The organism is Actinomycetospora straminea, from assembly GCF_028737255.1.
In the GTDB taxonomy this organism is placed as follows: Bacteria; Actinomycetota; Actinomycetes; order Mycobacteriales; family Pseudonocardiaceae; genus Actinomycetospora; species Actinomycetospora straminea.
On record NZ_JAQZAN010000001.1, the window covers coordinates 515631 to 573301 of the forward strand.

General features: G+C 72.8%; 47 protein-coding genes, 3 tRNA genes and 2 pseudogenes (1 of these 52 only partly in view). 9 read left to right on the forward strand and 43 right to left on the reverse strand.

The window, feature by feature from the left end:
* Positions 1–638: 638 nt before the first annotated feature.
* The 20 genes and pseudogenes from PH190_RS02470 to PH190_RS02565 all read right to left on the reverse strand — a co-directional run bounded on the left by PH190_RS02470 (position 639) and on the right by PH190_RS02565 (position 26651).
* Positions 639–4547, reverse strand: a complete 3909-nt coding sequence (locus tag PH190_RS02470; protein WP_274229900.1) for a DNA-directed RNA polymerase subunit beta' — start codon at positions 4545–4547, stop codon at positions 639–641.
* 92 nt (positions 4548–4639) lie between these two features.
* Positions 4640–8119 (reverse strand): DNA-directed RNA polymerase subunit beta, encoded by a 3480-nt coding sequence (gene rpoB / locus PH190_RS02475; protein WP_274229901.1) that lies wholly within the window; start codon positions 8117–8119, stop codon positions 4640–4642.
* 414 nt (positions 8120–8533) lie between these two features.
* Positions 8534–9802 (reverse strand): hypothetical protein, encoded by a 1269-nt coding sequence (locus tag PH190_RS02480; protein WP_274229902.1) that lies wholly within the window; start codon positions 9800–9802, stop codon positions 8534–8536.
* A 31-nt stretch (positions 9803–9833) separates the two neighbouring features.
* Positions 9834–10451, reverse strand: a complete 618-nt coding sequence (locus PH190_RS02485) for a hypothetical protein (protein ID WP_274229903.1) — start codon at positions 10449–10451, stop codon at positions 9834–9836.
* Between the two features lie 32 nt (positions 10452–10483).
* On the reverse strand, positions 10484–11773 hold the full coding sequence (locus PH190_RS02490) for an MCE family protein (protein WP_274229904.1): 1290 nt from the start codon (positions 11771–11773) through the stop codon (positions 10484–10486).
* Entirely contained in the window at positions 11770–12978 is a 1209-nt protein-coding gene (locus PH190_RS02495) for an MCE family protein (protein WP_274229905.1), read from the reverse strand. The genes PH190_RS02490 and PH190_RS02495 overlap by 4 nt, the downstream gene beginning before the upstream one ends.
* Positions 12975–14366, reverse strand: coding sequence for an MCE family protein (locus PH190_RS02500; protein WP_274229906.1), 1392 nt, complete (start codon positions 14364–14366; stop codon positions 12975–12977). Before PH190_RS02500 ends, PH190_RS02495 begins: the two co-directional genes overlap by 4 nt.
* Before the next feature lie 464 nt (positions 14367–14830).
* Positions 14831–15766 (reverse strand): annotated as a pseudogene (locus PH190_RS02505) (MCE family protein); the annotation flags it as partial.
* Positions 15763–16803 carry an MCE family protein gene (locus PH190_RS02510; protein WP_274229907.1) on the reverse strand — a complete coding sequence of 347 codons (1041 nt, stop codon included), beginning with the start codon at positions 16801–16803 and terminating at the stop codon, positions 15763–15765. The pseudogene PH190_RS02505 and the gene PH190_RS02510, both read right to left, overlap by 4 nt.
* On the reverse strand, positions 16800–18254 hold the full coding sequence (locus PH190_RS02515; protein ID WP_274229908.1) for an MCE family protein: 1455 nt from the start codon (positions 18252–18254) through the stop codon (positions 16800–16802). The genes PH190_RS02510 and PH190_RS02515 overlap by 4 nt, the downstream gene beginning before the upstream one ends.
* Positions 18251–19087 (reverse strand): MlaE family ABC transporter permease, encoded by an 837-nt coding sequence (locus tag PH190_RS02520; RefSeq protein WP_274229909.1) that lies wholly within the window; start codon positions 19085–19087, stop codon positions 18251–18253. Before PH190_RS02520 ends, PH190_RS02515 begins: the two co-directional genes overlap by 4 nt.
* Positions 19088–19134: 47 nt before the next feature.
* Positions 19135–19929 (reverse strand): MlaE family ABC transporter permease, encoded by a 795-nt coding sequence (locus tag PH190_RS02525; protein WP_274229910.1) that lies wholly within the window; start codon positions 19927–19929, stop codon positions 19135–19137.
* A gap of 1013 nt (positions 19930–20942) precedes the next feature.
* A pseudogene (locus PH190_RS02530) lies at positions 20943–21995 on the reverse strand (ABC transporter ATP-binding protein); the annotation flags it as partial.
* A gap of 420 nt (positions 21996–22415) precedes the next feature.
* Positions 22416–22805, reverse strand: coding sequence for a 50S ribosomal protein L7/L12 (gene rplL, locus PH190_RS02535; protein WP_274229911.1), 390 nt, complete (start codon positions 22803–22805; stop codon positions 22416–22418).
* A gap of 47 nt (positions 22806–22852) precedes the next feature.
* Complete coding sequence (gene rplJ, locus PH190_RS02540) at positions 22853–23458, reverse strand: 50S ribosomal protein L10 (RefSeq protein ID WP_274229912.1); 606 nt, start codon at positions 23456–23458, stop codon at positions 22853–22855.
* Between the two features lie 285 nt (positions 23459–23743).
* Positions 23744–24454 carry a 50S ribosomal protein L1 gene (gene rplA, locus PH190_RS02545; RefSeq protein ID WP_274229913.1) on the reverse strand — a complete coding sequence of 237 codons (711 nt, stop codon included), beginning with the start codon at positions 24452–24454 and terminating at the stop codon, positions 23744–23746.
* A 78-nt stretch (positions 24455–24532) separates the two neighbouring features.
* Complete coding sequence (rplK, locus tag PH190_RS02550; RefSeq protein ID WP_274200554.1) at positions 24533–24967, reverse strand: 50S ribosomal protein L11; 435 nt, start codon at positions 24965–24967, stop codon at positions 24533–24535.
* Positions 24968–25003: 36 nt separating this feature from the next.
* Positions 25004–26062: a transcription termination/antitermination protein NusG gene (nusG, locus tag PH190_RS02555; protein ID WP_274229914.1), complete on the reverse strand. Its 1059-nt coding sequence runs from the start codon at positions 26060–26062 to the stop codon at positions 25004–25006.
* Positions 26063–26130: 68 nt separating this feature from the next.
* Positions 26131–26514, reverse strand: a complete 384-nt coding sequence (gene secE / locus PH190_RS02560) for a preprotein translocase subunit SecE (RefSeq protein WP_274229915.1) — start codon at positions 26512–26514, stop codon at positions 26131–26133.
* Positions 26515–26578: 64 nt separating this feature from the next.
* A tRNA-Trp gene (locus PH190_RS02565) sits at positions 26579–26651 on the reverse strand.
* 214 nt (positions 26652–26865) lie between these two features.
* On the opposite strand from PH190_RS02565, the gene PH190_RS02570 reads away from it, so the two are divergent.
* Together PH190_RS02570 and PH190_RS02575 are read left to right on the forward strand one after the other, a co-directional pair.
* Complete coding sequence (locus PH190_RS02570) at positions 26866–28116, forward strand: pyridoxal phosphate-dependent aminotransferase (RefSeq protein WP_274229916.1); 1251 nt, start codon at positions 26866–26868, stop codon at positions 28114–28116.
* Between the two features lie 80 nt (positions 28117–28196).
* Positions 28197–29054, forward strand: a complete 858-nt coding sequence (locus tag PH190_RS02575) for an SGNH/GDSL hydrolase family protein (protein ID WP_274229917.1) — start codon at positions 28197–28199, stop codon at positions 29052–29054.
* 162 nt (positions 29055–29216) lie between these two features.
* On the opposite strand, the gene PH190_RS02580 is transcribed toward PH190_RS02575, so the two are convergent.
* From PH190_RS02580 to PH190_RS02605, 6 genes are all read right to left on the reverse strand, one after another.
* On the reverse strand, positions 29217–29636 hold the full coding sequence (locus tag PH190_RS02580; protein ID WP_274229918.1) for a MaoC/PaaZ C-terminal domain-containing protein: 420 nt from the start codon (positions 29634–29636) through the stop codon (positions 29217–29219).
* Positions 29633–30091, reverse strand: a complete 459-nt coding sequence (locus tag PH190_RS02585; protein WP_274229919.1) for an FAS1-like dehydratase domain-containing protein — start codon at positions 30089–30091, stop codon at positions 29633–29635. The genes PH190_RS02580 and PH190_RS02585 overlap by 4 nt, the downstream gene beginning before the upstream one ends.
* 12 nt (positions 30092–30103) lie before the next feature.
* Complete coding sequence (gene rpmG / locus PH190_RS02590) at positions 30104–30268, reverse strand: 50S ribosomal protein L33 (protein ID WP_116708438.1); 165 nt, start codon at positions 30266–30268, stop codon at positions 30104–30106.
* A 56-nt stretch (positions 30269–30324) separates the two neighbouring features.
* Positions 30325–30400, reverse strand: a tRNA-Met gene (locus PH190_RS02595).
* Between the two features lie 77 nt (positions 30401–30477).
* Positions 30478–30550 (reverse strand) — tRNA-Thr (locus PH190_RS02600).
* Between the two features lie 36 nt (positions 30551–30586).
* Positions 30587–32128 (reverse strand): putative bifunctional diguanylate cyclase/phosphodiesterase, encoded by a 1542-nt coding sequence (locus tag PH190_RS02605; RefSeq protein ID WP_274229920.1) that lies wholly within the window; start codon positions 32126–32128, stop codon positions 30587–30589.
* A gap of 342 nt (positions 32129–32470) precedes the next feature.
* On the opposite strand from PH190_RS02605, the gene PH190_RS02610 reads away from it, so the two are divergent.
* Positions 32471–33781, forward strand: a complete 1311-nt coding sequence (locus PH190_RS02610; RefSeq protein WP_274229921.1) for a competence/damage-inducible protein A — start codon at positions 32471–32473, stop codon at positions 33779–33781.
* Here PH190_RS02610 and PH190_RS02615 read toward each other — a convergent pair.
* From PH190_RS02615 to PH190_RS02655, 9 genes are all read right to left on the reverse strand, one after another.
* Positions 33778–34587, reverse strand: coding sequence for an alpha/beta hydrolase (locus PH190_RS02615; RefSeq protein WP_274229922.1), 810 nt, complete (start codon positions 34585–34587; stop codon positions 33778–33780). The two genes, PH190_RS02610 and PH190_RS02615, sit on opposite strands and share 4 nt — an antisense overlap.
* Entirely contained in the window at positions 34584–35375 is a 792-nt protein-coding gene (locus PH190_RS02620) for an alpha/beta fold hydrolase (RefSeq protein WP_274229923.1), read from the reverse strand. Before PH190_RS02620 ends, PH190_RS02615 begins: the two co-directional genes overlap by 4 nt.
* The gene (locus tag PH190_RS02625) at positions 35372–36805 is read right to left on the reverse strand and encodes a wax ester/triacylglycerol synthase domain-containing protein (protein WP_274229924.1); all 1434 of its coding nucleotides are present in this window, start codon (positions 36803–36805) and stop codon (positions 35372–35374) included. Before PH190_RS02625 ends, PH190_RS02620 begins: the two co-directional genes overlap by 4 nt.
* Positions 36802–38193 carry a 1-acylglycerol-3-phosphate O-acyltransferase gene (locus tag PH190_RS02630; protein ID WP_274229925.1) on the reverse strand — a complete coding sequence of 464 codons (1392 nt, stop codon included), beginning with the start codon at positions 38191–38193 and terminating at the stop codon, positions 36802–36804. The genes PH190_RS02625 and PH190_RS02630 overlap by 4 nt, the downstream gene beginning before the upstream one ends.
* Positions 38177–40477, reverse strand: a complete 2301-nt coding sequence (locus PH190_RS02635; protein ID WP_274229926.1) for a glycerol-3-phosphate 1-O-acyltransferase — start codon at positions 40475–40477, stop codon at positions 38177–38179. The genes PH190_RS02630 and PH190_RS02635 overlap by 17 nt, the downstream gene beginning before the upstream one ends.
* 46 nt (positions 40478–40523) lie before the next feature.
* The gene (locus PH190_RS02640; protein ID WP_274229927.1) at positions 40524–41813 is read right to left on the reverse strand and encodes a cytochrome P450; all 1290 of its coding nucleotides are present in this window, start codon (positions 41811–41813) and stop codon (positions 40524–40526) included.
* Complete coding sequence (locus PH190_RS02645) at positions 41810–43081, reverse strand: NAD(P)/FAD-dependent oxidoreductase (protein WP_274229928.1); 1272 nt, start codon at positions 43079–43081, stop codon at positions 41810–41812. Before PH190_RS02645 ends, PH190_RS02640 begins: the two co-directional genes overlap by 4 nt.
* Entirely contained in the window at positions 43078–43281 is a 204-nt protein-coding gene (locus tag PH190_RS02650; protein WP_274229929.1) for a ferredoxin, read from the reverse strand. The genes PH190_RS02645 and PH190_RS02650 overlap by 4 nt, the downstream gene beginning before the upstream one ends.
* Positions 43282–43368: 87 nt before the next feature.
* Positions 43369–43815, reverse strand: a complete 447-nt coding sequence (locus tag PH190_RS02655; RefSeq protein ID WP_274229930.1) for a hypothetical protein — start codon at positions 43813–43815, stop codon at positions 43369–43371.
* A gap of 127 nt (positions 43816–43942) precedes the next feature.
* Between PH190_RS02655 and PH190_RS02660 the strand changes: the two genes are divergently transcribed.
* Positions 43943–44782, forward strand: a complete 840-nt coding sequence (locus PH190_RS02660) for a crotonase/enoyl-CoA hydratase family protein (RefSeq protein WP_274229931.1) — start codon at positions 43943–43945, stop codon at positions 44780–44782.
* Positions 44783–44843: 61 nt separating this feature from the next.
* Here the strand turns inward: PH190_RS02660 and PH190_RS02665 are convergent, their stop codons facing one another.
* Positions 44844–45470, reverse strand: coding sequence for a TetR/AcrR family transcriptional regulator (locus PH190_RS02665; protein WP_274229932.1), 627 nt, complete (start codon positions 45468–45470; stop codon positions 44844–44846).
* A gap of 91 nt (positions 45471–45561) precedes the next feature.
* Here PH190_RS02665 and PH190_RS02670 point away from each other — a divergent pair, with 91 nt between their 5' ends.
* Positions 45562–47112: an acyl-CoA synthetase gene (locus PH190_RS02670; protein ID WP_274229933.1), complete on the forward strand. Its 1551-nt coding sequence runs from the start codon at positions 45562–45564 to the stop codon at positions 47110–47112.
* Here PH190_RS02670 and PH190_RS02675 read toward each other — a convergent pair.
* Positions 47109–47273: a hypothetical protein gene (locus PH190_RS02675; RefSeq protein WP_274229934.1), complete on the reverse strand. Its 165-nt coding sequence runs from the start codon at positions 47271–47273 to the stop codon at positions 47109–47111. The two genes, PH190_RS02670 and PH190_RS02675, sit on opposite strands and share 4 nt — an antisense overlap.
* 168 nt (positions 47274–47441) lie before the next feature.
* Between PH190_RS02675 and PH190_RS02680 the strand changes: the two genes are divergently transcribed.
* A complete protein-coding gene (locus PH190_RS02680; RefSeq protein WP_274229935.1) occupies positions 47442–48281 on the forward strand; it encodes an alpha/beta fold hydrolase in 840 nt (279 codons plus the stop codon).
* Positions 48282–48362: 81 nt separating this feature from the next.
* Here the strand turns inward: PH190_RS02680 and PH190_RS02685 are convergent, their stop codons facing one another.
* Together PH190_RS02685 and PH190_RS02690 are read right to left on the reverse strand one after the other, a co-directional pair.
* On the reverse strand, positions 48363–48785 hold the full coding sequence (locus tag PH190_RS02685; RefSeq protein WP_274229936.1) for a hypothetical protein: 423 nt from the start codon (positions 48783–48785) through the stop codon (positions 48363–48365).
* Between the two features lie 260 nt (positions 48786–49045).
* Positions 49046–50584 (reverse strand): long-chain-fatty-acid--CoA ligase, encoded by a 1539-nt coding sequence (locus PH190_RS02690; RefSeq protein WP_274229937.1) that lies wholly within the window; start codon positions 50582–50584, stop codon positions 49046–49048.
* 208 nt (positions 50585–50792) lie between these two features.
* Here PH190_RS02690 and PH190_RS02695 point away from each other — a divergent pair, with 208 nt between their 5' ends.
* Both PH190_RS02695 and PH190_RS02700 read left to right on the forward strand, forming a co-directional pair.
* On the forward strand, positions 50793–51935 hold the full coding sequence (locus PH190_RS02695) for an acyl-CoA dehydrogenase family protein (protein WP_274229938.1): 1143 nt from the start codon (positions 50793–50795) through the stop codon (positions 51933–51935).
* 5 nt (positions 51936–51940) lie between these two features.
* Positions 51941–52981, forward strand: a complete 1041-nt coding sequence (locus tag PH190_RS02700) for an LLM class F420-dependent oxidoreductase (protein ID WP_274229939.1) — start codon at positions 51941–51943, stop codon at positions 52979–52981.
* A gap of 27 nt (positions 52982–53008) precedes the next feature.
* Here the strand turns inward: PH190_RS02700 and PH190_RS02705 are convergent, their stop codons facing one another.
* The 4 genes from PH190_RS02705 to PH190_RS02720 form a co-directional block, all read right to left on the reverse strand.
* The gene (locus tag PH190_RS02705; RefSeq protein WP_274229940.1) at positions 53009–53647 is read right to left on the reverse strand and encodes a TetR/AcrR family transcriptional regulator; all 639 of its coding nucleotides are present in this window, start codon (positions 53645–53647) and stop codon (positions 53009–53011) included.
* An 89-nt stretch (positions 53648–53736) separates the two neighbouring features.
* Positions 53737–54324 carry a TetR/AcrR family transcriptional regulator gene (locus PH190_RS02710; RefSeq protein ID WP_274229941.1) on the reverse strand — a complete coding sequence of 196 codons (588 nt, stop codon included), beginning with the start codon at positions 54322–54324 and terminating at the stop codon, positions 53737–53739.
* Positions 54321–55031: an acetoacetate decarboxylase family protein gene (locus tag PH190_RS02715; RefSeq protein WP_274229942.1), complete on the reverse strand. Its 711-nt coding sequence runs from the start codon at positions 55029–55031 to the stop codon at positions 54321–54323. The genes PH190_RS02710 and PH190_RS02715 overlap by 4 nt, the downstream gene beginning before the upstream one ends.
* Complete coding sequence (locus PH190_RS02720; protein WP_274229943.1) at positions 55028–56803, reverse strand: GMC family oxidoreductase N-terminal domain-containing protein; 1776 nt, start codon at positions 56801–56803, stop codon at positions 55028–55030. The genes PH190_RS02715 and PH190_RS02720 overlap by 4 nt, the downstream gene beginning before the upstream one ends.
* A gap of 144 nt (positions 56804–56947) precedes the next feature.
* Here PH190_RS02720 and PH190_RS02725 point away from each other — a divergent pair, with 144 nt between their 5' ends.
* On the forward strand, positions 56948–57671 hold the 5' portion of the coding sequence (locus PH190_RS02725; RefSeq protein WP_274229944.1) for an acetyl-CoA C-acetyltransferase. 485 nt of this gene lie beyond the right edge of the window; only the first 724 of its 1209 coding nucleotides appear in the window; it begins with the start codon at positions 56948–56950; the stop codon falls past the right edge of the window.

Consider the following 57671-nt stretch of genomic DNA (forward strand, 5'->3'; position numbering starts at 1 on the left):
CTCTGCTGCTGTCTGATCGGGCTCGCTTGCCCCGCGACACGGCACGCCGGCGGCGGACCGCCCCGTCATCGGGGGCGCCTGGGTCCTCGAGGGTCTTCGGACCGGCGCACCGCACATCCGGGGCACGCGGAGCGACCCGACCACGTCGGGCACTGGACACCAGGGTACGCGCGTGCGTGAGGGCACGTCGCAGCGGGTCGGATCAGGGTGCCGGACGCCGCTCGCAGCGGCCCGGCGACGCCGTCGGTGTCCTGCGCCGCGGCCCCTCGGACGTCCTCGACCCCCGTCTGCACGGGAGCCATGCCGCCGCGGGTGACTCCACCGCACCGACCGGACTGGTGGCGAGGATACCCGCGCGTCCCGTCGCTGCAAGCGACACCCGCGCCCGCCGCCCGAGGTGTGCAACGCGCCACGTCCGGCCCGCATTCCGCCGACCCGCCGACCCGCCGAACCCGCCAACCGCCACCCCGCGCCCGGCCCCCGCGCCCGTGATCACCAGGTCGAAAGGCACCGCGCGGCCCCCTCCTGGGGTGCTTTCGACCTGGTGATCACCCGCGGACGCCGGCGGGACCGCGCACGACGAAGGGCGCCCCCGCCAGCAGCGGGGACGCCCTCCGGTGTCGTGCGGACTACTCAGGTCAGCGGAACTGACCGAAGTCGTAGTCGTCGAGCGGCACGGCCGCGCCGGTGCCGGAGCCGAAGACGTCCGGGGCGTAGTACCCGTCGTCGTAGCTCGGCAGCGCGTAGGCCGCCGCGCGGGCCTCCTCGGTGGGCTGGACCTGGATGTTCCGGTACCGGTTGATGCCGGTGCCGGCCGGGATCAGCTTGCCGATGATCACGTTCTCCTTCAGCCCCACGAGGCTGTCGGACTTCCCCTCGATCGCCGCGTTGGTCAGGATGCGCGTCGTCTCCTGGAAGGAGGCGGCGGACAGCCACGACTCGGTGGCGAGCGAGGCCTTCGTGATGCCCATGAGCACCGGACGGCCGGCGGCGGGGTCGCCGCCCTCGGAGACGACGCGGCGGTTGGCCGCCTCGAACTCGGCGCGGTCCACGACACCACCGGGCAGGAACTCGGTGGCGCCCGAGTCGATGATCGTCACCCGGCGCAGCATCTGCCGGACGATGACCTCGATGTGCTTGTCGTGGATGGACACACCCTGCGACCGGTACACCTTCTGCACCTGGTCGACGAGGTGCAGCTGCACCTCACGCGGGCCCATCACGCGCAGCACCTCGTGCGGGTCGGCCGTGCCCTCGAGCAGCTGCTGGCCGACGCCGACGTGGTCGCCGTCCTGCAGCGGGCGCTCGGAGCCGTCGACCTCGAGGGTCGCGAGCCGCTGGCGCTTGGACAGCTTGTCGTAGACGACCTCCTCGCTCCCGTCGTCCGGGATGAGGGTGATCTTCCAGAACTTGTCGCCGTCCTCGAGCTGGATGCGGCCGTCGACGTCCGCGATGGGCGCCTTGCCCTTCGGGACGCGGGCCTCGAAGAGCTCCTGCACACGCGGCAGACCCGTGGTGATGTCCTCACCCGCGACGCCACCGGTGTGGAAGGTGCGCATCGTCAGCTGCGTGCCGGGCTCACCGATCGACTGCGCGGCGACGATGCCGACCGCCTCGCCGACGTCGACGAGCTTGCCGGTGGCCAGCGAGCGGCCGTAGCAGCGGGCGCAGACACCCTGGGCCGAGTCGCAGGTCAGGACGCTGCGGACGCGGACCTTGCCGACGCCGGCGGCCAGGAGGGCGTCGATCGCCTGCTGGCCGATGTCGGCGCCGCGGGCGAGCAGCTCGTTGCCGTCGGCGTCGGTGACGGCCGAGGCCGCCGTGCGCGTGTACACGCTGGTGTCGACGTGCACGTCGCGGACGAGCCCGTTCGGGCCCTCCTCGCCGATGGGCATCGGGATGCCGCGCTCGGTGCCGCAGTCGACCTCGCGGACGATGACGTCCTGCGAGACGTCGACCAGGCGCCGGGTCAGGTAGCCCGAGTCGGCGGTGCGCAGCGCGGTGTCGGCGAGACCCTTGCGCGTGCCGTGGGTCGAGATGAAGTACTCGACCACCGAGAAGCCCTCGCGGAAGTTGGACTTGATCGGCCGCGGGATGAATTCACCCTTGGGGTTCGCGACCAGGCCCTTCATGCCCGCGAGCTGACGCACCTGGGTCATGTTGCCGGCGGCGCCGGAGGCGACGATCCGCGAGATCGAGTTGTCCGCGGGGAAGTTGTCCTCCATCGCCTTGGCCACCTCCTCGGTGGCCTGGCCCCAGATGCGCACCATCTCGTCGTTGCGCTCCTGGTAGGAGAGCGCACCGCGCTGGTAGCGCTTGTTGACCTGCTCGGCCCGCGCCTCGTACTCGTCGAGGATCTCCTGCTTGCGCGGGGGCACGACGACGTCGTCGATGGCGATGGTGACCCCGGAGCGCGTGGCCCAGTGGAAGCCGGCGTCCTTGAGCCGGTCCAGGGTCATCGCGACCTCGGTCATCGAGTACCGCTCGGCCAGGTCGTTGATGATCGCGGCCTGGCGCTTCTTCGGGAGCTGGTCGTTGACGAAGGGGTAGTCCTCCGGCAGCAGCTCGTTGAAGAGCACCCGGCCCAGCGTGGTCTCCGCGAGCCACGGGCGGCCCGGCTCGTACTCGCCGTTCGTCATCCCCGGCCCGGGCACGGTGTTGCCGTTCAGCCGGATCCGGATCGGCGCCTGGAGGTCGAGCGACCCCAGGTCGTACGCCATGATCGCCTCGGCGGGCGACGAGAAGGCCTGGCCCTCGCCGGTGGCGCCCTCGCGCCGCTGGGTCAGGTAGTACAGGCCGGTCACCATGTCGAGGCGGGGCATCGCCAGCGGCTTGCCCGACGCCGGCGACAGGATGTTGTTCGCCGACAGCATGAGGATGCGGGCCTCGGCCTGCGCCTCGGCGGACAGCGGCAGGTGGACCGCCATCTGGTCACCGTCGAAGTCGGCGTTGAACGCCTCGCAGACGAGCGGGTGCAGCTGGATCGCCTTGCCCTCGACCAGCTGCGGCTCGAAGGCCTGGATGCCGAGGCGGTGCAGCGTGGGCGCCCGGTTGAGCATCACCGGGTGCTCGTTGATGACCTCCTCGAGCACGTCCCAGACCTGGCCGCGCTGGCGCTCGACCATCCGCTTCGCGGACTTGATGTTCTGGGCGTGGTTGAGGTCGACCAGCCGCTTCATGACGAACGGCTTGAACAGCTCGAGCGCCATCTGCTTGGGCAGGCCGCACTGGTGCAGCTTGAGCTGCGGGCCGACGACGATGACCGAACGGCCCGAGTAGTCGACGCGCTTGCCGAGCAGGTTCTGGCGGAACCGGCCCTGCTTGCCCTTGAGCAGGTCGGACAGCGACTTGAGCGGGCGGTTGCCCGGCCCGGTCACCGGCCGACCGCGGCGGCCGTTGTCGAACAGCGCGTCGACGGCCTCCTGCAGCATCCGCTTCTCGTTGTTGACGATGATCTCGGGCGCGCCGAGGTCGATCAGGCGCTTGAGGCGGTTGTTGCGGTTGATGACCCGGCGGTACAGGTCGTTGAGGTCCGACGTCGCGAAGCGGCCACCGTCGAGCTGCACCATCGGGCGCAGGTCCGGCGGGATGACCGGGACGCAGTCGAGCACCATGCCGGTGGGCCGGTTGCCGGTGGCCTGGAAGGCCGCGACGACCTTGAGCCGCTTGAGCGCGCGCAGCTTGCGCTGCCCCTTGCCGCTGCGGATGGTCTCGCGGAGGTTCTCGGCCTCGGCCTCGATGTCGAAGGTCTCCAGGAGCTTCTGGATCGCCTCGGCACCCATGGCGCCGGTGAAGTAGTCGGCGTAGCGGTCGTAGAGCTCGCGGTAGAGCGTCTCGTCCGAGATGAGCTGGCCACGGTCGAGCTTGGTGAACGTGGTCCAGACCTCGTCGAGGCGGTCGAGCTCGCGCTGCGCACGGTCGCGCAGCTGGCGCATCTCGCGCTCGCCGCCCTCCTTGACCTTGCGGCGCACGTCCGACTTCGCACCCTCGGCCTCGAGCTCGGCGATGTCGCTCTCGAGCTTCTGGGCGCGGGCCTCGAGGTCGTTGTCGCGCTGCGTCTCGAGACGCTTGCGCTCGCCGGCGATCTCGTTCTCGAGCGTCGACTGGTCGTTGTGCCGCTGCTCCGCGTTCACCTCGGTGATCACGTAGGCCGCGAAGTAGATGATCTTCTCGAGGTCCTTGGGCGCCAGGTCCAGCAGGTAGCCCAGGCGCGAGGGGACGCCCTTGAAGTACCAGATGTGCGTGACCGGCGCGGCCAGCTCGATGTGGCCCATGCGCTCGCGGCGCACCTTGGCCCGGGTCACCTCGACGCCGCAGCGCTCACAGATGATGCCCTTGAACCGGACGCGCTTGTACTTGCCGCAGTAGCACTCCCAGTCCCGAGTGGGGCCGAAGATCTTCTCGCAGAAGAGGCCGTCCTTCTCGGGCTTGAGCGTGCGGTAGTTGATGGTCTCGGGCTTCTTGACCTCGCCGAAGGACCACTGGCGGATGTCGTCGGCGGTGGCCAGACCGATCCGCAGCTCGTCGAAGAAGTTGACGTCGAGCAAAGGTTCTCCCCTGGATGGGTGAGCTGTTTTCTAGAGAGGGTCCGCGGTCCCCGAGCCGGGAGCGGTGACTCCCGGCCCGGGGCAGCGAGGTGCTAGTTGACGACGTCGTCGACGGACGGCGACTCGTTGCGCGAGAGGTTGATGCCGAGGTTGGCCGCGGCGCGCTCGAGGTCCTCGTCGTCGCCGTCGCGCATCTCGATGGCGGCGCCGTCCGAGGACAGCACCTCCACGTTGAGGCACAGCGACTGAAGCTCCTTGAGCAGCACCTTGAACGACTCCGGGATGCCCGGCTCGGGGATGTTCTCGCCCTTGACGATGGCCTCGTAGACCTTCACGCGGCCGAGCACGTCGTCCGACTTGATGGTCAGCAGCTCCTGCAGCGTGTAGGCCGCGCCGTAGGCCTGCATGGCCCAGCACTCCATCTCGCCGAAGCGCTGACCGCCGAACTGCGCCTTCCCGCCCAGCGGCTGCTGGGTGATCATCGAGTACGGCCCCGTCGAGCGGGCGTGGATCTTGTCGTCCACCAGGTGCAGCAGCTTGAGGATGTACATGTAGCCCACCGCGATCTGGTGCGGGTAGGGCTCGCCCGTCCGTCCGTCGAAGATCTGCGCCTTGCCGTCCTCGCCGACCAGCCGCACGCCGTCGCGGTTGGGCAGCGTCGACGAGAGCAGACCCTGGATCTCGGCCTGGCGCGCACCGTCGAACACCGGCGTCGCGGTGTTGGTGTCCGGCTCCACCCGACGCATGTCGTCGGGCATGTTCACCGCCCACTCCTCGGTGTTGTCCGGGTCGACCTCCCAGCCGCTCTTGGCGATCCACCCGAGGTGGGTCTCCAGGACCTGGCCGATGTTCATGCGTCGCGGCACACCGTGGGTGTTGAGGACGATGTCGACCGGCGTCCCGTCGGCGAGGAACGGCATGTCCTCGACCGGCAGGATCTTGCCGATGACGCCCTTGTTGCCGTGGCGGCCGGCGAGCTTGTCGCCCTCGGAGATCTTGCGCTTCTGGGCCACGTAGACGCGGACCAGCTCGTTGACCCCGGGCGGCAGTTCGTCGTCGTCCTCGCGGGAGAACACGCGGATGCCGATGACCTTGCCGGTCTCGCCGTGCGGGACCTTCAGCGAGGTGTCGCGCACCTCGCGCGCCTTCTCACCGAAGATGGCGCGCAGCAGGCGCTCCTCGGGGGTCAGCTCGGTCTCGCCCTTGGGGGTCACCTTGCCGACGAGGATGTCGCCGTCCGCGACCTCGGCACCGATGCGGATGATGCCGCGCTCGTCGAGGTCGGCCAGGACCTCCTCGGAGACGTTCGGGATGTCCCGCGTGATCTCCTCGGCGCCCAGCTTGGTGTCGCGGGCGTCGATCTCGTGCTCCTCGATGTGGATCGAGGTCAGGACGTCGTCCTGCACGAGACGCTGCGACAGGATGATCGCGTCCTCGTAGTTGTGGCCCTCCCACGGCATGATCGCCACGAGGAGGTTCTTCCCGAGGGCCATCTCGCCGTCCTCGGTGCACGGCCCGTCGGCGAGGACCTGGCGGGCCTCGACGCGGTCGCCCTCCGAGACGATCGGCTTCTGGTTGATGCAGGTGCCCTGGTTGGACCGCGTGAACTTGTGGAGACGGTGGGTCGTGCGCTGACCCTCGTCGTCCATGATCGTGATGTAGTCCGCGGAGAGCTCCTCGACCACGCCGGCGCGGTCGGTGGCGATGACGTCACCGGCGTCGACCGCGGCCCGCAGCTCCATGCCCGTGCCCACCAGCGGCGACTCCGAGCGCAGCAGCGGCACCGACTGGCGCTGCATGTTGGCGCCCATCAGCGCGCGGTTGGCGTCGTCGTGCTCGAGGAACGGGATCATGGCCGTCGCGACCGACACCATCTGGCGCGGCGAGACGTCCATGTAGTCGACGCGGGTCGGCGCGATGAGGTCCACGTCGCCGCCCTTGCGCCGCACCAGGACGCGGTCCTCGGTGAAGTGGCCGTCCTCGTTGAGCGGCGCGTTGGCCTGCGCGACGACGAAGCGGTCCTCCTCGTCGGCGGTCAGGTAGTCGATCTGGTCGATGACGACCCCGTCGACGACCTTGCGGTACGGCGTCTCGATGAAGCCGAACGGGTTGACCCGCGCGAAGCTCGACAGCGACCCGATCAGGCCGATGTTCGGGCCTTCCGGCGTCTCGATCGGGCACATGCGGCCGTAGTGCGACGGGTGGACGTCGCGGACCTCCATGCCCGCGCGCTCGCGGGACAGACCGCCCGGACCCAGCGCCGAGAGCCGGCGCTTGTGGGTCAGGCCCGCGAGCGGGTTGGTCTGGTCCATGAACTGCGAGAGCTGCGAGGTGCCGAAGAACTCCTTGATCGCGGCCACGACGGGCCGGATGTTGATCAGGGTCTGCGGCGTGATGGCCTCGACGTCCTGGGTCGTCATGCGCTCGCGCACGACGCGCTCCATGCGGGAGAGGCCCACCCGGATCTGGTTCTGGATGAGCTCGCCGACGGTGCGCAGGCGGCGGTTGCCGAAGTGGTCGATGTCGTCGGTCTCGACCGGGATCGTCCCGGTCTCCGTCTCGACCTCGGTCTCCCCCGCGTGCAGGCGCACGAGGTAGGAGATCGTGTTGATGATGTCGTCCTCGGAGAGCGTCCCGACCGACGGGTCGACCGCGGAGCCCAGCTTCTTGTTGACCTTGTAGCGGCCGACCTTCGCCAGGTCGTAGCGCTTGTCCTTGAAGAAGAGGTTCTCCAGCAGCGTCTGCGCGCTCTCGCGCGTCGGCGGCTCGCCCGGACGCAGCTTGCGGTAGATGTCGAGCAGCGCCTCGTCCTGGCCGGCGGTGGAGTCCTTCTCCAGCGTGGCCAGCAGCGTCTCGGAGAAGGAGAACTTCTCCTGGATCTGCTCGGTGGTCCACCCCAGCGCCTTCAGCAGCACGGTGACGGGCTGGCGGCGCTTGCGGTCGATGCGCACACCGACGGTGTCGCGCTTGTCGACGTCGAACTCGAGCCAGGCACCACGGCTCGGGATGATCTTGACGCTGAAGACGTCCTTGTCGGTGGTCTTGTCGACCGTGCGGTCGAAGTACACACCCGGCGAGCGGACGAGCTGCGACACGACGACGCGCTCGGTGCCGTTGATGATGAACGTGCCCTTGTCGGTCATCACGGGGAAGTCGCCCATGAAGACCGTCTGGGACTTGATCTCACCGGTGGTGTTGTTGGTGAACTCGGCCGTGACGAACAGCGGGGCCGAGTACGTCATGTCCTTGTCCTTGCACTCCTCGACGGAGGCCTTGACCTCGTCGAAGCGCGGGTCGGAGAAGGACAGGCTCATGGAGCCGGAGAAGTCCTCGATGGGGGAGATCTCGGAGAGGACCTCCTCCAGGCCACCGACGGGGAGCTCCTCACCCGCCTCCACGCGACGCTCGAACCACTCCTCGCTGCCGACCAGCCACTCGAACGACTGGGTCTGCAGGGCGAGCAGGTCGGGAACCTCGAGGGGCTGGTCCAGCTTGGCGAAGGAGACCCGGGTGGGTGCCCCGGGGAACGACGCGTGGTGGTTCGAGACCTTGGTGGCGCGGGTAACTGCCAAGATGCGTCCTTCCGGAACAACGCTGTCTGAACGCTGTCAGTAGCTTCACCGTCCGGGGGCGCGGCGCAGCGCACCGGGCGGCGTGGACGCGGCCCGGGCGTCGGCACACGGATAGGCGAACAGACGTAGGGCAGCGCGATCCGACAGTCTAGCCACGCATGGCGGCACCTGTCGAACGGCCCCCCCTCGTGACGCGCCGGGAGGGACCTCCGCCTGGGGCGGATTCGACCTCCGGGGTCGGACGCGGGGGCGCCGCGCTGCGAACAGAGTGACCGCCCGTGCCCCCGGAGTCAAGTGGGGCGCGCCTGGTGTCGCCCGCGCGGCACAGCGGACCCGGTGCAGGTCAGGCCACACATGACGACGCCGGGCGCGCCACGCTCTCCGCGTGGCGCGCCCGGCGCGTCGTGCTCGAGATCAGCGCTGCGCGGTGAGGGGCGTCAGCTCGGCGAGCTTCCAGCGCCCGTCGACCCGCTCCATCTCCAGACGCAGCAGGCCCGGGGCGTTCGTGGACTGCCCGGTGGTCGTGCGCTGCGCGGAGAACTGCGTCAGCGCCATGACCGTGGCCCGGTCGTCGCGCATCTGCGTCACGCCGATGTTGACGACCGTCGCCGTCTGCTTGAGCTGCTGCTGCTGCGCGGGCTGGCGGATGGTCTGGTCGAAGACCGCCATGTAGCGCTGGGAGAACTGCCCGGTCGACATGGTCCGGGCAGCGTCGGCCGAGTCGTCGAGGCGGGAGAAGTCGTAGGAGAAGATCTTCTCGATCGCCTCGCGGCTCTGGCCGACGAGCTCGGCGGTGCCGCCGACGTCGACGACGGCCTGGTTGCTGACCGGCCCGCTCGTCCAGGCCTGCCGGCCCTGCCAGAACGCCAGGCCGCCGAGGGCCAGGCACAGCACGGTGACGACGACGAGCACGACCGGCAGCGCCCGCGAGGCGCCGAAGCGCGTCAGGGCCGCCCGCTCGCGCGCGAAGCGGCTCGGGGAGCCCGCGCCCTTCCCGCCGGTGCGCGTGGGCTTCGCCGCGCGCGTCAGGGCCGCGACGTCGCCGGCTGGCCGCTCCTTGGTGGCCGTGCCGGCGTCCGCGCGCGGGGTCATGCGCGTGGTGCCCCGGCGGGCCTTCGGGCGCGGCGTCGTGACGGTCGTGGCGGCGACCTTGGCGGTGTCGCCGGCCTCGGTGGTCTCGGCATCGGCGTCCGTGGCCTCGTCGGCCGCGGTCGCGTCCGCCGTCCGGCTGCCCGGCGCGGTCGCGGTCTCGGTCGCGGTCTCGGTCTCGGTCTCGGTCTCGGTCGCCGTGTCGGGCGCCGCGGCGGCCTCGGTCGTCGCACCGGCCGCGGTGTCGACCGCGGCCTCGTCGGTGACCGGCGCCGGCAGGGCGGTCGTCTCGGCGGACGCGACGGGGTCGGGCTCGGCGTCCGTCTCCGGCTCGGCGGTCGGCGCCTCGGGGACGTCCGGGACCGGCGTCGCCGCCGTGCCGTTCGGGCGCGACGCCGCGTGGTCCGGGGCCGTGTCCGGCTCGGGCGCGACCCGGTCGTCGACGACGGCCGCGTCGAGGCGGTCGTCGAGATCGGGCGCGTCGACCGGGTCGACGGTGCCGGCACCGGCGCCCGCGTGGGCGTGCTGGCGCAGGCCGGCGACCTTGGGACGGCGGGCGGTGGAGCCGGGCTTCGTGCGGGAGCGGGGTGGCACGGTCACTCCCCCTTTCTGGTGTCGGCCGCGGCTACTGCTGTCCGGTCGAGGGCGTCGCCTTGGCGGCCTTCCAGCCGTCGGGCGTGCGGATCATCTCGACGAGGAACAGCTGCTGCTTGGACGTGGGCTGCGCGGTGGCGCTGCGGGCGTTGACGTCGATCGCCACGATCGCCGAGGCCGTCGGCGGCTCGTGCAGCGGATCGAAGGCCGTCAGGGCCGCGGAGACCGGCGCCGCGATGACCTCGGCCTGCGACTGGCGCAGGTTCTCGGCGAACTGCTGCCGGACCCGCTGGTACTCGCCGAGCATCGGCTCGGTCAGGGACGTCTGCGCGGCGTTCAGGTCCGCGTCGAGCGTCGCCGGCCGCACCGTGTTGATGTTGACGACGATCTGCTCGGCGGCGTCGATCGCCTCGTCGCGCATCGCCGCGGCGTTCGCGTCGCTGCTCTGGGTCCCGGTCCACCAGTAGACGCCGCTCGCGACGGCGGCCGCCAGGGCCAGGACGGTCAGGACCGCCAGCACGGTCACCAGGCGCCGCCGCCGCTGCTCGGGGGTCGCGGCGGGCTTGTCGGTGGCCTCATCGGTCTCGGGGGCCTTCTGGGCCGTCGTCGGGGACGTGGCGCTCAGCTCCTCAGGTCGTCCGCCGGGCATATCGGGGAGCGCCGGCGGGGTCGTGCTCGGGGTCAGTCGCTGCCGAGGCCCGGGATGATCACCGGGGGCGCGCCGCGCGTGCTGCCCTCCAGGACACCGCCGGCGGGCAGCGAGGCCAGCGCGGTCGTGTCCTGCGGTGCATTCTGCGGCTTGTTGGATCCGCCGGCCTCGGCGGGGTTGCCGGGGTTCTCCGAGTCGTAGGGCGGCGGCAGGTTCTGGGCGCCACGGACGTTGACCGGCGGCGCCTCGGCGCAGCGCACGCTGGTGTCCATGGGGATGAAGTCCTTCTCGTCGGCCCGCCGCCAGCCCGCGTCGGGCTGCAGGTAGCCCTCGGTGCAGTACGGCGGGTCGGCGATGTTCAGCACGAGGCCGAAGTGCACCCGGCCGTCGGGGCCGGGGTCGCCGGCGTCCTGCAGGACCGACGGCGCCGCCGCGGACAGTGCCGGGTACGTGACGAGCACCTGCTCCACGCCCGCGAGGCGGGGTTCGAGGATGCGGGTGATGGTCAACAGGTTGGCGATCACCCGGCTCAGGTCCGGTCCGACATCGCGGATCAGGCCTTCGAGCTCGCGGGCCGCCGGTGGCGCCGAGTTGACCAGCCGCCGGAGGTTCGGGTCGTCCGCCTTGAGCTGCGCGGTGAACAGCTGCAGGTCCCGGCTCAGCGAGATGATCTGCGGGCCGAGGTCCACCTGGGTGTTGAGCACGATCCGCCCGTCGCGCAGCAGCTGCCGGAATGTCGGCAGGTTGGCGATGGCGTCGGGCACGAGCGCGTTGGTGCCGTCGAGCAGGCGCTGGAGGTCCGGGCCCGCGCGGTCGAACGCGTTGAAGAGCTCGTCGACGGTGGTGCGCAGCTCCGGCAGGGGAACCGACGTGGCGAGGGCGTTGACGTCGGCCAGGAGCTGGTCGACGGGCACGGGGGTCCGCGTCCGCTCCATCGGGATGACCGACCCGTCCTCGAGGTACGGGCCCGCGTTGTTCGGCGGCTGGAGGTCGACGTACTGCTCACCGACCGCCGAGCGGTTCGCGATCACCGCCGTGGCCGAGGCCGGCACCTCGGGCGAGTCCTGCTCGATCTCGAGTTCGACCTCGAGGCCGCGCGGGGTGACCCGCATGTCGCCGACCTTGCCGATCTCCACGCCGCGGTAGCTGACCGAGGCGTCCGGGAAGATCCCGCCGGAGTCGGCGAGCTGGACACGCACGGTGTACGGGCCGAGGCCGATGAGCGAGTCCGCGCCGACGTAGCGCAGGCCGACGTAGCCGATGCCCACGATCGAGATGACCGCGAACAACGCCACGAGGCGCAGCGTCTTGGTGCCGATCATCCGCCGTTCCCTCCGCCGTCCGCGGTGCCGAGGCCGGGGAGCTGGGGGACCAGTCCGGCGGTGTTCTGGGCGCCTGCACCCGTGCCCCCGCCTGCCCCGCCTGCGGGCTGCGGGGTGGTGCCGGGCGTCTGCAGGAGCTTGAAGATCGCGTCCACGCCGGGCACCTCGGGACTGTTGAGGATGGTCGTCAGGAGGTCCTGGAGGTTGATCTGGAGGCTGACGTCGATGTTCGCGAAGTCGCCCTTGATGACGTTGAGCGAGTTGTCGGCGAACGGGATCGTCAGGAGGATCTCGAGCGACCGCGGCAGGGCGTCGCCCGCCTCCACGAGGTTGCGCAGGATCGGCTGGAGGGCCCGCAGGTCGGCCACGGTGTTGGCCTGGCTCCGCCGGATGACGTCGGTCCCGACGTCCGAGAGCCGGCGCAGCGCCTGCAGCGTCTCGACGAGCAGGCCGCGCTGCTGGTTGAGCACGTCCAGGCCCGGCCCGAGGTTGTCGATGACGTTGGCGATGCGCGCACGCTGATCGACCAGCGTGCGCGTGAGCCGCTCGAGCGAGTCGATGGCGCGGACGATGTCGGCCTTCTGCCGGTCGAGGGTGCCGACGAGCGTGTCGAGGTTGGTGAGCAGCGAGCGCAGCTGCTCCTCGTTGCCCGTGGTCGCGGCGTTGAGCTCGCGGGCGATCGTCTGGACCTTCTCGACCCCACCGCCGTTGAGCAGCAGCGACAGCGCGCCGAGGACCTCCTCGACCTGGGCGCCGACGTCGGTCTGGTCGACCGGGATCACCGCGCCGTTGGCCAGGCGTCCCTGGGCCGGGGCGCCGGGTGCCGGGAGGAGCTCCACGAACTTCTCGCCGAGGAGGCTGGTCTGGCGCAGCCGGGCGGTCGCGTTGCCCGGCAGGACGACGGCGCCGTTGACCTCGACCCGCACCTGCGCGGTCCAGCCGTCAGGCGCCAGCGAGACCTCACGGACGACGCCGACGGGCACGTCGTTGACGCGCACGCTGTTGTTCGGCACGAGGTCCACGACGTTCGTGAACTGCGCCGTGACCGTGTAGGGCTCCGGACCGAGCGCCGCCCCGCCCGGCAGCGGGAGCTCCTGGAGCGACTGGATGCCGCAGCCGGTCAGCGCGACCAGCGCCACGACCAGCAGGGTCACCACCCGGGTGCGGCGCGACGCCGTCCCCGAGGGGCGGTGCGGTGCGCTCACTGCCCACCTCCGACGGTGTCGAAGCCGAGGATCCCGGCGCCCGGTTCGGTCGGGGTCGCGGCGCCGGCATCGGCGGTTCCGCCACCCTCGGCGGGCGCTGCACCGGCGTCGCCGCCGGCTCCGGCCGGGGCCCCTCCGGGCAGGGCCGTCAAGGGCACCAGCGCGTCGAGGGACGGCTGCTGGTTGAGCAGCCCGAGCAGGTCCTGGATGGGGGCCAGGGACAGCCCCAGCGGCGAGTTCCCGACGACGTTTCCTTCCGTGTCGGTGCCGCCCAGCAGCGCGCCACAGACGACCGATGCGCGGGCCACGTTGGTCAGCACCGGATCGAGCGGCTGGGCGAGCGCGTTCGGCAGTCCCGGCTGGTTGGCCAGCAGGCTGCAGAGCAGGGCCCGCGGGTCCAGCCCGGCGCCCAAGAGCTCCGGCGCCAGCACCGGACGCACGTCGAGCGTCCCGGAGCGGGCGTTGTACGAGTTCGTCAGGTTGCCCAGCGCGAGCGGAGCGACGTTGGTGAACTCGGTGATCGCCCGGCGCTGCCGCACCAGGATGTCGGTGATGTTGGCCAGGCGACGGACATCGGTGCGCAGGATGTCGCGGTTGTCCCGGATGAAGCGGGCGACGTCGTCCAGCGCCGGCGGGAGCGTCGCGAGCACCGTCGAGAGGTTGCCGCGCTCCGAGGCGAGGAACGCGGCGATGTCCGCGAGCTGGTTGTTGAGGTCGCGGACGGCGCCGTCGTTGCGGGCCAGCATGTTCGTGAACTGGCCGAGGTTGTCGACCGTCGCGAACAGGTTGTCCCGGTTGTCGGCCAGCGTGCCGACCGCGCCCCCGAGCTCGGTGATCGTGCTCTTGAGCAGCTCACCGTTGCCGCCGAGGGCGCCCGCCGAGGAGGTCAGGAGGCGGTTGAGCGCACCCTGCTGGTTGGCGCCGTTCGGCCCGAGGGCGCGGGCGATGGTGTCGAGGCTCTGGTAGACGCGGTCGAGCTCGACCGGGGTGCCGGTGCGCTCGAGCGGGATCACCGCACCGTCGGCGAGCTGGGGCCCGTTCTCGTAGGTCGGGCCGAGCTGGATGTACCGGTCACTGACCAGCGTCGGAGCAACGATGACGGCCTGGGCGTCGGCCCGGACCGGGGCCTCGTTGTCGACCTTGAGGACGACCCGGACGACGTCGCCCTGCGGGACGATCTCGTCGACCGTCCCGACCGGGATGCCCTGGATCGTCACCTCGTTGGCGACATAGAGGCCGACGGTGTTGTCGAAGTAGGCGGTCACCGTGCGCTGGCTGCCGCGCTGCAGGACGTACCAGAGCCCCGCCGTCGCGAGCAGCGCGATGACCAGCGCCGCCGCGAGCGTGCGCGACGCGCTCTCGAAGAAGTCGACCATGCGGTTCGACATCAGTTGCCTCCGCCTTCGCCGTCGCCCGCGGGGGCAGCGCCGGCGGGAGCAGGGCCGGCGGCGGGAGCCGCGTCACCGGCCGGGGCACCGCCGGCCGGAGCGCCACCGCCGGGCAGCAGACCGCCGGCTGCCGGCGCCAGTGCCTCCGTCAGCGCGTTCAGATCGGGCACTCCGTTCGGGAAGAGGATCGCGAGCTGCTGTTGGTTCAGCCCGGGCTGGGCCTCCGTGCCGCCGCTGAGGATCGTCTGCAGCTGGGTGAGGTCCGCCGGGCTCAGACCCTGGATCACGGTCACGAGCTGGGTCGGATCCGACGTCGGGCCCAGGAGGTCCGGCAGCCCGACGCCCGCGAGCTGGGCGAGCGCGTTGCCGAGGATCTGCTGCAGCAGCGCCGGGTTGAAGAGCCCTGCCAGGCTGGTCGGGTCGATGGTGGAGCCGGGATCGCACACCTGGTCGCCGGGCGGGTCGAGGTTGCAGATGTAGGCGTCGAACCAGCGCCCGTTGCCGACGACGTTGGCGAACACCCGGACGAAGGGGGCCAGCAGCCGCAGGCCGTTCTCCAGGTTCGCCGAGTTCTCCTCGAGCGTGCGCAGCACGCCCTCGAGCTGCTCGAGGGTCGGCCGCAGCGTCGCCTCGTTGTCGGCGACCAGGCCGCGCAGCTGCGCGGCGAGGGCGATGGTGCCGTTGAGCAGGTTGTCGATGGCCGCCTTGCGCGCCCGCAGCTCGGAGAGCAGGAGGTTGCCGTCGTTGATGAGGCGCTCGACCTCGCGGTCCCGGTCGGCGAGCACCTGCGTCGTGGTGCGGGTGTTGGCCAGCAGGCGGGCGAGCTCCTGGTCGCGCGACGAGATCGTCCGCGAGAGACGGGAGAGTCCGTCCAGCGCGCCGCGCACCGGCCCCGCCGCGCCGTCGAGGGTGTCCGACAGGACACCGAGGCTCTGCGCGAGCTGGTCGGTGTTGAGGTCCTCGACCGTCGTCGACAGCTGCGAGAACGCCTGGATGACGTCGAACGGCGCGCGGGTGCGCTGCCGGGGGATGGCCTGGTCCGGATCCAGCGGCCGCTCCCCCGCGGGCTCCAGCGCGATGTACTTCTGCCCGAGGACGGTCTTGATCTCGATCGCGGCGGAGGTCCGGTCGCCGATCCAGGCGTCCGGCGCCTTGAACGAGATGACGACGTCGTTGCCCTCGAGCGTGAGGTCGGTGACCGTCCCGACGCGGATGCCGGCGACGCGGACGTCGTCGTCGGGCAGCACGCCGGCCGACTCGCTGAAGCGGGCCGTGTACGTCGGGCCCTGACCGATGAGCGGCAGGTCCTTGACGTTCAGCGACGCGGCGATCAGCAGCAGGATGATCGCGATGCTGGCCGCGCCGATGGGGAGGGGGTTCCGCTTGCGGAACGGCTTCATCCGCTGCATCGGTTCGCCACATCAGGGAGTTGGATGACCGAACCGAGGTCGATCGGGGGCAGGGGGAGCGGGTCGAAGCTGACGGTGCCGCCGACCGCGCAGAGGTAGAAGTTGAACCAGGACCCGTAGCTGCCGGCCCGGCCGAAGTTGTTGGCCTTCTGCGGCGTGAGGCGCAGGAACTCCTCGACGAGCGCGCGGTTGTCGTTGAGGTTCTCCGACAGCCGGCCGAGCTGGACGATGTCGTCGCGCAGCGGCGGTCGCGCCTCGTCGAGCAGGCCGGCCGTCGCCGTCGTCAGGTCGGCGATCGGCTGCAGCGTCTCCCCGATCCGCACGCGGTCGGCGGCGAGCCCGCTGACCAGCTGTTGCAGCGACACGATCAGCCCGGAGAGGCGTTCGTCGCGAGCGTTGACGGTGTCGAGCACCAGGTTCAGGTTGTTGATCAGCGACCCGATGACCGCGTCCCGGTCGGCGATCGTCGCGGTCAGCGACGCGGTCCGGGCGAGCAGCGAGTTCACCGTCCCGGCCTGGCCCTGGAGCACCTGGATGATCTCGAACGACAGCTGGTTGATGTCGTTCGGGCTCAGGGCCTGGAACAGCGGCTTGAAGCCGTTGAACACCACGGTCAGGTTGAGCGGCGGCCGCGTCTGGCTCTCGGGGATCGTCGCCCCCGGCCGCAGGGTCGCGTTCATCGGTCCGTTGCCGCGGGCCACCTCGAGGTACCGCTGCCCGACGAGGTTCTGGTACTTGATCGAGAAGATCGACCCGACGGGGAGCCGGCGCGTCTCGTCGACCTTGAACGTCACCTCGGCGACGTTCCGGTCGACCAGCTGCACCTCGGTGACCTGGCCGACCCGGACGCCGGCGATGCGGACGTCGCTGCCCGCGATGAGGCCGGAGGCGTCGGTGAAGCGCGCCTTGTAGTCCTCGGTGCTGCCGAAGTAGCTGTTCTGGATGGCGGTGAGCAGGACAGCCACCGACAGCACGGTGATGATCGTGAAGATCGCCAGCTTGATCAGCGGTGCGGCGAGCCCCCTCACCGGACCACCGCCGGCGCTCCGCGCAGCGTCGCTGCGGTCAGGTAGGGCGCGAAGGAGGGCACCTGCGACGGGGTCTCGCCCATCTGCAGCGCCGTCACCTCGGTCACCAGGCGGCGCTCCTCCGGTGAGTTGGGGGTGTTGGGCAGGCCGATGTTGGCGCCGTCGACGCGCCCGGGAGCGGCCTGGCCCTCGGTGCGGCCCCCGCCGGTGCGGGCGGTGCTGGCCGCCTCGTTGCCGGTGTCGGAGTCCTCGTCGATCTCCTCGCCCGCACCGCCCGCGTACGCGTCCTGCGTGCCGCGGGAGGGGTCCGGCGGGATGGACCCGTCACGGATGGGGCCGCCCGGCGGGAACTGCGGCGCCTGGCCCTCGATCTGGTAGCAGCGCGGCCCGCGGTCGTCGAGGTACTGCGGTTCCTCACCGGGCACGTACTTGCCGTTGTCGATCGTGAGCTCGGCCTCGATGAGGACACCGGTGGTCGGGCTCAGGACGTTGTTGATCAATGGCGCTAGATCGGCGAGCTGCCGGAACAGGCACGGGAACTCCGAGCTGTACCGGGCGAGGAGCTCGAGCGTCGGCCGGGCCGAGGCCGCCAGGGCGATGATGTTGTCGCGGTTGGCGACCAGGAAGTCCGTGGTCACGTTGGCCGCCGACGTCACCGACCGGAACGTCGACTCGAACGCCGCCCGCTGCTCGACGAGCGTGCGGCTCGTCGTCACCAGGTTGTCCAGCGCCAGGATCAGGTCCGGCGCCGCGACGTTGTAGATGTCCGCGGTGGGGGCCAGCGCCCGCAGGTTGGCCTGCAGGTCGGGCAGCGCCGGGATGACGCCCTCGACGTACTGGTTGAGCAGCACGAGCGTGTCGCCGAGCTCCTCGCCGCGACCCGACAGGGCCTGCGAGACCGCGCCGAGCGTGTCCGAGAGCTTCTGCGGCTGCACCGCGGTGAGCACCGGGAGCAGGTTGTTGAGCACCTGCTCGGTCTCGGTGGCGTTCTCCGACCGGTCCTGGGCGATGGTGTCGCCCTCCTGCAGCGGCCGGGCGCTCCCGTTCGGCGGGATCGACAGCGACACGTAGCGCTCACCGAACAGCGTCTTCGGGATGAGCATCGCGGTCGTGTTGCTCGGGATGGTCGGCAGGAAGTCCGGGTCCATCGCCATCTCGACGACCGCACCCGAGCCGTCGCTGTCGATGGACCGGATCTCACCGACGATGATCCCGCGGACCTTGACGTCGCCCTGCGGCGAGAGCTGGTTGCCCGCGGTGTCGGTCCGCAGCGTGACCATCTCGACCGGCTTGAACAGCTTGTTGAAGTTGGCCAGGCAGAACGCCACGACCAGCAGCATGAGCAGCACGAGAGCCAGGCCCATGAGCCGGCGGCGCAGCGGGCTCAGCGGCGGCCGCTTGTCCTTGACGGGCGGCGCGTAGTCCTCGCGCTCCTGCGTGGGTGCGCTCATCCGGCGATCCTGATCGAGGTCGTGGTGCCCCAGATGGCCAGGGTCAACAGGTTGTCCAAGACGGTGAAGAGGACGATCGAGTTGCGCACCGCGTTGCCGACGGCGACGCCCACGCCGGCGGGGCCGCCGCTGGCGTTGTAGCCGTAGAAGCAGTGCACGAGGATGATCACGAAGGCGAATATCAGGACCTTCATGAACGAATAGATGACGTCCTGTGGTGGCAGGAACAGGTTGAAGTAGTGGTCGTACGTGCCGGGCGACTGCGTGTAGAAGTTCGTGACCAGCAGTCGCGAGGCGAGGTACGACGCCACCAGGCCGATGACGTAGAGCGGGATGACGGCGATGAAGCCGGCGACCACGCGGGTCGTCACCAGGAACGGCAGCGACGGCACCGCCATGACCTCGAGCGCGTCGATCTCCTCCGACACGCGCTGCGCGCCGAGCTGGGCGGTGAAGCCGGCGCCGACCGTGGCGGACAGCGCCAGCGCCGAGACCAGCGGCGCGACCTCGCGGGTGTTGAAGTACGCGGTGACGAAGCCGGCGAACGCCGAGGTACCGATCTGGTTCAGGGCCGAGTAGCCCTGCAGACCGACGACCGAGCCGGTGAAGAACGTCAGGGTGGCGACGATGACGACCGTGCCGCCGATGAGGGCCAGCGCGCCCGAGCCGAACGCCACCTCGGTGAGCAGGCGCAGGACCTCGCGCTGGTACCGCGTGACCGACTTGGGGATCCAGCCGATGGTGCGCGTGTAGAACGACGCCTGGTCGCCGAGGGTGTCGAGGACACCCAACGGCGCCTCGACGGCGCGACGTGCGCGAGAAGTGATCGTCATCAAATCCTGGCCTGGGGAGCGGCGGTCAGAACAAGAGAGCTACTGGCTTAGAACTTGCTCGGCGGGACGAGGTTGAGGTAGATCGCCGTCACGACCAGGTTGATCGCGAACAGCAGGATGAACGTGATGACCACGGCCTGGTTGACCGCGTCCCCCACGCCCTTCGGGCCGCCGGCGGGGTTGAGGCCGCGATAGGCGGCGACGATCCCGGCGGCGAGACCGAACAGCGCTGCCTTGATGAAGCCGACCAGCAGGTCGGTCGGCTTCGACAGCGCGGAGAAGCCCTGCACGTAGGCGCCCGGGGTGACGCCCTGCAGCACGACGTTGAAGTAGTAGCCGCCGGCGACGCCGACGATCGAGACCAGTCCGAACAGCAGCGCCGAGACGAGGATCGACGCGAGGACGCGGGGCACCACGAGCCGCTGGATCGGGTTGACGCCGAGGACCTCCATGGCGTCGATCTCCTCGCGGATGGTGCGGGCGCCGAGGTCGGCGCAGATCGCCGATCCGCCGGCCCCGGCCACCAGGAGCGCACAGATGACGGGCGCCGCCTGCTGGATCACCGCCAGCGTGCTCGCCGCGCCGGAGAACGACTGGGCACCGAACTGCCGGATCAGCGACCCGAGCTGCAGCGAGATGACCGAGCCGAACGAGATCGACACCAGCGCCGCGGGGAGGATGCAGACCCGCGAGATGAACCAGCACTGGTCGATGAACTCGCGCGTCTGGAACGGGCGCTGGAAGATCCCGACGACGACGTCGAGGCCGAGGGCGAACAGCTTGCCGGTCGACGACAGCGCGCCGGCCCCCGGGAAGTTGCCGGCGGCGAGACGAGAACTCACGAGTCACCCCGGCGGAACATGCGCCGCAGGCCGCCCATGAGGCCCTGGTCGTCGTCCTCGCGGCCGCGCGGCACGCCGGTGTCCTGCGACTGCGGACGCGCCGTGCCGTCGTCGGCCGGCGCGGTCTGCTCCGTCGAGCCCGGACCGCCCTCGGCGGGGGGATCGGCGGCGGCCTCGCCCTGCGGGTCGGGCGCGGCGTCCTGACCGGGGTTGGGCTGCGCCCACCCCGAGTGCCCGGAGTCGCGGCCGGAGCGCTGCTGACCCGGCTGCTGGCCCTGGCCCTGCTGCTGACCCTGGCCCTGCTGCTGACCGTGCTGCTGACCCTGCTGCTGGCCCTGCTGCTGGCCCGCGGGGCGGGCCGCCATGGGCACGAGCCCGGCGACACCCTGGTCGCCGGTGCGGGCGGCCTGCTCGGGGTCGCCGCGCCAGTGGTGGCGACCGGTCGGCTGGTCGTCCGACGACCCCGACGAGGCCGCGGCGGCACCGGCGGCGGCACCGGCCGCGCCCGCCGCCCCGGCGGTCGCGACCTGCTGCGTCGTCTGCTGGCCCTGGTCCTGCTGGCCCTGATCCTGCTGGCCCTGATCCTGCTGGCCCTGATCCTGCTGGCCCTGGGCCCCGCCCTGCGCCTGGAACTGCTCGGTCGGCGTCTCGTCGCGGTGGACCTGCTGGGTGTCCTGCTGGTCCTGGTCCTGCTGGGCCTGGTCGTCCGAGCCCTGCTGCTGCTCGGGCGGGTTGCCGGCCTCGTCGGACTGCTCGTCCTCGCTCTTGGTGTGCTCGCCGGCCTGCGGGAGCACGACCGTGCCGCCGGCGTCCTCGTCGGCGGGGACACCGACCAGGGGCTCGTCGGACTCCGGCGGCGCCGGCGGGGCCTTGCGGGCCTCCGCGTCGGCGTCCGGGTCGCCGCTGCCGGCCTGGTCGCCCTCGCCCTCGCCCTCGCCGGCCGGGGCGTCCTCGACCATCGAGTTGTCCGCGGCCTCCTGCATGGCCTGGTAGCCGAAGGGGTCGGCGTCCTCGGGCGGGTTGTTGCGCGTGATCTCGATGAGCTCGGTGCGGTCCTGGTCCCGGGAGATGCCGTAGCGCTCCTGGTCCTCCTCGGTGAGCTGCTCGAGGATCGCCGTCTGCGCCTTCGGCGGCAGGGTGTGCAGGACCTGCATGACGCGGTCCTTGCGCCGCTGCACCGCCTTGCGCTCCGGGACGCCCTCGCTGACCTCGAGCTGCGGGTCGATGAACGACTCCTCGGACTCCGCCGAGCCGCCCTTCTTCTTCAGCTCCTCCATCTCGGCCTCCATCTGGGAGGTGTCCTTCTCCTCGGACATCCCGATGGGACCGATGCGACGGCCCTGGAGGAACTGCTGGACGACGGGCTCCTCGGAGGTCAGGAGGACCTCGCGGGGGCCGAACATCACCAGGTTCTTGCGGAACAGCATGCCGATGTTGTCCGGCAGCGACCGCGCCGTCCCGAGGTGGTGGGTGACGATGAGGATCGTCGCGTCGAGCTGGGCGTTGAGGTCGACGATCAGCTGGTTCAGGTACGCGGTGCGCACCGGGTCCAGGCCCGAGTCCGGCTCGTCGACGAGGATGATCTCGGGGTCGAGCACGAGGGCGCGGGCCAGGCCGGCGCGCTTCTTCATGCCGCCCGAGATCTCGCCGGGCAGTTTGTCCTCGGCACCGGAGAGCCCGACCATGTCGAGCTTCTCCATCACGATGTCCGAAATCTCCTTCTCGCCCTTGCGGGTGTGCTCACGCAGGGGGAAGGCGATGTTGTCGAACAGGTTCATCGACCCGAACAGCGCGCCGTCCTGGAACAGCACGCCGAACAGCTTGCGGATCTCGTAGAGCTTCGACTCCGAGCACCGCACGAGGTCGGTGTCGTGGATGAAGATCGAGCCCTTCTCGGGCTTGAGCAGGCCGATGATCGACTTGAGGAGCACCGACTTGCCCGTCCCGGACGGGCCGAGCAGGACGCTCACCTCGCCCGCGGGCAGCGTCAACGTCACGTCGGACCAGATGTTGGAGCTGCCGAACGACTTCGACAGGTTCTTGATCCCGACCTCGACGCCGGCCATGCAGTTCCTCCTGCTTTCACCGTGGTGTCGACGCGCGAAACGCCCTGTTACCGACGCCCTCGAGCCGGCACCCCGCGAGAGGGGAGTCACGTCTACAACGACGGATGAGAGGGGAGGTTACTGATCCGGAAAGCAAGGCAGCCGCCGGGTCCCTCTCCGCCGGTCACGGGCACGTGCTGCGCCGTCCGGGTGGCGACGAACGGACGCTGCCACGCGATCGGTGGAGCGCGACCGACCGCTCGCCCCGGCGATCGGCGGCTCACCGCCGGGCCGCGCGACACCCGGACGCGCGGCGCCGGACGTGACCGGGACCACTCGCGATCCGGGAACCCGCACGTCCGACCCCGGGGACGACGACGGGGCGGGGACCCGAAGGTCCCCGCCCCGTGCGTGCGGTCCTGCTGCGCTCGCGCGCGTCGATCAGGTCAGGCTGATCTTCGCGCCGGCCTCCTCGAGCTTGGCCTTGGCCGCGTCGGCGGCCTCCTTGTTGACGCCCTCGAGGATCGGCTTCGGGGCACTCTCGACGAGCTCCTTGGCCTCCTTGAGGCCCAGGCCCGAGACGACCTCGCGGACGACCTTGATGACCTGGATCTTCTTGTCGCCGGCGGCCTCGAGGACGACGTTGAACTCGTCCTTCTCCTCCTCGGCCGGGGCGGCGGCACCGCCGGCGGCCGGGGCGGCGGCGGCCGCGACCGGCGCGGCCGCGGTGACCTCGAAGGTCTCCTCGAACTTCTTCACGAACTCGGAGAGCTCGATGAGGGTCATGTCCTTGAAGGCGTCGAGCAGCTCGTCGGTGGACAGCTTCGCCATGGTGGCGCTCCTATCGATCAGGGGTGGTGTGGGGGGGTGGGGCCGACTCAGGCGTCGGCACTGGCTTCGGCGTCCGCGGACTCGACCGCGGCGACGGCCTCCTCCGTGCTGGAGCTGCCCTCGGCCGCACGCTTGTCCTGCAGGGCCTGCGCGAGGCGGGCGATCTGCGAGGCCGGGGCGTTGAACAGGCCGGCGGCCTTCGCGAGGTTGCCCTTCATGGCGCCGGCGAGCTTGCCGAGCAGCACCTCGCGCGACTCGAGGTCGGCGAGCTGCTCGACCTCGGTGGCCGAGAGCGCGCGGCCCTCCATGTAGCCGCCCTTGACGACCAGGGCCTTGTTGTCGCGCTGGAAGTCGCGGAGCGCCTTGGCGGCGTCCACGGGCTCCCCGGCGATGAAGGCGATGGCCGTCGGGCCGACGAGCAGGTCGTCGAGGCCCTCGACGCCGGCGTCCGCAGCGGCCCGCTTGACCAGCGTGTTCTTGGCGACGGCGTACGTGACGTCCGAGCCCAGCGAGCGGCGCAGCTGCGAGATCTGCTTCATCGACAGGCCGCGGTACTCCGTGACGACCATGGCCGAGGCGTCGCGGAACTCCGCGGCGATCTCGGCGACGGCCGCGACCTTGTCGGCGGCCGGAGCTCGCGTCGGGTCAGGCATCCGCGCCTCCTTCCTCTGTCCTCGGGCGACCGCCTGGTCCGGGCCCGGAACGACGAAACGCCCCGTGCGCAGGCGCACGGGACGTCGGACGGCGCGGGCTGGGGGCCCGGCGGGCGTCGCGAGCCTCGTCCTCCTGCGCGGGCCGCCCCGTCGTGGGGCCCTTCGTCCTCGGCCGGGCGAGCCCGGCGAGGAGACCAGCGGTCTTCGGTGGATCGGGGTTCGATCTGTTGTCAGTCTACGCGGCGGTCCCGGCGCCCTCCGCAGCAGGGCACCGGGACCGGGCCCTCACGCCTCGGCGGCGAGCAGGTTCCGCGTGCGGTTCGGGTCGACGGGGATGCCGGGACCCATCGTCGTGGTGACGGTGATCTTCTTGATGTAGCGGCCCTTCGCGGCCGACGGCTTGGCGCGCAGGATCTCGTCCAGCGCGGCGCCGTAGTTCTCGACGAGCTTCTCGGTGTCGAAGCTGGCCTTGCCGATGATGAGGTGCAGGTTGGCCTGCTTGTCGACGCGGAAGTTCACCTTGCCGCCCTTGATGTCGGCGACGGCGCGGGCGACGTCCGGGGTGACGGTGCCGGTCTTCGGGTTCGGCATGAGCCCGCGCGGGCCGAGGATGCGCGCGACGCGGCCGACCTTGGCCATCTGGTCGGGCGCGGCGACGGCGGCGTCGAACTCGAGCCAGCCACCCTGGATGCGCTCGATGAGGTCGTCGGAACCCACGACGTCGGCACCCGCGGACTCGGCGGCCGCGGCCGTGTCGCCGGTGGCGAACACGATGACGCGGGCGGTCTTGCCGGTGCCGTGCGGCAGGTTCACGGTGCCGCGGACCATCTGGTCGGCCTTGCGCGGGTCGACGCCCAGGCGCATGGCGACCTCGACGGTCGCGTCCATCGACGTCGTCGACGTCTCCTTGGCCAGGTTGACGCCCTCGAGCGGGCTGTAGAGCTTGTCGAAGTCCACCTTCTCGGCGGCCTGCAGGTACTTCTTGCTGCGCTTCATGACTGTCCTTCGTGGATCAGGTGTGGTGGGGGCTGCGCGGCCCTCCCACGGAGCGCCGGCCGGGTGGCCGGCGGTTGTCTACTCGGAGACCGTGAGGCCCATCGACCGGGCGGTACCGGCGATGATCTTCGCGGCCTGGTCGAGGTCGTTGGCGTTGAGGTCCTGCATCTTGGTCTGCGCGATCTCGCGGACCTGGTCCTGCGTCACCGAGCCGACCTTCTTGCTGTGCGGCGTCGCGCTGCCGGACTTCACGCCGGCCGCGGCGAGCAGCAGCTTGGCCGCCGGCGGGGTCTTGAGCTCGAAGGTGAAGGACCGGTCCTCGTAGACCGAGATCTCCACCGGCACGACCTGACCACGCTGCGCCTCGGTGGCGGCGTTGTAGGCCTTGCAGAACTCCATGATGTTGACGCCGTGCTGACCCAGGGCCGGGCCGACCGGCGGGGCCGGCGTCGCCGCGCCGGCGCTGATCTGCAGCTTGACGACCGCGGAGAGCCGTCGCTTCTTCGGGGGCATGACTTCCCTGTTCCTGTTCTGTCCGTGTCCCGGGCTCTAGATCTTCGAGACCTGATTGAACCCGAGCTCGACCGGGGTCTCCCGGCCGAAGATCGAGACGAGCACCTTGAGCTTCTGGGCGTCGACGTTGACCTCGGAGATGCTCGCCGGGAGCGTCGCGAACGGGCCGTCCATGACGGTCACCGACTCGCCCACCTCGAAGTCGACCTCGACCGCGGGCTTGCCGCCGAAGTCCTCGGCACCGGCCTTCTCCGCGCCCTTCGCCTTCTTCGGCGTCTCCTGGCGCGGCAGGAGGAACTTCACGACCTCGTCGAGCGTCAGCGGCGACGGCCTCGAGGTGGCGCCGACGAAGCCGGTGACGCCCGGCGTGTTGCGCACCGCGCTCCACGAGGCGTCGTTGAGGTCCATCCGCACGAGGATGTAGCCGGGCAGCACCTTGCGCTGGACCTGCTTGCGCTGCCCGTTCTTGATCTCGGTGACCTCCTCGGTGGGCACCTCGACCTGGAAGATGAAGTCCTCGACGTCCAGCGTCTGCACGCGGGTCTCGAGGTTCGCCTTCACCTTGTTCTCGTAGCCGGCGTAGGAGTGCACGACGTACCAGTCGCCCGGGGCCAGGCGCAGCGAGTCCTTGAGGGCCTGCGCCGGGTCGACCTCCTCCTCCTCGACCTCGGCGGCCTCGGCGGAGACGGGGGCCTCGTCGACCTGCAGGTCGTCCTCGGTGTCGCCGCGGGCGGCGACGTCGCCGGTGCCCGCCGACTCCTCGGGGAGGTCCGAGTCGGCCTCGTCGGCCGGCGCGCCCAGGGCGGCACGCGCCGCGCGCAGGTCGGCCTCGGGGTCGACCTCGGTGTCCTCGGCGCCGTCCGCGTCGGTGTCCTCGGCGTCGTCCGCGTCGGACTCCTCGCGCGCCTCCTGGGCGGCGCGGGCCACCTCGCCGTCGTCCAGCGTGGCGGGGTTCTCCTCGGTGCTCAGGTCCCCGTAGGTCCCACTGCCCTCGCGCACCATGACGCCGCGCGTGCGCGACTCGCCCACGAGCTCGGGCTCACCGCCGTCGGGGGTGCCGTTCTCGGACTCTGCGCCGGATCCTGCGGAGGTCACTTCTGTCTCACTTCCTTTGCACGGCGGGCACCGCGGCGCGGTGCCCGGCCGGCCGCTCGGCGGAACGGTCAGCCGAAGAGGGCGAACACGGCCTTGGCGAAGACCCAGTCGAGTCCGGCCACCAGGGCCACCATGAACGCCACGAACACGAGGACGACGAACGTGTAGACCACGATCTGCCGGCGGGTGGGCCAGTGCACCTTGCGGAGCTCGGCCACCACCTCGCGCAGGAACCGCCGCAGCCGTGTGATCAGCGAGCCCTGCGGCTCGGCGGAGGCGCGGTCCCGCGTCGGGGTGGCCGTGCCCTTGCCGGGGCGGCCGCTCGCCGTGTCCGCGTCCCCGCCGGTGCCGTTCCCTGCCGCGCCGGCGCGGCGTCGACGGCCGGCGGCGGTGACCGGACGCGCGTCGTCGTCGTCGCTCGCGCGCCGACGCCGGCTGCTGTCCTCGCTCACTGCGCCGTCCTCACCGTCCTCGTCCACCACTCCGCCGGGCCGGCGGGCGTCACCGTCGTCGGTGCAGGGGCGACAGGACTTGAACCTGCAACCTGCGGTTTTGGAGACCGCTGCTCTGCCAATTGAGCTACGCCCCTGTGGCGGCCCCGGAGGACCGCCGCGGGCCGGTACGCGCCACCTCCGCACCGTCGACGAGCGCGCGGGAGCGACGGACGAACCGTCCCGGAGAACCATGGTACGCACGTGCTCCCCGACGGCCGTGCCCCGGCCCCGGCACCGCTCCTCCGGCCCGCCCCGGACCCTCCTCCCGGTGCCCGGCCGCCGCGGGCCGGTCTGCCAGAATTCTCGGACATGGCATCGGTCACGTCGTCCTCGTCGGTCTCCCTGCAGCCCTCCGCGACCGACCGCCGCATCTCCGCCCGTGTCGGCGGGATCGCGGAGTCGGCGACGCTGGCGGTCGACGCGAAGGCGAAGGCCCTCAAGGCGGCCGGGCGTCCCGTCATCGGCTTCGGTGCCGGCGAGCCCGACTTCCCGACCCCGCAGCCGGTGGTCGACGCCGCGATCGCGGCCTGCTCGGACCCGAAGAACCACCGCTACTCCCCCGCCGCCGGCCTGCCCGAGCTGCGCGACGCGATCGCGGCGAAGACGGCCCGCGACTCGGGCTGGCAGGTCGAGGCCCGCCAGGTCCTGGTGACCAACGGCGGCAAGCAGGCCGTGTTCGAGGCCTTCGCGACGCTGATCGACCCGGGCGACGAGGTGCTCCTGCCCGCGCCGTACTGGACGACCTACCCCGAGGCCGTGCGCATGGCCGGCGGCGACCCGGTCCAGATCGACACCGACGAGTCGACCGACTTCCTGCCGACCGTCGAGGCCCTCGAGGCCGCGCGCACCCCGAACACCAAGGCGCTGCTGTGGTGCTCGCCGTCCAACCCGACCGGCGCCGTCGCCCCGCGCGAGCTCGTCGAGGCCGTCGGGCGCTGGGCCGCCGAGCACGGCGTCTGGGTCATCGCCGACGAGATCTACGAGCACCTCGTCTACGACGGCGCCGAGCACGTGTCGATGCCGGTCGCCGTGCCCGAGATCGCCGACCGCTGCGTCGTGCTCAACGGCGTCGCCAAGACGTTCGCGATGACCGGCTGGCGCGTCGGCTGGATGATCGGGCCCGCCGACGTGGTCGCGGCCGGGGTCAACATGCAGTCGCACCTGACCTCGAACGTCTGCAACGTCGCCCAGCGCGCGGCCCTCGCGGCCGTCACCGGGCCCCTGGACGCGGTCGCCACGATGCGCGAGGCGTTCGACCGTCGCCGCCGGCTCATCGTCGAGCTGCTCTCCGGGATCGACGGCGTCACCTGCCCGACGCCCCGCGGCGCGTTCTACGCCTACCCGTCGGTGGCCGGGCTGCTCGGCAAGGAGATCCGCGGCGAGCGCCCGCAGACCAGCGTCGACCTCGCCGCGCTCGTGCTCGAGCACGCCGAGGTGGCCGTGGTGCCGGGCGAGGCCTTCGGCACCCCCGGGTACTTCCGGCTGTCCTACGCCCTCGGCGACGACGACCTGCGCACCGGCGTCACCCGCATGACCGACCTGCTGGCCGAGGCCCGCTGAGACCGGCGATCATGGGTCGACGGTCCCGCCGGGGCCGGGGGAACGAGGGGGAACCGGTGGGCCGTCGGCCGATCTTGTCCGTGGCCGCCCTGGTGGGGCTGGTCGCCCTGCTGCTGACCCCGACGGCGTCGGCGGCCCCGGCGCCGCTGCCGGCCGGGCAGGTCTACGTCGCGCTCGGCGACTCGTACACCAGCTCACCGCTGACCGGCGCGCCCGCCGGGCCCCCGCCGGGCTGCCAGCGGTCGGTGAACAACTACCCGCACCTCGTCGCGGAGCGCACCGGCGCGCAGCTCACCGACGTCAGCTGCAGCGGCGCGCGGACGCGCGACCTCGCCGCCGCGCAGACGGTGGACGGCGGCCAGAACCCGCCGCAGTACGACGCCCTGGGCGCCGGCACCCAGCTCGTCACCGTCGGGATCGGCGGCAACGACATCGGGTTCGGCGAGATCGTCCGCAGCTGCGTGAGCGCGTCCCCGGTCGGCACGCCCTGCCGCGACCGCTGGACCGAGGCGAGCCACGACGAGCTCGAGGCGCGCGTCGACGCCCTCGGCGACCGTCTCGACGACGTCCTCGCCGAGGTCCACCGCCGCGCCCCGGCCGCGCGGGTCCTGCTCGTCGGCTACCCGTCGGTGCTGCCGGCCGAGGGCCCGGGCTGCTACCCGGTCGTGCCGTACACGCCCGGCGACGTCGCGTACCTGCGGGGCGTGCTCGGCCACCTCAACACCGAGATCGCGGACGCGGCGGCCGGGGGCGGGGCGACCTACGTCGACACCGCCACGCCGACCGTGGGCCACGACGTGTGCGCGCTGCCGGGCGAGCGGTGGATCGAGGGCCTGCTGCCGACGGCGCCCGCGGCCCCGGTGCACCCCAACGCTCTCGGTGCCGCGGCGATGGCCCGGGCGGTGCTCGCCGCCCTGGGCGTGCCCGCGGCGGCGTAGCGGCGGTCGGGGGCAGTTGCAGCGAACGCGCTGTTCGCTGCCTCTACGCGTCCGAACTCCGCGTTCGCGGGCGGGTGGACACCACTACTTCGCTCGCGAACGGGGACTCTGCACGCATAGAGGCAGCGAACAGCGCGTTCGCTGCACAACGAGATCGCGCCCTCAGCGGGGGCGGACGGTGGCGACGGCCTTGCCGAGGACGCCCTTGCCCTCGTGCATGGCGGTCACGCCGACCGTGCGCGTGCCGTCGTCGGCGACGTCGGTGACCTTGGCGCCGAGCTCGAGGGTGGCGCCGGTGTCGTCGTCGGGCACGACGACCGGGCGGGTGAAGCGGGTGGAGAAGGCCACGACGGCCGTCGGGTCGCCCGCGAGGTCGGCGACGTAGCGCGCGGCGAGCGACATCGTGAACATGCCGTGGGCGATGACGCCGGGCAGCCCGACCTCGACCGCGACGCGCTCGTTCCAGTGGATCGGGTTGAGGTCGCCCGAGGCGCCGGCGTAGGCGACGAGGTCGGCACGGGTGATCGTCACCGTGCGGGCCTCGAGCTGGTCGCCGGCGCTCGCGTCGCTGACCGCGCTCATGCCTGCTCGCCCCCGGGCTCGGCGCGCCCGACGAGGGTCGCGCGCGTGGTCAGCACCGCGGCGCCGTCGGCGTCCGTGACGTCGACGCGGAAGGTGATGACGTCGTTGCCCGCGAGGTCGCGGATCTCGTCGACGACGACCACCGAGGTGACGACGTCGCCGGCGTACAGGGGCCGCGTGACCTCGATGGACTGGTCGCGGTGCACGACGCGCGCGAAGTCCAGACCGAGCGCCGGGTCGTCGACCACGCGACGGGTGGCGGGCCAGGTGAACACCACCGGGAACGTCGTCGGGGCGACGACGTCGGGGTGGCCCGCCGCCCGCGCGGCGTCACGGTCGTGGTGCACCGGGTCGTCGGCGCCGATGGCGGCCGCGAACTCCCGGACCTTCTCCAGCGAGACCTCGTAGGTCTCCGCGGGCCACGAGCGGCCCGCGAACGACGCGTCGAGCGGCACGGGGCGAGGAGGTCAGCGCGTCTCGCGGTGACCGCGGTGGGTGCCGCAGTGCGGGCAGAACTTCTTGATCGTCAGGCGATCGGGGTCGTTCCGCCGGTTCTTCCGCGTGATGTAGTTGCGGTTCTTGCACTCCTCGCAGGCCAGCGTGATCTTCGGACGGATGTCGGTGGTGGCCACGGAGGTTCCTCTCGCTGTCGATGCTGCAGCCGCGGGCAGGGCCCGCGGGGCCTGGCTGGTAGCGGTGGCCGGACTTGAACCGGCGACACAACGATTATGAGCCGTTTGCTCTACCGACTGAGCTACACCGCCGCGGTGAGCCCCGCCGGGCGAGGTGTCCCCTCGCACGACGAAGCCGGCGAACCCAGGTCCGCCGGCTGCTCACCGAGAGCCCCTTTACGGAATCGAACCGTAGACCTTCTCCTTACCATGGAGACGCTCTGCCGACTGAGCTAAAGGGGCCTGCCCCGGAGGGCGTGCACCAGTCTAGACCCCGCGTCACGCGATCAGCGTCCGGGGTCCCGGTGCGGCGCCGGGCTCGCCCGGGAGCACGTCGAGCGAGTCCAGCCACGTGTCGAAGCAGCGCGCGGGCAGCGGCCGCGAGACCAGGTAGCCCTGCGCGACGTCGCAGCCCATCTCGGCCAGGGCGACGCGCACGGCGGCCTGCTCGACGCCCTCGGCGACCACCGTGAGGCCGAGCGTGTGGCCCATCTCGACGATGGCGCGGACGACCGCGACGTCGCCGTACTCGGTGCCCATGCCGAGCACGAAGCTCTTGTCGATCTTGACCTGGTCGACGGGGAGCCGGCGCAGGTGGGCCAGCGACGACTGCCCGGTGCCGAAGTCGTCGACGGCGAGGTGGCAGCCGAGGGCGTGCAGGCGGCGCAGCACCGGCAGCGCGACCTCGCGCTCGGAGGAGACGCCGGACTCGGTGAGCTCGAGGGTGAGCAGCTCGGCGGGCACGCGGTGGGTGGCGAGCAGCGTCGCCACCTCGTCGGGGAAGCCGGGGGTGCCGAGGTTACCGACCGAGACGTTGACCGCGACCGAGAGCCGCATCCCGCGGTCGAGCCAGCGCCGGGCCGCGGCGAGCGACTCGTCGAGCACGAACGAGGTCAGCTCGGCGATCTGGCCGGTGGCCTCGAGGACGGGCACGAACTCGTCGGGCAGCAGCAGGCCGAGCTCGGGGTGGTCCCAGCGCGCCAGCGCCTCGACCCCGACGACGGTGCGCTCGCCGAGCGAGACGACGGGCTGGAAGTCGACGCGGACGTCGCGACGCTCGACGGCCGCCGAGAAGCCGCGGATGAGGCGCAGCCGGCGGGCCGCCCGCTCGCCCATGCTCGGCTCGTAGCAGCGCACCGGGTCGCCGCCGTCGCGCGTGGCGGCCAGCGCGACGTCGGCGCGGCGCAGCAGCGCGGCGGTCCGCTCCGGGCCCTGCGGGACGTCGGCGAGCCAGGGCCCGTCGGCGGCGACCCCGACGACCACCGGCGGCTCGAACCGCACGCCCTCCACGAGGTAGGCCGCGAGCAGGCGCTCGCGGAGGTCCTCGGCGGCGAGGTGGGCCTCGTGGCCGTCGACGCCGGGGAGGAGCACGGCGAAGGTGTCGCCCTCGAGGCGGGCCGCGACCGGGGCCGCGCCGTGCAGGACGGGCAGGCGCACCCCGACCAGGCGCTCGGTGGCCAGGCGGACGAACACCTCGCCGCGCGCGTGGCCCAGGGTGTCGTTCACCTGCCCGAGCAGGGCCAGGTCGACGACGGCGACCGCCCCGCCCGACCCGGTCACGGCGTGCAGGAAGCCCTCGCGGTTGAGCAGGCCGGTCAGCGCGTCGCGGTGGGCGTCGCGGCGCAGCCGCTCGGCGAGCGCGCTGGTGGCGGCGTCGTGCCGGCGGCGGCGGGCGCGGGTGACGACCAGGCCGACCACGACCGCCGCGAGGACGAGCACGAGCAGGGCGCCGAGCACGAGCACCGTCGGCGGGGCCGTCCCGGCAGCGACCGGTGCTGTGGGTGCTGCCGGTGCGGCCGACACGAAGGGCGCGTGGCTCACGGCACCACTCCCCTTCCCGGTCGTTCCCCGGCGGGCGCCGACCCCGGCTCGCGACTCGTACGCACCCGGATCACATCTTCGCTGCGTTCACCGTACGCAACAAATCGTGATCACCTGACCGCCGGGTAGTTCACTCACCCGGACCATCATGCACCGTGTACCCCGCCCAACGATGACCCACCGGTACAGATGTGCAGGAGGACGCACCCCGTCCGTGGCGGCGGCGCGCGGCGCCCCCGCCGGTCCGCTCCGCTGCGGGCCGCCACCGGGCTCTGGTGGGATGACGGGGACCGGGGCGAGACCAGGGCGGGACCCAGCCGGGGACCGGGAACGGGGTGCGACGTGGCCGACGAGGGCGTGCGGGCGGGGATCGTGGCGACCGGCAGCGAGCTGCTGACCGGGCGTGTCACCGATCGCAACGGGCCCTGGGTGGCCGAGCAGCTCGGCGAGCTCGGCGTCGAGGTCTCCCACCTCGTGCTCGTCGGCGACCGCGGCGAGGACATGGCCGCGGCGCTGCGCTTCCTCGCCGCCGACGGCGTCGACCTCGTCGTCACCACCGGCGGGCTCGGGCCCACCGCCGACGACCTGACCGCCGAGGTCGTCGCCGCCGAGACCGACCGGCCGCTCGAGCTCGACGAGCACATGGAGAAGGTCGTCGGCGACATCATCGCCAAGTTCGCCGACCGGCTGCGGTGGGACGCCGACGCGCTGGCCGCCGCGAACCGCAAGCAGGCGATGGTGCCGCGCGGCGCGACCCCGATCCGCCCCGCCGGCACCGCGCCGGGCCTCGCCGTCCCGCCCCACCCCGAACGCGGGGGCCCGACGGTGCTCGTGCTGCCCGGGCCGCCCCGCGAGGTTCGCGCGATGTGGGACGAGGCGCTCGCGAGCGAGCCGCTGCGCGCGGTGCTCGCCCGCACCGCGCCCTACACGGAGACCCACCTGCGCCTGTTCGGCGTGCCCGAGTCCGAGATCGCCGCGACCCTGCGCGAGGTCGGCGAGCACACCGACCTCGAGCCGCTCGAGATCACGACCTGCCTGCGCGACTTCACCCTCGAGGTCGATCTGCGCCACGCCCCCGCCTCGGCGCCCGCCGCGAAGGCCCGGGACGCGGTGGTCGCCGAGATCGACCGGAAGCACGGGCGCGCCGTGTTCTCGCGCACCGGCCAGACGATCGACGAACTGCTCTTCGACCTGCTCGACGGTCAGGTGATCGCCACCGCCGAGTCGTGCACCGGCGGCCTGCTCGCGGGCCGGCTCACCGCGCCGGCCGGGGCGTCCGCCCACGTCGCGGGCGGCGTCGTCTCGTACTCGAACGACGCGAAGGCCGACCTGCTCGGCGTGCCGCGCGAGCTCATCGAGGCCCACGGGGCGGTGTCGCCCGAGGTCGCCGAGGCCATGGCCGACGGCGCCCTCGCCCGCTTCGGGGCGACGATCGCGGTGGCCATCACCGGCGTCGCCGGACCGGGCGGGGGCACCGAGGCCAAGCCCGTCGGCTACGTCTGCTTCTGCGTGCGCACCGCCGACGGGCGCACCCTGGCGCGCGACCCCGTCCTGCCCGGCGAGCGCGGCGACATCCGCGAGCGCTCGGTCGTGCTCGCCATGCACCTGCTGCGCCGGGTCCTCACCGGCCAGGGCGAGCCCGCGCCCGTCTAGGCGACGCGGGCGACGAAGGCGGCGACGTCGTCGAGGACCTCGTCGCGGTGGGTCTCGTTGAGGATCTCGTGCCGCGCGCCGGGGTCGATCCGCGTGGTCTGGTCGCTGCCGGCGAGCTTCTCCATGACCGGGCGGGTCGACGCGAGCGGCACGAGCTGGTCGTCCTCGCCGTGTACCCACAGCACGGGCAGCTCCCCGAAGCCCGGCCCGGCCGCGACCGCCTCCACCGCGGCGACGAACGCCTCGAGCGTCGGGCGCTTGAACGGCCCGTGCCAGACGAGCGGGTCGGCCGCGTACGCCTCGCCGATCGCCGGGTCGCGGGAGAGCACAGCGGGGTCGATCGGGACGTCCGGGATCGGGTCGTGCTCGAGCAGCCCGAAGATGCCGGGGCTGCCGCCGACGACGGGCCCGGTGAGCACGAGGCCCGCGAGGACGTCGGGGAAGCGCTGCGCGTAGCGGGCGGCGATCAGGCCGCCCATCGAGTGCCCGAGCAGCACGATCGGCAGATCCGGGTGCTCGTTGCGGGCGGTGCGCCGGACCTGGTCGAGGTCCTCGACGACGTCCTCGAGGTCGGTGACGAGCACCGGCTCGCCCGCGGAGCGCCCGTGCCCGAGGTGGTCGGGGGCGTAGACGACGGCGCCGTCGCCGGCGAGGCGGTCGAGGACGTGGGTGTAGCGCCCGGAGTGCTCGCCGTAGCCGTGGGCGAGGAGCACGACCCGCCGCGGCGCGCCGTCGGGGTCGCGGCGGCGCACGACCACCCGCCCCTGCCGGCCGTCGATCTCCAGGTCGGTCTCGGTGCCGATCATGCGGACGCCTCCTGCGCGTGGGGTCGGTGGGCGGCGGTCACGCCGAGGACGGCGTCGACCACCAGGTCGGGGTCGTCCCACATCGGCACGTGGCCGACGCGGGGCAGCCGCACGAACTCGGCGCCGGGCAGGCGGTCGCGCAGCGCGACACCGTGGCGCCGCCAGGGGATGAGCCGGTCGCGGCCCGACCACGCGACCCGCACGGGGCAGGGCAGCGTGTCGAACGGGGCGACGCCCCCGTGCTCGGCCGCCCCGTCGAGCAGCTCGTGGAGGATCACGCAGCCGGCGAGGTCGTCGAAGAGCTCGCCGACGTCCTCGGTCGGCACCCGGTCGCCGCGCTCGAGCACCCGCCCGAGCAGCGCGCGGCGCACCCACGGCCGGCGGGCGGCCGTGCGCAGGGTCGAGGATCCGGCGAGGGCGGAGCCCAGCCGGAACGACCACACGAGCCGGCGCAGGTCCCACCCCGAGCCCCACCCGCCGGCCGGCGAGAGCGCGACCACGGAGCGGGCGCGCCCGCGCCGCGCGAGCTCCAGGGCCACCCAGCCGCCCAGGGAGTTGCCGACGAGGTGCGCGGTCGGCATGCCGGCGTCGTCCATGAGCGTCTCGACGTCGTCGACGATCCCCGCGACGCCCACCGGGGTGCCGTCGGGCCACGCCGCGCCGCCGCGGTGCCCGGCCAGCGTCGGCACGAGCACCTCGTGGTGCGCCTCGAGCGCGGCGCGGACCGGGTCCCAGGCGCGCGCGGACATGCTCGCGCCGTGCAGGAGGACCAGCGGCTCGCCGCTCACGGGCGGGCGCCCAGCGCCAGCACCTCGGCGAACCCGTCGGCGAGGTCCTGGTCGAAGCCCTCGAGGTCGGCGAACGACGCCGCGTCGAGGTTGGCCGCGACGCAGCACGTGTCGCCGTGGGTGACCATCGCGATCATCGCCGCGCACCCGGGCAGCGGGGCGAAGGGATAGCTGCGCTCGATCCGCGCGCCGGCGAGGTAGGCGTCGCCCCGCAGGCCCGGGATGTTGCTGGCCTGCAGGTCGTTGCTCCGCGTGGCGCCGCCGCCGAAGCGCGCGACGACCGCGCCCGGCAGCCGTGCGAGCCCCGCGCTGACGATCTCGATGCTCTCCAGCGCCGGCTCGGCGAGCGCGGCCTTCATCCGCCGGCGGACCTCCGTGACCCGCACGCCCGGGTCGACGATCCCGACCGGCGCCGAGAGCCGCGCCGGCGCGAAGTGGTTGCCGCCGGGCTCGTGCTCCTCGCGGCGGATCGACACCGGCAGCGTCACGGGCATGAGCCGGTCCGGCGGGAGCGGGTCCCCGCGCCGCGCCGAGTAGCGCCGGAACGCCCCGAGCAGCGACGCGACGTAGGCGTCGTTGACCGACCCGCCGACCGACTTGCCCGCCGCGCGCAGCTCGGCGAAGGGCACGTCGAGGGTGCGAAAGCGCCAGGACGGGCTGCGGTCGGCGAGCACCGGCAGCGGCGGCGCGGGGGGCGGCGAGAGCACCCGCGTGGCCGAGACGAGGTAGGCGGTGACGTCGCGGACCGCGCGGTCGGGCCGGACCAGCGAGGCGGCCATGCCCAGCAGCCCTTTCGCGGCGCCGCCGACCAGCCCGAGGTCGCTGCGGACCTGGCGCACGACCTCGCGCGAGAGCGTCGCGGGCGGTCCGGACGGGGGCGGCGGCTGGGGCTTGTCCGACATCGGCTCCCGGCTGCGCGAGTGCAGGCCGGCGAGCAGCTGCGCGAGGCCCATGCCGTCGGACAGGACGTGGCTGAGCTTGAACAGCAGCGCCGCCCCGCCGTCGGGCAGCCCGCCGACGAGCGTCGCCTCCCACAGCGGTCGCGACGGGTCGAGCGGCGTCATCGCGATCTGCTCGGCCAGCGTGAACAGGCCGTCGCGGCCCGCGCCGTCGGGCAGCCGGAGGCGGCGAACGTGGTAATGCAGGTCGAAGTCGGGGTCGAGCGCCCAGTGCGGCGTCCCGGCGCCGAGGAACGGGGTGACGATCCGCTCGCGGAAGCGCGGCACGACCCGCGAGGCCCAGTCGGTGGCCGCGACGAAGCGGTCCCAGTCGGGCTCGAGATCGAGGGTCTCGACGATCACGACCGTCGAGCGCATCCGCGGGTCGGCCTCGACGCGCCACATCAGCGCCTCGAAACCGGTCAGCTCCTCGGAGCGCGACCACAGCAGGCGGCCGTCGTCGCTGCGCGGTGGTGTCGGGTCGAGACTCATCGGGCGCCCTCCAGGACCGCGACGAACCGCTCGCGGACGTCCTCGACGTGCTGGGTGAGGGTCTCGGCGGACCAGTCCGAGGTGTCGATCGGCGGCAGCACGTCGACGTGGACCGTGCCGCCCCGCAGCGTCTGGTGCCCGCGCCACATGACCTCGCCGGCGTCGTGGATGACGATCGGCACCATCGGCACGCCCGCCTGCAGCGCGATGTGGAACGCGCCCTTCTTGAACCGCCCGAGCCGCGGGGTCGGCGAGCGCGTGCCCTCCGGCGCGATCGCCAGCGACCAGCCCTCGTCGCGCAGCTTGCGCACGGCCGGCTCGAGCGCCTCGCGCGCCTGCCGGGTGTTGCCGCGGTCGACGAACGCGACCCCGGCGAGCTTGAACATCGCGCCCCACAGCGGGATCTGCGCGGCCTCGGCCTTCGCGACACCGGTGAACCCGCCGCGCAGCAGCTTCATGAGCAGCGCGACGTCGATCTTCGACTGGTGGTTGAAGACGAAGACGCACGGGCGCGCCGACCACAGGTGCTCCGCGCCGCGCACCTCGACGTCGATGCCCGCGAGCGCGAGGCCGAGGTCGCCGGTGACCGAGCAGGTCAGGTCGACCATCTGCCGCCGCGACCGGCGGGCCAGCCCGACGGCGGCCGCGGTGCCCGCCGCGCCGAGCAGGGCGCCGTAGAAGCCGGCGGTGCGCAGGACGTCGCCCGGGGTGGCGAGCGTCCCGCCGCGGGGGGCGACGACGAGCCCGGGCCGCCCGTCGCGGCCCGCGGTCTCGCTCACGACCACCGGGCGCTCGCCGAGCGCGAGCAGCGCGTCGGCGCCCGGGCCGGCGTAGACGAACGCGAGCCGCCGCCCGGCCAGCGCGTCGGCCGTGGCCCGGCCGTCGAGCAGCACCGGGCCCGCGACCTCGCCGGTCACGACGCCGTCGCGCACCTCGACCTGGGTGGCGACCAGCTCGTCGGCGCCGAGGTCCTCGGCGAGCGGGGCGAGCACGGGGCGCGGCGCGTGGCCGGTGAGGACGACGTGGTGGCCCGCGCGGCGGTGCTCGAGCACCAGTGACCACATCTCCGGGCGCAGCGAGGCGCCCAGCTCGTCGCGCAGGATCGTGCGCGCCCGCCGGGCGACGGCCTCCTCGTCCTGGCCCGCCCAGCCCGCGACGAGGCGGCGTACGGCGGCCTCGTCGTCACCCGCGCCGGCGAGCAGCGCGACGTCGCCGGGCAGCGCGCGCCAGGCCGTCCGTCCCGAGCGCAGCGCCTCCCCGGCGTGTGCGGCGACCGCGGACGTCGCGAGCAGGGCGGTCTCGTCGACGACGACCACGCTGCCCGACGGGGCCGCGCGGATCGCGGCACGCCGGGCGGCGTCGTCGGGGAGCTCACGACCCTGCGGCATCGCGCTCCCCTCCCCACACGTCCGCCCGCAGCGCGTGCTCGCGCTCGTCGGCCCGGCGCAGCCGCGACCGGACCGCGGCGACCTCGTCCCGCCAGGCCGCGCGCCGGCCCGGGTCGGCGTCCGCGCCGAGGAGCGCCCGGTTGTCCGCCACCCGCAGCGCCGAGGTGAACAGCTCGCGGGACACGACGTCGGCGCCGAGGAGCAGCTGCTGGCGCCACCACTGCTGGCCCAGGCCCGTGCACGCGTCGAGGAACGCCCCCCGGTCCTCCAGGGCGCCCTCGTGGTCCGCGAGCACCGTCGCCACCACCCACTGCGCCTCGACGAACGGCAGCAGCGTCCCGGGGGCGACGAGCAGCTCGGCCCGCCCGAGCAGCTCGGCGGCACCGTCGGCCGACGCGGGCGCCGAGCGGTAGCCGGGCGCGAGGCGGTCGAGCTCGGCGAGCAGCTCGTCGCGGAAGTCGCGCTTGCGGGGGAAGAAGAACTCGTACTTCAGCAGGTCCCGCAGGGCCAGCGCCGCGTCCCAGCACGCCTCGAGGACCTGGTCGTGCGCCAGCTCGCGGCCCTCGGCGGCGACCGTGAACAGCGCCGTCTCCAGCACCGCGCGCGTGAGCAGGTGGTGCAGCAGGCCGTTGCGGTAGAACGCGGCCACGTGGTGCCGGTCGGGGCCGATCGACCAGACCGGCTCCGGGCCGCCCTCGAAGCACTCGACCACGCCCACCGACACGAGCCGGGAGAGGGTGTCGACGACGCCGTCGGGGGTGTCGAGGGCGCGGATCGACGGCTCCTCGCCGAGCAGTCCTCGCAGGGGCGCGACCACGGCCCGGACCTGCTCGAGGGTCAGCGCGCGCCCGCCCGCACCGAGCAGCGCGAACGTCACCACCCCGGTCGGCGTCGGGGGCGTGGCGCGATTGATGCCGACCGCCACCCGGAACGCCACCTTCTCCAGCTGCGACGGCCCCTCGCCGGCCTCGGCCAGGGCGTCGCGCAGACTGATCGGCTCGCCGAAGCGCACGCGCGCCGAGCCGATGCGCCGCTGCTGGTCGCGCATGTAGCCGGCGAGCCACGCCAGGCCCTCGGCCTTCTTGCCCGCGCCGCCCTGCTCGGCGGCCAGCGCGCCCACCTCGTGGAGCTGGTCGTAGTGCAACGACACCGGGACGAGCAGCGGGTCGCGGCCCGGCGAATCCTCTCCCAGCTGGTCGGCGGCGTCGACGAGGTAGCGCAGCAGCCCGTACTTCGGGGGCCGCAGCTTGCCGGTGCGCGTCCGGCCGCCCTCGATGTACCACTCGAGGTTGAAGCGCTTGTCGAGGAGGTGGCCGAAGTACTCGCGCACCGCGAACTTGTAGACCGCGTCGTCGCCGAAGCTGCGGCGGATGAACACGATCCCCGCCCGGCGCCCCAGCGTGCCGAGCGGCCAGAACGCGAGGTTGTTGCCGCCGAGCACGTGGTTGCGGGGGAAGTCGTGGGCGTGCAGCACCTCCGCGAGCACGAGCGGGTCGGCGTAGCTGCGGTGCGACGGCAGGAACACCAGCGGCCGGCGACGACCCTGCTCGCGCAGGTCACCGAGGCTCGCGGTGTCGACGTCGAGGTCCCACGCCCGGCGGTGCAGCGGGCTCATCACCGAACGGAACGCCTCGATGGCCGGCGGGCTCTGCACCGCGGCCATCTCCTCCAGGCAGCGCGCGGTGCGCGCGAGCACCTCGTCGACCGGGACGTCGAGCTCGCCCGCGAGTCCCGCGGCCCGCTCCCGGACCGCGGCCGACGCGACGATCTGCTCGGCCATGAGCCGCGGCACCTTGTAGCGGTCACCGGTGAGCCGGCGCTCGGCGCGGTCGCACGCCAGCGTCGCCCGCCGGCGCACGAACGCCACGAACCCGGCGCCGTCCGGCGTCCCGAGCTCGCGGTCGCCCTCGCGGCGCAGCTCCGCCAGCGATGCCGCATCGCCCGCGACCACCCGCCCGCGCGAGGTCGACCAGCCCCGCACGCGGGCGTGCAGGTGGCGCAGGCCGCGGCGCCGGGCGCTCAGCGACAGCAGGTCGCCCAGGGCCGGCGCGTCCGACGAGTCGCGCTCGGCGGGCGGCCACACGACGCGCACGGGCACGACGGTGGTGTCCGGCCCCGCGCCGTCGAGGGCGCCCGCGAGCTCGCGGGCGTCGTCGGGCACCACGCGCACCGCGCCGTCGTCGGCGTCGGCGTCGCCGAAGGTCGAGGACGTCCACTGGCGGACGAGCTCCCGCTCGGCCCGTGACCGGGCCCCGGAGAGCACCAGGGTCGGGGGTCGCACCACGTCGTGCTCCCTGCGTGAGGGTCCCGGGTCGGGACGGCGCTGGCCCCTACAGCGAGCAGGGCATCGTCTTCACCGCGTGCACGAAGTTGCTGCGCAGCATCTCCGGCTCGCCGACCTCCAGGCCGGGGGCCCGGCTCAGGAGCTGCGAGAAGATCTGCCGCAACTGGGTGCGCGCGAGCATGTTGCCCATGCAGAAGTGGGGTCCGCCACCCCCGAAGCCCACGTGCGGGTTGGGATCGCGGGAGAGGTCGAAGCGCAGGGGATCGACGAAGACCGACTCGTCCCTGTTGCCCGACTCGTAGAACATGACGACCTTCTCGCCCGCCGCGATCCGCTGGCCCCGGAGCTCGGTGTCCTGGGTCGCCGTCCGGCGGAAGGTGAGCACCGGCGAGGCGTGCCGGACGAACTCCTCGACCGCACCCTTCATCCGGCCGTCGAGGTCCTCGGCGAGCCACGCCCGCTGCTCGGGCTCCTCGGTCAGGCGGCGCATGGAGTGGGCGATCGTGTTGCGGGTGGTGTCGTTGCCGGCCACCGACAGGAGCACGAAGAACGCGCCGATCTCGGGGTCGGTGAGGCTCTCGCCGTCGACCTCGGCCGACACGAGGTTGGTCATGAGGTCGTCGCGGGGCTCCCGGCGCCGGGCCTCGACCAGCTCCGTCGCCGGGCCCAGCAGGTTCATCAGGGCCTGCCCGGCCGCCGCGAGCGGGTCCTCGAGGCCCAGGTTCTCCAGCACGTCGGGGTCGTTGGTCGCGACGAGCAGGTCGGCGGCCTCGGCGAGGGAGTCCTGGTACTCCTCGGGCGCGCCCATGAGGTCGTAGATCGTCCCCATCGGCAGCTGCTTGGCGACGAGCTGGACGAAGTCGCCGTCGGAGCCGTCGGAGAGGTGCTCCAGGAGCCGGTCGACGATCGTGCGGGCCCGCTCTGCGATCCGGTCCTCGACGCGGGCCACCTGCTTCGGCGTGAACGCGGCGCTGACGATCTTGCGCAGCTTCGTGTGCCGCGGCGCGTCCATGGCGAGGAACGACTGCGTGGCCTCGAGCAGCTCCGGCGGCGCCTCCTGGAACTGCACGCCCTGCCCGGAGCAGAAGAGCTTCGGGTTCTTGCTGACGTGGCCGATGTCCTCGTGGCGCACGACCGCCCAGAACCCCGGGTCGTCCTCGCCGGGCATGAGCATGCCCTCCGGTGGGCGGTGCCAGGAGATCGGCCGCTCACCGCGCAGCTCCGCGAACGTCGCGTCGCGCTCGGCCATGGGACGTCCCCAGAAGCGCAGGGACGACAGGTCGAGCGGGTCGAGCTCGCGCCCGGAGACCGTGGTGGTGCCCGCCGTGTCCGTCATGCGCCCTCTCCCCGTTCCTTCGCGGCCTGCTTCTGCGCCCGCTGCACGCGGCGCTGCTCGGCGAGCTCGAGGGCGTCGGCCCACGTCTTGCGCCCGCCGATGAGCCGGCGGTACTTCATGACCTCGGCGGGCATGTCGACCGCCAGCGCGCCGACGATCCGGTCGCCCGCCCGATAGATCGCCGTGAACGGGCCGCCCTGCGCGTCGTCGCCCGCCACGACCTCGATCTGCTCGTCCGCACCCTCCGGGGCGATGCCCACGAACTGGACGCGGCCGTCGTACCAGTCCGACCAGAAGTAGGGGACGGTCTCGTAGGGCTTCGCGGCCGCCGGGTCGACGGCGTGGCGGGCGGCCCGCCCGCCCTGGTCGGCCGCCGAGGTCCAGTGCTCGAGGCGCATGGTGCCGCCCGCGACGTCGCTGAACAGCGCGTTCGGCCAGCGAGCGACGTCACCCGCGACGTAGACGCCGTCGGCGGCGGCCAGCGTCTCGTCGGCCACCACCCCGTCGTCGATCGTCAGCCCGGAGCCGTCCAGCCAGTCCGTCGCCGGGCTCGCCCCGATGCCGACGACGAGGACGTCGGTGTCGACCTCGGTGCCGTCGCCCAGGCGCACGCCGGTCACCCGGCCGTCGCTCGACAGCACCTCCTCCACCGCGACGCCCGTGCGCACCTCGGTGCCGTGCCGGCGGTGCAGGTGGGTCAGCGCGCGTCCCATCCGCTCGCCGACCGCGCGGGCCAGCGGGGTCTCGAGCGCCTCGAGGATCGTGACCTCGAGCCCCAGCTTCCGACCCACCGCGCCGACCTCCGAGCCGATGAAGCCCGCCCCGACGACGGTGAGCCGCCGCGCACCGCCGCGCAGCGCCGCACGCAGGGCGACGGCGTCGTCGAGGGTGCGCACGGTGTGCACGCCCTCGAGGTGCTCGGTGCCCGGCAGCGTCCGCGCGTGCGCGCCCGTCGCGATCACCAGGCCGTCCCAGGACAGCGTGCGGTCGCCGACGGCGATCGTCCGCCCCGCCGTGTCCAGCGCGCTCGCGGGCGTGCCCAGCAGCAGCGCGACGTCGAGGTCGCCGGCGAAGGTCTCCTCCTCGCGGTAGCGCGGGTCGGGACACTCCTCGGCGGCGAGGTACTCCTTCGACAGGGGCGGGCGGTCGTAGGGCAGGTGCTCCTCGGCCCCGACCAGCGTCACCTCGCCGTCGAACCCGTCGCGCCGGACCGCCTCGACGGCGCGCAGCCCGGCCAGGGACGCGCCGACCACGACGAGGTGCGTCACGCGTCGATGGGCCCGTCGAGCGACAGCGCCTCGGTCGGGCAGGCGGCGACGGCCTCGCGGACCTCACCCTCCTGGTCGGCCGAGATCTCCTCGGTGTGCAGGATCAGCGACCCGTCGTCGTCGACCTCGAAGACGTCCGGCGCGAGGGACTCGCACATCCCCATGCCGGTGCACCTGTCCCAGTCAACGTTGATCCTCACGGTGCCTCCCCTGGCCGTCGGTGGTGTCGACGGGAGGGACCGTAACGTACGTGATGCTACGGAGGCGAGACCTGCGTCACCATTCGATCACACGCGGTGAGGCGACGCGGCCGGACGCCACGACAGCCAGCCGCGCGTCAGGACGTAGGCCACCGCGGTCGTCACCACGAGCACGGCGTCGACGCCCAGCGCCGTCACCGCCCCGGGTGCGTCGAGGACGGCGAGCGTGAACACGACCATCGCGACCTTGTGCAGGAACACCAGCTCCCACACGCCCGGCGCGCCGCGCGGGCGCAGCACGAGCATGGTCCACAGGCCGACGAAGACGAGGTAGCCGAACGTCCGCCACCCCTCGACGACGAGCAGGTCGGGGGGTGCGGTCGCGATCGCGGCGAGGCCGCCGGCGAACGCGGCCAGCGCGGCCAGGGCGTCGAGGACGAGCAGGCCGCGGCCGACCCGGTCGGCCGTGCGGCTCGGGACGCCGGGGCGGGCGGGGGCCGGCGTGGATCCCGTGATGGGGACGGCGGTGGACATGACGGGCTCCTCGGGCTCGGGAGACGGACGGCGTGACCGTCCTGCCCGCCCCAACCACCGGACGGGCCCGGGCCTTCCGGACGTGAGAGCGTCGGCGCCGAACGGCTCGACGAAGGGAGCACGGGACGTGAGCACGCTGGATGCGCCGGCCCCGACGGCGCTGTCGGTCACCCACGACGGCGGGGTGGCGACGGTGCGCCTCGAGCGCCCGCAGGCGGCGAACGCGCTGGACCGGACGCTGTGGCACGAGCTGCGTGCGACGTTCCGGGCGCTCGACGACGACCCGGGGGTGCGCGCGGTCGTGCTCACCGGGTCCGGCCGGCACTTCTGCGCCGGGATCGACCTGTCGATGCTGGCCGAGATCCAGGCCATGGCCCCGGCCGGCGCCGACCCGGGCCGCGCCCGCGAGGGCCTGCGCCGGCTGATCCTCGACCTCCAGGACGTGCTCACCACCGTCGAGCGCTGCCGCGTGCCGGTGCTGGCGGCGATCCAGGGCGCATGCGTGGGCGCCGGACTCGACCTCGCGGTGGTCTGCGACCTGCGCTACGCGACGCCGCGCACGAGGTTCTCGCTCAAGGAGGTCGACATGGGCCTCGCCGCCGACGTCGGCGTGCTCCAGCGCCTGCCGCGGATCGTCGGCGAGGGCCGGGCCCGCGAGATGGCCTACACCTGCCGCGACGTGCGCGGGGACGAGGCCGCGACGATCGGGCTGGTCAACGCGTGCGTCGACACCGACGACCCCGAGGCGCTCCTGGCGCACGTCACCGAGGTCGCCCGCGGGCTCGCCGCCAAGTCGCCGCTCGCCCTGCGCGGCACCAAGCACGCGATCACCTACGCCCGCGACCACTCCGTCGCCGACGGCCTCGACCAGATCGCGACCTGGAACGCCTCCGCGCTGATCTCCGACGACCTCACCGAGGCCGTCACCGCCTTCGCCGAGGGCCGCGCCCCCCGCTACGCCGACTGACGCACGGGGTGTGTCAGCCTGGCGTCCACGCTGACACCGGACACCAGGAAATCCCCCACGATCACCGCTCCTCGCACGCGTCGGCGCGGCTGTCCGCCCGGCCGTCGCCCCGCCACGGGTCGGCCTCGACCACCGGCGACTCCCAGGTCACGTCGGCCCGGGCGCGCACGGCCGCCTCGAACTCGTCGAGCAGGTCGCCCAGGTCGACGTCGACCACCCCGGCGATCTGCTGGTGCCCGGCGAGCACCGCGATGCCCAGCGCCGCCAGCCGCGCGCGCTCCCCCTCGTCGCCGACCACCGGCGCGAGGACGTCGGCGAGCGCCTGCACCCGCCCGCGGTCGACGGCGCGCTGGGCCGCCTCGACGCGCGGGTCGACGGTGGCCCACGCCCGGATCGCAGTCTCGGCCTCGTGCGGCACGGTCAGGGCCAGGTACTTCATGCGCGTCACGCGCTCGACGGGGTCGTCGCTGGCGTTGACCATCTCGACGATGCGCCCGACCTCCTCGCGCTCCCAGTGCTCGAGCAGCGCGGCGACGAAGCCCTCCCAGCTGCCGAAGTGGTGGTAGAAGGACCCGCTGGTGACGCCGACGGCCGCGCACAGCCGCCCGATGCGCAGGGCGTTGCGGCCCTCGCGCGCGAGGAGGCGCAGCGCCTGCTCGAAGTAGGACTGCCGGGTGGCCGTGGGCATCGGCGTCGTCCTCCCGCGGCGTCGGTTCCCCTCGAACAGAACATAATCTACTCTACGGCGGCCGCCCACCGTGATCTCCGAGGAGACGACGATGTATCCCGGGACGTTCGCCGCCACCCACCCCGATCGCCCCGCGGTGGTCATGGCCGAGACCGGCGAGGGCCTGACCTACCGCCAGCTCGAGGACGGCTCGGTGCGCCTGGCCCGCACGCTGCACGAGCACGGGCTGCGCCGCGGCGACGTCGTCGCGCTGCTCTCGGACAACCACCCGCGCGTCTTCGAGGTCTACTGGGCCGCGCAGCGCGCCGGCCTGCTCGTCACGGCCGTCAACCACCACCTCTCCGCCGACGAGGCCGCCTACATCGTCGACGACTGCGGCGCCCGCGTCCTCGTCGTCTCCGCCGCGAAGGCCGACCTGGCGCAGGCCGTCGTCGAGCACACGCCGCGCATCACGCTGCGCCTCGCGTTCGGCGGCCCGGTGCCGGGTCACGACGACTACGACGCCGTCGTCGGCGCCCGCAGCGCCGAGCCGATGAGCGACCAGCCCCGCGGCGGCGACATGCTCTACAGCTCCGGCACCACCGGGCGCCCCAAGGGCATCAAGCCGAACCTGCCCGAGCGCCAGATCGACGAGCCCGGCGACCTCTACATCGCGGTGTTCAAGCCCATGTACGGCTTCGGCGAGGACACCGTCTACCTCTCGCCGGCGCCGGTCTACCACGCGGCGCCGCTGCGCTTCGGCGCCACGATCCAGTCGACCGGCGGCACCGTCGTGATGATGCACCGCTTCGACCCCGAGCAGGCACTCGCGGCGATCGAGCGCTTCCGCGTCACCCACAGCCAGTGGGTGCCGACGATGTTCGTGCGGATGCTCAAGCTCCCCGAGGAGACGAAGCGCCGGTACGACGTCTCCAGCCTGCGGGTCGCGATCCACGCCGCGGCGCCGTGCCCGGTCGAGGTCAAGCGGGCGATGATCGACTGGTGGGGCCCGGTGCTGCACGAGTACTACAGCTCGAGCGAGGCCAACGGCATCACGTTCATCGACTCGGCGCAGTGGCTCGAACGGCCCGGCTCGGTGGGACGGGCCGGCCTGGGCACCATCCACATCTGCGACGACAGCGGACGCGAGCTCGCTCCGGGCGAGGTCGGCACCGTCTACTTCGAGCGCGAGATGGTGCCGTTCCGGTACCACAACGACCCGGAGAAGACCCGCGGCGCGCAGCACCCCGAGCACGAGACGTGGACGACCACCGGCGACCTCGGCTACGTCGACGCCGACGGCTACCTCTACCTCACCGACCGCAAGAGCTTCATGATCATCTCGGGTGGCGTGAACATCTACCCGCAGGAGATCGAGGACGTCCTCACGCTGCACGACGCGGTGCTCGACGTCGCGGTGATCGGGGTGCCGGACGAGGAGATGGGCGAGTCGGTGTTCGCCGTCGTGCAGCCCGCGCCGGGCCACGAGCCCTCGGTGGCGCTGGCCGACGAGCTGCTCGAGCACGTCCGCGGCCGCATCGCGCGCTACAAGACGCCCCGGCGCCTGGTGTTCACCGACGACCTGCCCCGCACGCCCACCGGCAAGCTCGTCAAGCACCGCCTCCGCGAGCGCTACGCGGCCGGCGAGTTCGCTCCTGCCTAGAAGAGCGAGCGGAAGAACTGGGCGATCGAGGACAGCGCCTCGCCGATGATCGCGACGATGGAGCGGACGACGTCGGCCGCGCCCTCGGGCTGCGAGATCACGAAGAACAGCAGGACGGCGACGACCACGAAGATCAGGAACCGTCTCAAGCCCTTGGACATGCGCTGCCGCCGCTCCCGTCGTCCCGGACCCCGCGTCGCGCCCCCGGTCGGGCACGGTGCGCACCGACCGTAACGGAACGGCTGCGCCGACAGGCTCCACTTCGACCGACGTGTCGCGCGCGTCGCGGAGATCGGCGGCGCGGGGTCCGGGCGGGCACGATCACGGGCGTGGACTCCTTCACCCGCGGCGCGCTGCGCTTCGACGTCACCGAGCACGGACCCGCGGACGGTGTGCCCGTGCTGCTCCTGCACGGCTTCCCGCAGACCGCGGCCAGCTGGGAGCCGGTCGCCCGCCGACTCGCCGACGCGGGATACCGGGTCCTCGCCCCCGACCAGCGCGGCTACTCGCCGGGCGCGCGGCCCGCGGGACGGCGGGCGTACCGCGTCGAGGAGCTCGTCGACGACGTGGTCGCGCTGGCCGACGCCGCGGGCGCGGACGCCGTGCACGTGGTGGGCCACGACTGGGGCGCGATCGTCGCGTGGGCGCTGGCGGCGCTGCACCCGGAGCGCGTCCGCACGCTGACTGCCGTCTCGGTGCCCCACCCGGCGGCGTTCATGGCGGCGATGGTGTCGAGCCGCCAGCTCGCGCTGTCCTGGTACGTCTACCTCTTCCAGGTCCCCGCCCTCGCCGAGCGGTTCCTCGGACGCCCGGGTGGCCTCGCGGCCGCGGTGCGCCGCACGGGCCAGACCGCGGAGCGGGCGCGGCGCGACGAGGCGGCGCTCACCGCGAAGGGCGGGCTGCGACCGGCCCTCACCGGGGCGGTCAACTGGTACCGCGCGACCCCGTTCTGGGAGCACCGCGGGCTGCGGGTGACGGTCGCGACACCGACGCTGATGGTCTGGAGCGACGGTGACAGCGCCGTCTCGCGCGCCTCGGTGGAGCGCAACCCGCGGTGGGTGACGGGGCCCTACCGGCTCGAGGTGTTCGCCGGGGTCAGCCACTGGATCCCGGACGAGGCCCCCGACCGGCTCGCGGACCTCGTGCTGGAGCACGTCGCGGAGCGGTGAAGCTGGGGGTTCCGGGAGCGCGGGGGGATGCGCTCCCGGAACCATGGTCGGCCGAGGGGGGCGCGGCCGACACAATCCATGTTACGGCGCTGTTGTCAGGCGCGCGTTGCGATCCGTGCCATACGCGGAGGTTTTCTCCGTCGCGAGCGTCACCGGCGCGCTCCCCGCCCCGTGACGGGCGATGACCGGGGGGAGCAGGCGGTCAGCGCCGACGGGGAAAGGATGCTCGCCCCGCCCGTGTCGCAGCAGCGAGTTGCGGTGCGCCACGATCGCGGTGGCCAGCGCCTCTGCGTGCGTCTCGACGCCCGCCGCGGGTTCGCCCGTCACGTTCTCCACCGCGCGCCCCAGCAGGTCGGCCAGTCGCGCGAGCTCGTCGAGCACGTCCGCGGACCAGGTGAAGTGATCGACGCCGTCGGGCCGCAGCGTCCGTCCTTCGCCGTCGAGGCGACGCAGCGCCTCGACCGCCTGCCGAGCGAGCGCGACGCCTGTGTTCTCAACCGTCACGACACCGCTGTACCCGCCCGCTCGGCGGACGACGCACCCGATCGGCGGGGTCGTGGGGGCCGGAAGGGCCCGGAGGAAGAGGTGGGCCGGTCCGCACTCCTGACTGCTCCCCAGCGTCAGGAGCGGGACCGGCCCCGGACGGCCTGTCGTCGAGCCCCCGAAGCCCGACGCGGCCTGTTGCAGGAAGCGTGCCCGACCCTCCGTGGCCGGAAACCGGCGATCCTGGGTTGGATCGGTTCAGCAGGGTCGGTGGCCGTCCCCTACCCGATCTGGCGTCCCTCGGCGTTCTCCCAGTACGGCCTGCGGAGGTCCTTCTTGAGGATCTTCCCCGAGGGGTTGCGCGGCAGGGCGTCGACGACGTCGATCGAGCGCGGGCGCTTGAAGCCGGCGATGCGCTCCTTGCACCACGCGAGCAGCGCGTCGGTGTCGATCTCGGAGCCCTCGTTGGCCACGACCACGGCCTTGACCGCCTCGCCCCACTTCTCGTCCGGGACGCCGATGACGGCCACGTCGGCGACGTCGGGGTGGCCGGACAGGACGTTCTCGACCTCGATCGGGTACACGTTCTCGGCCCCGGTGACGATCATGTCCTTGATCCGGTCGGTGAGGAACAGGTAGCCCTCCTCGTCGAGGTAGCCCGCGTCCCCGGTGTGGAACCAGCCGCCGGACAGCGCCTTCGCCGTCTCCTCGGGCCGCGCCCAGTAGCCCGGCGTGACCTGCGACGACCGGATCCAGATCTCGCCGACGGTGTTCGGCGCGACGTCCTCGCCGGTCGCCGGGTCGACGGCCTTGAGCTCGACCCACGGGTAGGCCTTGCCCGCCGAGCGCATGAGGTGGGCGCGCGGGCCGTCGGGGTCGTGGTCGTCGGGGTCGAGCTGGCTGATCGCGCCCGTGGTCTCGGTCGACCCGTAGAGCTGGAACAGCGGCGCCCGGAACGTCGTCAGCACCCGCTCGAGCACGGTGCTCGTGATCGGCGAGGCGCCGTAGGCGATGGCGCGCAGCTTCGACCAGTCGCGGTCGGCGGCGCCCGGCACCTGGGTGAGGAACTGCAGCACCGCGGGCACGAGGAAGGCGTTCGTGACGCCCTCGTCGGCCATCGTCGCGAGGAGCTGGTCGGGGACGATGTCGGCGATCAGCACGCAGCGCGCCCCGAACGACAGGCAGACCAGGGCGAAGCCCGAGCCGCCGATGTGGAACAGCGGCATGGCGACGAGGCCGACCGACTCGGTGTCGAAGCCCCAGTGGTCGCCGACCGAGAGCAGCGCGGCGAACTGGAGGTGGGTGAGGACGACGCCCTTGGGCAGGCCGGTGGTGCCCGAGGTGTAGAGCTGCAGCACGCAGTCGTCGTCCTGCGCGTCCTCCGGCGGGTCGAGCACCTCGTCGGACGCGGTCAGCCAGCCCTCGTAGTCGTCGCCGACGACGAGCACGCGCCGCACGGCGTCGATGCCCTCGACGCGACCGCGCAGGTCGGCGAAGTCGGGCCCGAGGACGACCAGCGGCGCGGCCGAGTCCTCGATGATCGCGATCAGCTCGTCGTGGGTGAGCCGGTTGTTCAGGGGCGCGGTGCCGGCGCGCACGCGCGGGGCGCCGAAGAGCAGGTCGAAGAACTCCGGGCGGTTCTTCCCCAGCCACACCACGCGGTTGCCCGCGCCGACGCCGTCCGCGGCCATCGCGCGGGCGGCGAGGCCCCCGCGGCGGTCGAGCTCGGCGTACGTCGTGTTCTCCCCCTCGAACGTCATCGCCACCAGGTCGGGGTCGCCGACGTGCTGGCGCACGACGTCGGTCAGCCGGAACGGCACGGGGGACCTCCACAGGACACGGACGACACGGGGCCGTGGTGACGCCGACCACAGGGCAGGCGCGACCGTAACTGGTCATACGGAATCGCGGAAGAGTCAGGCTTGACTGTTACCGGCCGGTGCAGCCACGCTGGGCGGCACCTGCACGGTCACGGGCCCGCCGGCCTCACGGTGGGCGTCCGCACGTCCCCGAAGGAGGGGCCACCCGGTGGAGCGCACGATCTTCTCCGACGAGCACAACGACTTCCGCGAGATGGTGCGGGACTTCCTCGAGAAGGAGGCGGTCCCCCACCACGCGGAGTGGGAGAAGCAGGGTCACGTCAGCCGCGACGTGTGGCTGGCCGCCGGCAAGACCGGCCTGCTCGCGATGGACGTCCCCGAGGAGTACGGGGGCGGCGGCACGTCGGACCTGCGCTTCCAGTGGATCGTCACCGAGGAGGTCGCGCGCGCCGGCACGAGCGGGCTCGGCTTCTCGCTGCACAACGACGTCGTCGCGCCCTACCTGATCGAGCTCGCGGACGACGAGCAGAAGCAGCGCTGGCTGCCGCGCTTCAGCAGCGGCGAGATGATCACGGCGATCGCCATGACCGAGCCCGGCACCGGCTCGGACCTGCAGGGCATCCAGACCCGCGCGGTCCGCGACGGCGACGAGTGGGTGATCAACGGTCAGAAGACCTTCATCACCAACGGCATCATGTCCGACCTGGTCATCGTCGTCGCCAAGACCGACCCCGACGCCGGCGCCCACGGCTTCAGCCTCATCGCCGTCGAGCGCGACACCCCCGGCTTCGAGCGCGGGCGCAACCTCGAGAAGATCGGCATGTCCGCCCAGGACACCGCGGAGCTGTCGTTCACCGACGTCCGCGTGCCCGCCACCAACCTCCTCGGCGAGGAGGGCAAGGGCTTCATCTACCTGATGCAGAACCTGCCCCGCGAGCGCCTCTCGATCGCCGTCGGCGCGATCGCCGGGGCCGAGCGCGTCCTCGAGGACACGGTCGCCTACGTCAAGGAGCGCACCGCGTTCGGCAAGCCGCTCGCGAAGCTCCAGACCGTGCGGTTCTCGGCCGCCGAGATGGCGACGAAGCTCGCCGTCACGCGCACCTTCGTCGACCGCTGCATCACCGAGCTGAACGAGGGCAAGCTCGGGCCGGCCGACGCGTCGATGGCCAAGTACTGGTCGAGCGAGACCGCCAAGGAGGTCATCGACGGCTGCCTGCAGCTGCACGGTGGCTACGGCTACATGAAGGAGTACCCGGTCGCGAAGGCGTACCTGGACACCCGCGTGCAGACGATCTATGGCGGCACCACCGAGATCATGAAGGAGATCATCGGACGGGTGGTGCTGGGGTGAGCGCCATGAGGATCGGGATGGGGCTCGCGTACGCCCGGGGCGGCTTCCGCGAGACAGTGGAGAAGCTCGTCGAGCTCGAGGAGGTCGGCCTCGACGCGGTGAGCGTGGCCGAGCTCTACAGCTTCGACGCGGTCAGCCAGCTCGGCTACATCGCGGCGCGCACGTCGCGGGTGCACATCGAGTCCGGGATCGTGCAGATCTACACGCGCACGCCGTCGCTGACGGCGATGACCGCGGCCGGGCTGGACTACGTCTCCGACGGTCGCTTCGTGCTCGGCATGGGCGCCTCGGGCCCGCAGGTCATCGAGGGCTTCCACGGGCTGAAGTACGACGCCCCGGTGGGCCGCACGCGCGAGATCGTCGAGATCTGCCGCCAGGTCTGGCGCCGCGAGCGCGTCGAGTACTCCGGCAAGCACTACACGATCCCGCTGCCGGCCGACCAGGGCACGGGCCTGGGCAAGCCGCTGAAGATCATCAATCACCCGGTGCGGGAACAGATCCCGATCATGCTGGCCGCGCTGGGGCCGAAGAACGTCGAGATGGCCGCCGAGCTCGCCGAGGTGTGGGAGCCGATCTGGTTCCACCCGGGCAAGGCGGCCGAGGTCTGGGGCGCGTCGCTCGAGGCCGGCAAGGCCAGGCGTGACCCGGCGCTGGGCGAGCTGCAGACCGCGGTGAACGTGCCGTTCGCGGTCGGCCCGGGCTCCGGCAAGCTGCGGGAGCACGTGCGTCCCCAGCTCGCGCTGTACGTCGGCGGGATGGGCGCGAAGGGCAAGAACTTCTACAACGACCTCGCCGGACGCTACGGGTTCGCCGATGAGGCCGCGGAGATCCAGGACCTGTACCTGTCCGGGCGCAAGGAGGAGGCGGCCGAGAAGGTGCCCGAGGAGCTCGTCCACGCGGTGTCGCTGATCGGCACCGAGGACGAGGTCGCCGAGCAGGTCCGCGAGTTCGCGGCCGCCGGGGTCACCCAGCTCAACATCGCCCCGCTCGACCCGGACCACCACACCGTGAAGTCCTCGCTGGAGACCCTGAAGTCGTTGATCTGATCGGTCGCGCCGAGGAGATGCGCGGGGTCACGTCCCCGGCAACAGCAGCAGGCGCGCGAGCTGCTTCCACTGCTCGAGGTGCGGGTCGGTCCGCGGGTCGCGCGGGTCGAAGCCGTAGGTCAGCGCGACCCCGCGCATGCTGGTCAGCAGCGTCTCGCGCAGCAGGGCGGCGCGGGCCGGGTCGGCGTAGTCCTCGAAGAACGCGTCCACGGTCTGGCGGATCGCCGCGCCCAGGCGCCGCTCGGCGGGCAGGAGCGCGGCGGCGAGCGCCTCGTCGGTGCGCGCCGCGGTCCACAGCTCGACCGAGGCCCAGAAGTAGGCCTGCTGGTAGGTGAACCACATGACGTCGACGGCCTGGTCGAGGCGCGCGTCGGCGTCGACGTCGGCCGCGGGCAGGTCGGCACGGGCCAGCCCGTCCGCGGCGAACCGGCTGGTCGCGAGGTGCTGGGCCGCGGCGACGAGCAGGTTCTCCTTGGACGGGAAGTGGTGCAGCAGCCGGCCGCGGGACACCCCGGCGCGGTTCTGGATCGTCAGCGTCGTCGTGCCCGCGTAGCCCGACTCGACAAGGCAGGCGACGGCCGCGTCGAGGATGCGGGTGCGACTGTCGGACGTCCGCTGCTCGCGGGACCGCCGCTCCGGCTCGGCGGCTGCCCGTGGGCTCACCATCGGTGCCCCTCCCGTCCGCGTGGTCAGTACGTCGTCGTCACCGTGTCGTGGTCGTGTCGAGACGATCGTGCCGCCAGGACCGCGAACGGTCAAACCTGACTGTCCCGGTGGAGCACCGCGAGGAGGACGTCGACGAGGAGCGCGCGGGTGCCGGCGCGGTCGAGCGTGCCGCGGACCAGCCACTCCCGGGACGCCGAGCGGACCAGGCCGAAGAACGAGCGCACGCGCGCCCGGTACGGGTCGTCCGGCGCGTCGGGCGCCAGGGCGGCGAGGACGCGGTCGGCGGCGATCTCGTCGGCCTCGGCGAGGATCGCGTCGACGTCGATGTCACCGGCCGCGCCCGTTCCGACCGCGAGCCACAGGCCGCGGTGACGGTCGACGGCGTCGAGGAACCAGTCGACGGCCGCGCCGGTGCGCTCCTCGACCGTGCCGGGCGGCAGTTCCTCGACCGCGACCTCGGGGATCGTCGTCAGCCGGCGCACGACCTCGAGGTAGAGCGCCCGCTTCGTGCCGAAGTAGTGGTTGATCAGGCCCCGCGCGACGCCGGCCTCGCGGGCGAGGTCGGTGGTCGAGACCGCGGCGTACGGGTGCTCGGCGAACAGGCGCAGGGCGCCGGCGACGATCTCCTCGCGGCGCGCGTCGGGGTCGAGACGCCGGCCGCGAGCGGGGGCGGTCATCGGCGTGTCGCGGAGCCGAGCCGGGGGCTTTTCTGACGTTGAGCGTCAGCGTGGACGCCAGGCTGACCCACCTGCGCGCGGTCGTGCGGCGTCATCCCGAAGGACATGGCGAAGTCGTGGAGGGTCGCCGACACGAGGGGGCGGTGGCCGGCGAGGAAGCCCAGGGGGCCCTCGGGGTCGAACGTCCAGTCGGCGCGGAGCAGGCCGATGCCGTGGCGGCTCGTCACCGGGCTCTGCCAGCAGCGGCCGTGCCGCTCCTGGGCCAGCGTGAACCCGACCCGCGGGCGCCCGGGCAGGCGCGCGCCCCGGCGCAGGACGGCACGGGCGGCGGGGCGCTCGGTGCCCTCGACGGTGATGCTCGGCGTGCCCTCGTCGAAGCCCGTGAAGCTCGCGAGCCCCTTCGGGATGCCCCAGAGCTCGCGGCCACCGTCGCGCGAGGCCGGGCTGTCGACCCAGATCGCGACGACGTGCGGGCGGACGCGCGCCCCCACGCGGCCGGCGACCGCGACCAGCAGCTCCCGGTAGCTCATGACCCCGCCGGGCGCGTAGTCGACCCAGGCCGCCCCGACCGGCGTGCGGCCGGCGAGCGCGAGCGGCGACCAGCCGTCGGGCCAGGTCGCGGTGGGCAGGGTGTCCGTCGGCACGAGGAAGGTCGACAGGTCCATGCGGCCGACGAGGGTCCAGGGCTCGGGCGGGTAGGAGGTCATGTCGGTGCTCCGATCCTCGGGCTGGGCAGGTCGGTGGTCGTGCTCCCGCTCCACAGCGCCCCGGGCGCGTCGGCCGGCACCGCGGGGCGGTGGGGGGCGACGGGGGCGACGCGCCGGTAGGGCTCCCCCGGCGCCGGGCGCGGGTCGGGCTCGCCGCGGTTGGGCCACAGCGACATCGCGCGCTCGGCGAGCGCGGTGATCGTCAGCGACGGGTTCACCCCGAGGTTCGCCGGCACGCTCGACCCGTCGACGACGTGGACGCCGGGATGCCCGTGCAGCCGGTGGTAGGGGTCGACGACACCGGTGTCGGGCGACGCGGAGATCACCGCGCCGCCGAGGAAGTGGCCGGTCACCGGCAGGTTCACCAGCGTCGAGCTCGCGCCGACCGGGAAGCCGCCCATCCGCCGCGCCACGCGGCGCGCGACCTCGTGGCCCGCCGGGATCCACGCCGGGTTCGGGGTGCCCTCGCCCGGCCGCGAGCGCAGGCCGCGCAGGACGCGGCGCGGGCGCAGCGTCAGCGAGTTGTCCAGCGTCTGCATCACCAGCAGCACGATCGACTGCTCGGCCCAGCGCCGCGGTCGGTGCAGCGCGACGAGCTCGCGCCGCGAGCGCACCAGCGCCCGGGCGATGCGCCGCAGCGACGGTCCGCGCTCGCCGAGCGTCGCGTCGCCCGCCGCGGTCGTGCCGTCGACCAGGACGGCCGAGAGCAGCGAGAGCAGGTTGGAGCCGCGCCCGTAGCGCACGGGCTCGACGTGGGTGTGCGCGTCGGGGTGGATCGACGAGGTGATCGAGACGCCGGTGGTGTAGTCGGCGACGTCGCTCGCGGTGCGCGCGGCGAGGATCGCCTCGGAGTTGGTGCGCGAGAGCTCGCCGAGCCGCGGGGAGATGCGGGGCAGGTCACCGCGGCGCCGCAGCCGGTGCAGCAGCCGCTGGCTGCCGAGCGCCGACGCGGCGACGACCACCTGCTGCGCCCGCAGCGTGCGTCGCCCGCCCGGTCGCCCGGTCGCGCGCACCTCGACCTCGTAGCCCGACGCCCCGGACAGGTCGCCGTCGCGCGGGCGGATGCGCGTCGCCGTCGTCATCGGCAGCACCTGCGCCCCGGCGGCCTCGGCGAGGTGCAGGTAGTTCTTGACCAGCGTGTTCTTGGCGTCGTGGCGGCAGCCCGTCATGCACTCGCCGCAGTGGAGGCAGCCGTGGCGCGCGGGGCCGGCGCCGCCGAAGTACGGGTCGGGCACCTCCTCACCGGGCGGGGCGCCGAAGAAGACGCCCACGTCGGCGGCCCGGTAGGTGTGGCCGACGCCCATCTCCTCGGCGACGTCGCGCATCACGGCGTCCGACGGCGAGACCCGCGGGTAGGTGGTGGCGCCGAGCATGCGGGACGCCTGGTCGTACGGGGCGTCGAGCTCGTCGGCCCAGTCGGTGATGCCGCCCCACTGCGGGTCCTCGTAGAAGGAGCGCGGCGGGCGGTAGAGCGTGTTGGCGTAGACGAGCGAGCCCCCGCCCACCCCGGCGCCGGACAGGACGAGCACGTCGCGCAGCGGGTCGGCCCGGAAGATCCCGAAGCAGCGGGCCCAGGGCGCCCACAGGTAGTCGCGCAGCTGCCACGACGTGGCGGGGAAGTCCTGGTCGGCGAAGCGGCGGCCGGCCTCGAGCACGCCGACGCGGTAGCCCTTCTCGGTGAGGCGCAGGGCGGTGACCGAGCCGCCGAAGCCGGAGCCCACCACGATCACGTCGTAGTCCGGGTCGACCTGCGGAGCCGCCGTGTGTGCCACGACGTTCACCATCGCGAGTCGTTGGCAGCGTGTCAACGAGAGCCGGACGACCCTACTCGCCAGTAGGACACGTTGACAGCAGCACAAAACAGTCCATGATGACTGTTGAGAGCAGTCGGCTCGCACCTGCGAAGGGACACACCCGTGACCGAGGCATTCATCTACGACGCCCTCCGCACCCCGCGCGGCCGGGGCAAGGCCACCGGTTCGCTGCACGCGACCAAGCCGGTGTCGCTGGTCGTCGGCCTGATCGACGAGCTGCGCAAGCGCAACCCGGAGCTCGACCCAAACAAGATCGAGGACGTCGTCCTCGGCTGCGTCACCCCGATCGGGGACCAGGGCGGCGACATCGCGAAGACCGCCGCGATCGCCGCGGGCCTGCCCGACCACGTGGGCGGCGTCCAGCTCAACCGCTTCTGCGCATCGGGTCTCGAGGCCGTCAACCAGGCCGGCCAGCGCGTGCGCTCCGGCTTCGAGGACCTCATCGTCGCCGGTGGCGTCGAGTCGATGTCCCGCGTCCCGATGGCGTCCGACGGCGGCGCCTGGGCGATGGACCCGGAGACGAACTTCAAGACCTCCTTCGTCCCCCAGGGCATCGGCGCCGACCTCATCGCCACCCTCGAGGGCTTCGCCCGCGAGGACGTCGACGCCTACGCGCTCGAGTCGCAGACCCGCGCGGCCAAGTCGTGGGCCGACGGCGCGTTCGACCGCTCGATCGTCCCCGTCGTCGACCGCAACGGCCTCACCGTGCTCGACCACGACGAGCACGTCCGCGAGACGACGATGGAGGGCCTGTCCGGCCTCAAGCCGTCGTTCGCCGGCATCGGCGACATGGGCGGCTTCGACGCGGTGGCGCTGCAGAAGTACC

Excerpts from the sequence above, each read along its gene's own strand:
- rplA (WP_274229913.1), bottom strand. The coding sequence starts at position 24,454 with ATGAAGCGCAGCAAGAAGTACCTGCAGGCCGCCGAGAAGGTGGACTTC.
- PH190_RS02485 (WP_274229903.1), bottom strand. The coding sequence starts at position 10,451 with ATGCCCGGCGGACGACCTGAGGAGCTGAGCGCCACGTCCCCGACGACG.
- PH190_RS02675 (WP_274229934.1), bottom strand. The coding sequence starts at position 47,273 with ATGTCCAAGGGCTTGAGACGGTTCCTGATCTTCGTGGTCGTCGCCGTC.
- PH190_RS02700 (WP_274229939.1), top strand. The coding sequence starts at position 51,941 with ATGAGGATCGGGATGGGGCTCGCGTACGCCCGGGGCGGCTTCCGCGAG.
- rplK (WP_274200554.1), bottom strand. The coding sequence starts at position 24,967 with ATGCCCCCGAAGAAGCGACGGCTCTCCGCGGTCGTCAAGCTGCAGATC.
- PH190_RS02705 (WP_274229940.1), bottom strand. The coding sequence starts at position 53,647 with ATGGTGAGCCCACGGGCAGCCGCCGAGCCGGAGCGGCGGTCCCGCGAG.
- PH190_RS02520 (WP_274229909.1), bottom strand. The coding sequence starts at position 19,087 with ATGACGATCACTTCTCGCGCACGTCGCGCCGTCGAGGCGCCGTTGGGT.
- PH190_RS02570 (WP_274229916.1), top strand. The coding sequence starts at position 26,866 with ATGGCATCGGTCACGTCGTCCTCGTCGGTCTCCCTGCAGCCCTCCGCG.
- PH190_RS02665 (WP_274229932.1), bottom strand. The coding sequence starts at position 45,470 with ATGCCCACGGCCACCCGGCAGTCCTACTTCGAGCAGGCGCTGCGCCTC.
- PH190_RS02640 (WP_274229927.1), bottom strand. The coding sequence starts at position 41,813 with ATGACGGACACGGCGGGCACCACCACGGTCTCCGGGCGCGAGCTCGAC.
- PH190_RS02490 (WP_274229904.1), bottom strand. The coding sequence starts at position 11,773 with ATGATCGGCACCAAGACGCTGCGCCTCGTGGCGTTGTTCGCGGTCATC.
- PH190_RS02710 (WP_274229941.1), bottom strand. The coding sequence starts at position 54,324 with ATGACCGCCCCCGCTCGCGGCCGGCGTCTCGACCCCGACGCGCGCCGC.
- rplJ (WP_274229912.1), bottom strand. The coding sequence starts at position 23,458 with ATGCCTGACCCGACGCGAGCTCCGGCCGCCGACAAGGTCGCGGCCGTC.
- PH190_RS02670 (WP_274229933.1), top strand. The coding sequence starts at position 45,562 with ATGTATCCCGGGACGTTCGCCGCCACCCACCCCGATCGCCCCGCGGTG.
- PH190_RS02655 (WP_274229930.1), bottom strand. The coding sequence starts at position 43,815 with ATGTCCACCGCCGTCCCCATCACGGGATCCACGCCGGCCCCCGCCCGC.
- PH190_RS02615 (WP_274229922.1), bottom strand. The coding sequence starts at position 34,587 with ATGATCGGCACCGAGACCGACCTGGAGATCGACGGCCGGCAGGGGCGG.
- PH190_RS02625 (WP_274229924.1), bottom strand. The coding sequence starts at position 36,805 with ATGAGTCTCGACCCGACACCACCGCGCAGCGACGACGGCCGCCTGCTG.
- PH190_RS02580 (WP_274229918.1), bottom strand. The coding sequence starts at position 29,636 with ATGAGCGCGGTCAGCGACGCGAGCGCCGGCGACCAGCTCGAGGCCCGC.
- PH190_RS02630 (WP_274229925.1), bottom strand. The coding sequence starts at position 38,193 with ATGCCGCAGGGTCGTGAGCTCCCCGACGACGCCGCCCGGCGTGCCGCG.
- PH190_RS02515 (WP_274229908.1), bottom strand. The coding sequence starts at position 18,254 with ATGAGCGCACCCACGCAGGAGCGCGAGGACTACGCGCCGCCCGTCAAG.
- rplL (WP_274229911.1), bottom strand. The coding sequence starts at position 22,805 with ATGGCGAAGCTGTCCACCGACGAGCTGCTCGACGCCTTCAAGGACATG.
- PH190_RS02715 (WP_274229942.1), bottom strand. The coding sequence starts at position 55,031 with ATGACCTCCTACCCGCCCGAGCCCTGGACCCTCGTCGGCCGCATGGAC.
- PH190_RS02500 (WP_274229906.1), bottom strand. The coding sequence starts at position 14,366 with ATGTCGAACCGCATGGTCGACTTCTTCGAGAGCGCGTCGCGCACGCTC.